Annotated in this window: 38 protein-coding genes (1 of these 38 running past the window's edge); 34 read left to right on the top strand and 4 right to left on the bottom strand. The window is 63.5% G+C overall.

Annotated features, from left to right (window positions below):
- The 9 genes from ACHWUQ_RS02950 to ACHWUQ_RS02910 all read left to right on the top strand — a co-directional run.
- Window positions 1-330, top strand: the final stretch of a protein-coding gene (locus tag ACHWUQ_RS02950; protein WP_239809774.1) for a response regulator transcription factor. Its footprint begins 372 nt before the window's first position; 330 of the gene's 702 nt are visible here — the last part of the coding sequence; the start codon falls outside the window, past its left edge; the stop codon is at window positions 328-330.
- Between the two features lie 2 nt (window positions 331-332).
- A complete protein-coding gene (locus ACHWUQ_RS02945; RefSeq protein ID WP_394680307.1) occupies window positions 333-1,682 on the top strand; it encodes a histidine kinase dimerization/phospho-acceptor domain-containing protein in 1,350 nt (449 codons plus the stop codon).
- A 121-nt stretch (window positions 1,683-1,803) separates the two neighbouring features.
- Window positions 1,804-2,868, top strand: coding sequence for a class II fructose-bisphosphate aldolase (gene fba, locus ACHWUQ_RS02940; protein ID WP_239809772.1), 1,065 nt, complete (start codon window positions 1,804-1,806; stop codon window positions 2,866-2,868).
- 168 nt (window positions 2,869-3,036) lie between these two features.
- Complete coding sequence (gene gorA, locus ACHWUQ_RS02935; RefSeq protein ID WP_373449095.1) at window positions 3,037-4,437, top strand: glutathione-disulfide reductase; 1,401 nt, start codon at window positions 3,037-3,039, stop codon at window positions 4,435-4,437.
- Window positions 4,438-4,540: 103 nt separating this feature from the next.
- Window positions 4,541-5,773, top strand: a complete 1,233-nt coding sequence (locus ACHWUQ_RS02930) for a M48 family metallopeptidase (RefSeq protein WP_394680301.1) — start codon at window positions 4,541-4,543, stop codon at window positions 5,771-5,773.
- A gap of 153 nt (window positions 5,774-5,926) precedes the next feature.
- A complete protein-coding gene (locus ACHWUQ_RS02925) occupies window positions 5,927-6,799 on the top strand; it encodes a hypothetical protein (protein WP_239809769.1) in 873 nt (290 codons plus the stop codon).
- Between the two features lie 187 nt (window positions 6,800-6,986).
- Entirely contained in the window at window positions 6,987-8,675 is a 1,689-nt protein-coding gene (locus tag ACHWUQ_RS02920) for an AMP-binding protein (protein WP_394680300.1), read from the top strand.
- A gap of 101 nt (window positions 8,676-8,776) precedes the next feature.
- Complete coding sequence (locus ACHWUQ_RS02915) at window positions 8,777-9,535, top strand: 5'-methylthioadenosine/adenosylhomocysteine nucleosidase (RefSeq protein WP_394680299.1); 759 nt, start codon at window positions 8,777-8,779, stop codon at window positions 9,533-9,535.
- Between the two features lie 84 nt (window positions 9,536-9,619).
- A complete protein-coding gene (locus tag ACHWUQ_RS02910; RefSeq protein ID WP_394680298.1) occupies window positions 9,620-10,822 on the top strand; it encodes an MFS transporter in 1,203 nt (400 codons plus the stop codon).
- Window positions 10,823-10,837: 15 nt separating this feature from the next.
- Here the strand turns inward: ACHWUQ_RS02910 and corA are convergent, their stop codons facing one another.
- The 4 genes from corA to tsaB all read right to left on the bottom strand — a co-directional run bounded on the left by corA (window position 10,838) and on the right by tsaB (window position 14,141).
- Window positions 10,838-11,824 (bottom strand): magnesium/cobalt transporter CorA, encoded by a 987-nt coding sequence (gene corA, locus ACHWUQ_RS02905; RefSeq protein ID WP_239809765.1) that lies wholly within the window; start codon window positions 11,822-11,824, stop codon window positions 10,838-10,840.
- Window positions 11,825-12,136: 312 nt separating this feature from the next.
- Entirely contained in the window at window positions 12,137-12,952 is an 816-nt protein-coding gene (locus ACHWUQ_RS02900) for a hypothetical protein (protein WP_394680297.1), read from the bottom strand.
- A complete protein-coding gene (rimI, locus tag ACHWUQ_RS02895; RefSeq protein WP_394680296.1) occupies window positions 12,949-13,425 on the bottom strand; it encodes a ribosomal protein S18-alanine N-acetyltransferase in 477 nt (158 codons plus the stop codon). Before rimI ends, ACHWUQ_RS02900 begins: the two co-directional genes overlap by 4 nt.
- Window positions 13,422-14,141, bottom strand: coding sequence for a tRNA (adenosine(37)-N6)-threonylcarbamoyltransferase complex dimerization subunit type 1 TsaB (gene tsaB, locus ACHWUQ_RS02890; protein WP_394680295.1), 720 nt, complete (start codon window positions 14,139-14,141; stop codon window positions 13,422-13,424). Before tsaB ends, rimI begins: the two co-directional genes overlap by 4 nt.
- Window positions 14,142-14,502: 361 nt before the next feature.
- Here tsaB and dacB point away from each other — a divergent pair, with 361 nt between their 5' ends.
- The 25 genes from dacB to ACHWUQ_RS02765 all read left to right on the top strand — a co-directional run.
- The gene (gene dacB, locus ACHWUQ_RS02885) at window positions 14,503-15,888 is read left to right on the top strand and encodes a D-alanyl-D-alanine carboxypeptidase/D-alanyl-D-alanine-endopeptidase (protein ID WP_312451055.1); all 1,386 of its coding nucleotides are present in this window, start codon (window positions 14,503-14,505) and stop codon (window positions 15,886-15,888) included.
- A 130-nt stretch (window positions 15,889-16,018) separates the two neighbouring features.
- Entirely contained in the window at window positions 16,019-16,651 is a 633-nt protein-coding gene (locus ACHWUQ_RS02880) for an ankyrin repeat domain-containing protein (RefSeq protein ID WP_394680294.1), read from the top strand.
- 364 nt (window positions 16,652-17,015) lie between these two features.
- A complete protein-coding gene (locus tag ACHWUQ_RS02875) occupies window positions 17,016-22,181 on the top strand; it encodes a choice-of-anchor U domain-containing protein (protein WP_394680293.1) in 5,166 nt (1,721 codons plus the stop codon).
- A gap of 313 nt (window positions 22,182-22,494) precedes the next feature.
- On the top strand, window positions 22,495-23,238 hold the full coding sequence (locus ACHWUQ_RS02870; RefSeq protein ID WP_394680292.1) for a hypothetical protein: 744 nt from the start codon (window positions 22,495-22,497) through the stop codon (window positions 23,236-23,238).
- Window positions 23,239-23,272: 34 nt separating this feature from the next.
- Window positions 23,273-26,347: a hypothetical protein gene (locus ACHWUQ_RS02865; RefSeq protein WP_394680291.1), complete on the top strand. Its 3,075-nt coding sequence runs from the start codon at window positions 23,273-23,275 to the stop codon at window positions 26,345-26,347.
- 82 nt (window positions 26,348-26,429) lie between these two features.
- Window positions 26,430-30,638 carry an Ig-like domain-containing protein gene (locus tag ACHWUQ_RS02860; RefSeq protein WP_394680290.1) on the top strand — a complete coding sequence of 1,403 codons (4,209 nt, stop codon included), beginning with the start codon at window positions 26,430-26,432 and terminating at the stop codon, window positions 30,636-30,638.
- A gap of 121 nt (window positions 30,639-30,759) precedes the next feature.
- A complete protein-coding gene (locus tag ACHWUQ_RS02855) occupies window positions 30,760-35,058 on the top strand; it encodes an RHS repeat-associated core domain-containing protein (protein ID WP_394680289.1) in 4,299 nt (1,432 codons plus the stop codon).
- Window positions 35,055-35,531 (top strand): hypothetical protein, encoded by a 477-nt coding sequence (locus ACHWUQ_RS02850; protein WP_260718727.1) that lies wholly within the window; start codon window positions 35,055-35,057, stop codon window positions 35,529-35,531. The genes ACHWUQ_RS02855 and ACHWUQ_RS02850 overlap by 4 nt, the downstream gene beginning before the upstream one ends.
- A gap of 1,200 nt (window positions 35,532-36,731) precedes the next feature.
- Window positions 36,732-37,544 (top strand): MetQ/NlpA family ABC transporter substrate-binding protein, encoded by an 813-nt coding sequence (locus ACHWUQ_RS02845; RefSeq protein ID WP_021026289.1) that lies wholly within the window; start codon window positions 36,732-36,734, stop codon window positions 37,542-37,544.
- A gap of 40 nt (window positions 37,545-37,584) precedes the next feature.
- Window positions 37,585-38,403, top strand: a complete 819-nt coding sequence (locus ACHWUQ_RS02840; RefSeq protein WP_394680288.1) for a MetQ/NlpA family ABC transporter substrate-binding protein — start codon at window positions 37,585-37,587, stop codon at window positions 38,401-38,403.
- A gap of 24 nt (window positions 38,404-38,427) precedes the next feature.
- Window positions 38,428-39,618 carry an ATP-binding cassette domain-containing protein gene (locus ACHWUQ_RS02835; RefSeq protein WP_312450760.1) on the top strand — a complete coding sequence of 397 codons (1,191 nt, stop codon included), beginning with the start codon at window positions 38,428-38,430 and terminating at the stop codon, window positions 39,616-39,618.
- The gene (locus tag ACHWUQ_RS02830) at window positions 39,608-40,270 is read left to right on the top strand and encodes a methionine ABC transporter permease (RefSeq protein WP_239809753.1); all 663 of its coding nucleotides are present in this window, start codon (window positions 39,608-39,610) and stop codon (window positions 40,268-40,270) included. Before ACHWUQ_RS02835 ends, ACHWUQ_RS02830 begins: the two co-directional genes overlap by 11 nt.
- Before the next feature lie 105 nt (window positions 40,271-40,375).
- On the top strand, window positions 40,376-41,638 hold the full coding sequence (locus ACHWUQ_RS02825; RefSeq protein ID WP_239809752.1) for an SfnB family sulfur acquisition oxidoreductase: 1,263 nt from the start codon (window positions 40,376-40,378) through the stop codon (window positions 41,636-41,638).
- Between the two features lie 72 nt (window positions 41,639-41,710).
- Window positions 41,711-42,967, top strand: coding sequence for an SfnB family sulfur acquisition oxidoreductase (locus ACHWUQ_RS02820; protein ID WP_394680287.1), 1,257 nt, complete (start codon window positions 41,711-41,713; stop codon window positions 42,965-42,967).
- Window positions 42,967-44,415 carry an LLM class flavin-dependent oxidoreductase gene (locus ACHWUQ_RS02815; RefSeq protein WP_394680286.1) on the top strand — a complete coding sequence of 483 codons (1,449 nt, stop codon included), beginning with the start codon at window positions 42,967-42,969 and terminating at the stop codon, window positions 44,413-44,415. The genes ACHWUQ_RS02820 and ACHWUQ_RS02815 overlap by 1 nt, the downstream gene beginning before the upstream one ends.
- A 21-nt stretch (window positions 44,416-44,436) precedes the next feature.
- The gene (locus ACHWUQ_RS02810) at window positions 44,437-45,300 is read left to right on the top strand and encodes a MetQ/NlpA family ABC transporter substrate-binding protein (protein WP_312835221.1); all 864 of its coding nucleotides are present in this window, start codon (window positions 44,437-44,439) and stop codon (window positions 45,298-45,300) included.
- 50 nt (window positions 45,301-45,350) lie between these two features.
- Window positions 45,351-46,709: an LLM class flavin-dependent oxidoreductase gene (locus tag ACHWUQ_RS02805; protein WP_239809748.1), complete on the top strand. Its 1,359-nt coding sequence runs from the start codon at window positions 45,351-45,353 to the stop codon at window positions 46,707-46,709.
- Between the two features lie 26 nt (window positions 46,710-46,735).
- Window positions 46,736-47,542, top strand: a complete 807-nt coding sequence (locus ACHWUQ_RS02800) for a MetQ/NlpA family ABC transporter substrate-binding protein (RefSeq protein WP_239809747.1) — start codon at window positions 46,736-46,738, stop codon at window positions 47,540-47,542.
- A gap of 26 nt (window positions 47,543-47,568) precedes the next feature.
- Window positions 47,569-48,402 carry a MetQ/NlpA family ABC transporter substrate-binding protein gene (locus ACHWUQ_RS02795; RefSeq protein WP_394680285.1) on the top strand — a complete coding sequence of 278 codons (834 nt, stop codon included), beginning with the start codon at window positions 47,569-47,571 and terminating at the stop codon, window positions 48,400-48,402.
- Window positions 48,399-49,673, top strand: a complete 1,275-nt coding sequence (locus tag ACHWUQ_RS02790; protein ID WP_394680284.1) for an acyl-CoA dehydrogenase family protein — start codon at window positions 48,399-48,401, stop codon at window positions 49,671-49,673. The genes ACHWUQ_RS02795 and ACHWUQ_RS02790 overlap by 4 nt, the downstream gene beginning before the upstream one ends.
- Before the next feature lie 184 nt (window positions 49,674-49,857).
- Window positions 49,858-50,475: an NAD(P)H-dependent oxidoreductase gene (locus tag ACHWUQ_RS02785; RefSeq protein ID WP_394680283.1), complete on the top strand. Its 618-nt coding sequence runs from the start codon at window positions 49,858-49,860 to the stop codon at window positions 50,473-50,475.
- A gap of 249 nt (window positions 50,476-50,724) precedes the next feature.
- Window positions 50,725-51,876, top strand: coding sequence for an FMNH2-dependent alkanesulfonate monooxygenase (gene ssuD, locus ACHWUQ_RS02780; RefSeq protein WP_312411676.1), 1,152 nt, complete (start codon window positions 50,725-50,727; stop codon window positions 51,874-51,876).
- A complete protein-coding gene (locus tag ACHWUQ_RS02775) occupies window positions 51,873-52,724 on the top strand; it encodes an amidohydrolase family protein (protein WP_312835226.1) in 852 nt (283 codons plus the stop codon). The genes ssuD and ACHWUQ_RS02775 overlap by 4 nt, the downstream gene beginning before the upstream one ends.
- A gap of 371 nt (window positions 52,725-53,095) precedes the next feature.
- Entirely contained in the window at window positions 53,096-56,155 is a 3,060-nt protein-coding gene (locus ACHWUQ_RS02770; RefSeq protein ID WP_394680282.1) for a DUF5979 domain-containing protein, read from the top strand.
- A 271-nt stretch (window positions 56,156-56,426) separates the two neighbouring features.
- Window positions 56,427-57,671: DUF6531 domain-containing protein (locus ACHWUQ_RS02765; RefSeq protein WP_394680281.1), on the top strand; the 1,245-nt coding region annotated here is incomplete at its 3' end.

The following is a 57,671-nucleotide window of genomic DNA, read 5'->3' as shown; positions in this document are numbered from 1 at the left end:
GCGCTGGTCCGCCGCGCGGCGGGCCGCGCCAATCCGCTGATCCACTACCGCGACCTGGTGCTGGACCCGGCCTTGCACCAGGTGCGGCTGCGCGACGAAGGCGTCGAGCTCTCGCCCCGGGCCTACACGATCTTGCTGATCCTGCTGCAGGCCCATGGCAGGGTGCTGTCGCGCCAGCAGCTGGAAGAAAAGCTCTACAGCTTTGATGCCTCGGTCGAGAGCAATGCGGTGGAGGTGCATATCCACCACCTGCGCAAAAAGCTCGGCGCCGACTACATCCTGACGATGCGTGGCGTGGGCTACTTCATGCCCCAGGACCAGGCATCGTGAACCTGGCGGCCAAGCCCCCGCGCCTGCCGCAGCTGCGCACCCGGCTGCTGGTCTGGATTCTGGGGGCGCTGGTGGTTGTCTGGGCCAGCTTTGTCTACTGGGCCTACCAAACCGGTATTGAAGAGGCCGATGAGCTGACTGACGGGCACCTGGCCGGCGTCGCCGCGCTGGTGCTCAACATTCCTTACAGCGCGCAAATCCCTGCCGGCCTGCCGACCGAGCGGGTGCCGCTGCCGGGGCTGCATGCGCATGACTACCAGCAGTCGATGAGTCTGCAGGTCTGGACCGCCGACGGTGACCTGGTACTCAACGTCGGCAGTGCGCCGCGCCTGCATTTTGCCGATGGACGCAGCGGTTTCTTTGATGCGCAGCTGGGCGCGAGGCATGAGGTCTGGCGTACCTTCACCCAGTGGAACACCGAACACACGCGCAAGGTGGCGGTACTGGTCAACCTGCAGGAGCGCGATGACCTGGCCGATGACATTGCCGGGCAGATGATCCTGCCGGGTTTGTGGCTGCTGCCGGTCGTCACCCTGGTGCTGGGGCTGACGATCCGCGCCGGCCTCAAGCCGCTGACCCAGCTCTCGCGCGATGTGGAGCAGCTCGAACCCGAGCAGGGCCAGCGCCTGTCCACCGGCCACAACTGGCAGGAGTTCCGGGCGGTGACCCTGGCCTTCAACAGCTTGCTAGACCGCAATGACGAGGCGATGGAGCGCGAGCGGACCTTGGCCAACCAGGTCGCCCATGAGCTGCGCACGCCGCTGGCCTCCATCAGCCTGCATGCGCAATCCCTGCAAGGCGGGCTGGACCCCGCCCAGCAGGCCCAGGCGGTGCAGCGCCTGCATGCCGATGCGCTGCGCGCAGGCCATGTGCTCAACCAGATTCTGGCGCTGGCCCGCAGCAACCGGGTGGCGCTGACCCAGCAGGCCGCGCCGGTGGACCTGGCGCAGCTGGCCCGCAGCATGGTGGCTGAGTACGCGCAGGCGGCCTGGCGCCGGGGCAGCAGCGTGGCCGTAGAGATGCCTGAACAACTGTGGGTGAAAGGCCATGCCGTGCTGCTGGAGGTGGCCTTGCGCAACCTGGTCGAGAATGCGCTGCGCCACACCCCCGAGGGCACGCAGATCGAGGTGCAGGGCGGCATGGACGGGGGGCAGTGCTGGCTGCAGGTCTGCGACGATGGCGGGCGCGTGCAGCAGCAGCCCGTGCCCGAACCTGTGGACAGCCTGCAGCTGGGCCACCAGATCGTGCAGCGCATCATGGCGCTGCACGGGGGCAGTTTTGCGCAGCCGCAGGCGCTGGCGCCCTATACCACTTGCTACCGCCTCAGTATGCCGCTCGCCCAGATGGCCTGAGCTTGCTAAAATAGGCAGTTACCAAGCGGTTACCATGCCGCAGACATGAATCCAGGGTGTTGACGCGGCTGCTGTGGCCGCTGCAGCACTCTTTCTTTGCATTAGAACGGACACGACCACCATGCCTTTGATCTCGATGCGCGAAATGCTCGACCATGCCGCCGAAAATGGCTACGGCATCCCTGCCTTCAACGTCAACAACCTGGAGCAGGTCCAGGCCGTGATGTCGGCGGCAGACGAAGTGGGTGCGCCCGTGATCCTGCAGGCCAGCGCCGGCGCCCGCAAGTATGCCGGTGAGCCCTTCATCAAGCACCTGATCCAGGCTGCTGCCGAGATGTACCCCCACATCCCGCTGGTGATGCACCAGGACCACGGCACGACGCCTGAAGTCTGCCAGGGCGCGCTGAACCTGGGCTTTGGCTCGGTGATGATGGACGGCTCGCTGATGAGCGACGGCAAGACCCCGTCGTCCTTTGACTACAACGTCGACGTGACCCAGAAGGTCGTCGCGATGGCCCACCAGATCGGTGCCACCGTCGAAGGCGAGCTGGGCTGCCTGGGCAACCTGGAAACCGGTGAAGCCGGCGAAGAAGACGGCATTGGCGCCGAAGGCAAGCTGGACCACAGCCAGATGCTGACCGACCCCGAGGAAGCGGCCGTGTTCGTCAAGGCCACGCAACTGGACGCGCTGGCCATTGCCATCGGCACCAGCCACGGCGCCTACAAGTTCAGCCGCAAGCCCACCGGCGACATCCTGGCGATCTCGCGCGTCAAGGAAATCCATGCCCGCATCCCCAACACCCACCTGGTGATGCATGGCTCCTCGTCGGTGCCCCAGGAACTGCTGGCCATCATCAACCAGTACGGCGGCAAGATGAAGGAAACCTACGGCGTGCCCGTCGAAGAGATCCAGGAAGCCATCAAGTACGGCGTGCGCAAGATCAACATCGACACCGACATCCGCCTGGCGATGACCGGCGCGGTGCGCAAGTTCCTGGCCGAGAACCCCGACAAGTTCGACGCCCGCGAATGGCTCAAGCCCGCCCGTGAAGCTGCCAAGCAAGTCTGCAAGGCCCGCTACATCGAGTTCGGCTGCGAAGGCCAGGGCGGCAAGATCAAGGGCTACAGCCTGGAGCAGATGGCCAAGAAGTACAGCGCCGGCGATCTGGCCCAGCTGGTCAAGTAAATCTGCCTGCATTGCCAGTGCCTGGGGCACTGGCCGCCAAGCCTGCAATCGCACCCGCATTGCAGGCTTTTGCTTTTGGGCCTACGCGATGCGGCGATAACCGCACACGCGCACTGCGGCCGGTGTTTTTGCACAATGCCATGCATCGCAAACAAAGGAGCGCACAGCATGCAGACAAGCCATTCCTGGGACCTGGACCTGGTGGTGATTGGTGGCGGATCGGGGGGCGTGCGGGCTGCACGCATGGCGGCAGCGCGGGGCGCCAGGGTGGCGGTGGTGGAGTCCAAGGCCATGGGCGGCACCTGCGTCAACGTCGGCTGCATTCCCAAAAAACTCTACAGCTATGCGGCCGGTTACGCCGAGGCCTTTGACGAGGCGCGTGGCTATGGCTGGCAAATGCCCGAGACCATTGCGCTGGATTGGCAGGCGCTGAAGACAGCACGCGCGCGGGAAATCACCCGGCTCAACGGCATCTACGAAGGCCTGATGCGCAATGCCCAGGTGGAGCGCATTGCCGGCCAGGGCCGTCTGACCGATGCCCACACGGTGGTGGTTTCTGCCGATGGCGCCGATGTGCGCACGTTGCGCGCTGCCCATATCCTGATCGCCACCGGCGGCACGCCGGTGCGCCCGGACCTGCCCGGCAGCGAGCATGTGATCGTCTCCGACGACATGTTTGACCTGGCTACGTTGCCGCGCCGCCTGGTGGTCGTGGGCGCCGGCTACATCGGCTGCGAGATGGCGAGCATCTTCCACGGGCTGGGCGTCCAGGTGAGCCTGCTGCACCGGGGCGACCAGATTCTGCGCGGCTTTGACGACGAGGTGCGCAGCTTTGTCGCCGAGGAAATGCGCAAGAGCGGGGTGGAGCTGCGCATGAAGACGGAGGTGACATCCATTGCCTGCGACACTGCCAGCGGCGAGCGCACCCTGACCCTGGCCGATGGCAGCACCCTGAAGGCCGACCAGGTGCTGTACGCCACCGGCCGCAAGGCCAACGTCAGCGGCCTGGGGCTGGAGGCGCTGGGCATTGCGCTGGACAAGAGCGGCGCCATCGTCGTCGATGCGCAGATGGCCACCGCCCAGCCGAGCGTGCATGCGCTGGGCGATGTCGTGGGGCGCATGGAGCTGACCCCGGTGGCGCTGGCCGAAGCGATGGCCTGGGTGGACCATATCTGGGGCCCCGAGGCCGGCAAGGATGCACGGGTCATGGACTACGACAACATCCCGACGGCGGTGTTCACCCATCCGCAGATTGGCACTGTCGGCCTGACCGAGGCCCAGGCCCGCGAGCGCCATGGGGCCGTGCGCATCTACCGCAGCGATTTCAAGCCGCTGCGCCATACCTTGTCGGGACGCAGCGAGCGCTGCCTGGTCAAGCTGGTCGTCGATGACGCCAGCGACAAGGTACTCGGCCTGCATGTGGTCGGCGCCGATGCCGCCGAAATCACCCAGGGCTTTGCGGTGGCCCTCAAGGCCGGCGCCACCAAGGCGCTGTTTGACCAGACGATCGGCATCCATCCGACGATGGCCGAAGAGCTGGTCACCTTGCGCGAAGTAAGCCGCAAGTAAGCTTCAGATCGCGGCAGTTGCTGCTTTGCAACATCTTATAAATTCTCTCTATAAAGGCCGCGTGTCTCGGGCATGATACGCGCTCTTTACAGAGGAGATACATATGAAGGAGTGGGTGTATCCGCGCGAGCGGACACTGGGCGCCATCACCCTGGTTCTGGGTCTGTTGGCATGGTTGCTGATCTTGTTGCTGACCCTGGGCACGGTGCTGATCTACCTGCTCGTCGGTTTCATTTTTTATCTTTTTGCACAGTCGGCATTGATTGCCTGGCTGCGCGGCACTGCCGTGCGCCTGTCGGACGAGCAGTTCCCCGAGCTGTATCTGCAGTACCTGCAATGCTGCAAGAGGCTGGAGCTGGTCGACCCGCCCGAGGCCTATCTGCTGCAAGGCGATGGCTTGATGAATGCCTTTGCGACCCGCTTTCTGGGCCGCAACTTCGTCATCGTGCTGAGCGACACGGTCGACGCGATGCGTGCCTTGCCCGATGGCATCAACTTCTACTTCGGCCATGAGCTGGGCCATATCAAGCAGGGCCACCTGACCGGGCACTTCTGGCGCATGCCAGTGCTGTGGCTGCCGCTGGTCGGGGCTGCCTACGCGCGTGCCAAGGAGTACACCTGCGACCTGCACGGCCGCGCCTGCTGCGAAGGCTCGGAGTCCGCAGGCCGTGCGCTGTCGGTGCTCGCCGCTGGCGCGCAGAAGTGGAAAACCATCAATCTGGTGCAGTATGCGCGCCAGACCATGAGCAACCGGGGCTTCTTCCCCGATCTGCACGAGCTGCTGAGTGGCTACCCCTGGCTGACCAAGCGCGTGGCGCGCATGATCAGCCCCGGCATCAAGATGCCGGGCCGCAATCCCTTCTCCTATCTGTTTGCGCTGTTCGTGCCCTATGGCGGCCGGGCTGGCGGCGGGGCGGTGGGCCTGCTGATGGTGATCGCGATCATCGGTATCGCTGCTGCGGTCGCAATACCGGCACTCAAGGGCGGCGCCGGTGGGGGTGCCTTCAGCCATATGCTGATGCAAGGCATGCAGTCGCAAAAGGGCAAGGAGGCTTTCGAGAAGGAATGGACCCAGGCCGAGCCGGTGCGCCAGGCGCTGTCGCGCTACTACCAGACCTATGAAGAAGTACCTGACTCCCTGTCCGATGCCGGTGTGTCGCCCGAGCAGGAAGGCAGGCTGATGTATGACAGCGAGGACATGTCGCTGACCGCGCTGACCATCCACGGCCAGTTGCAGATGCAGCCGATGCAGGGCGAGGGCGGCAAGGTGGTCTGGCATTGCAGCGCTGATGGCGCGGCGCAACAGTACCTGCCGGCCAGTTGCCAGAGCAAGTGAAGCATTTGGATACACTCGCTGCCGAAGTCTCCTGATTCAGCCCGGCGGCCTCGGACAGAATCCGCAACGGCCTTGCTATGATGCAGGGCTTGGCGGTGTGGCACAGGCCACGCGCTGTCTGTGGGCCGCCGCCACTGTTTTCAGGATCCGTCTATGTCTTTTTCCGCTGCCCGTTCTCTGTCCTGGCTGGGGTGCGCCGCCGCAGCCGTGGTGCTGAGCGCCTGCGCACCGCTGCCTTCGAATGTGGAGCCGGTGGGCCGCACCCTCGTGTCCATGGACCAGAACACGGACCTGCGCTGGACCTACTGGGGCACCGACAGCGAGGTGCTCGATGTGCTGCCCGAAGACCTGGCCAAGGACAAGCCGCTGCAGGCCAAGCTCTGGCAGATGCGCACCAGGCTGGGCGAACTGGTGGGCGTGATGTCGCTGCGCTCCAACGTCGATGACCTGAACAACAAGAACACCGTCTGGACCCAGGACTGCCCCAAGCAAAAGGGCGTGCTGGTCGAGCGCACCCAGGGCCTGAACATTGGCCGCGTGGACTGCCTGCGCATCAAGCGCACCGCCAACAGCAGCGATTGGCTGGCGCAGAACGATGCGGCGATGGCATCCCGACTGGAGGCCGCTGGTGTCTACTTTGCGCGCCCGGTGGCCTATGTGTCCTACCAGTTCACCACCAGCAATGGCGGCTATGTCGAAGCGCAGGTGCTGGTGGACCAGCGCCTGGTGCGTCCGCCGATCCGCAGCAGCGTGGACTTTCTGGCCGCTGGCCGCTCGCTGGACCGCTGGGCGCAAGCACTGGCGCGCTCGATGCGTGAGAGCACCGGCTACTTCAATGGCGTGCTGACCGTGCCACCTTTCCCTTACGAGATCGACCAGCAGCCGTATTACGAGACCAAGCAGGACGACTCCGATGTACTGTTTGGCAAGGAAAAGCCCAATCCGCAGGCCGCTGAGGAGAAAGCAGCGTCGGTGGTTGCCCCTGCGGGGACAGCACCCGCCGCGGCCGCACCCGCCAAGCGCTGATCGCTTCCCCTGCTCTGCAGCAGCCATGGCCTCGGTCATGGCTTTTTTTTGTCTTTTTACGGGTATATCCAGACTTGGAATGGGCCCAGAATTTGCACAATAGGGTCACATCGAACAACATGGCTCAACAGCAAGCCGGGCGCACTGGGCGCCGGCATCCGCTGTATGACCGACAGGAGACTTGTGCATGACCGAACGCCCATGGCTGGCCGCTTACCCCCCAGAGATTCCCGAGGACATTGATCCTGAGCGCATTCCCACCTTGGTGCAGTTGCTCAATCAGGCCTTCATCCAGTACGCCGACCGCACGGCGCTGCATTTCATGGGCGCGCGCTTCAGCTACCGCCAGCTCGACGACTACAGCGTGGCGCTGGCTGCCTACCTGCAGACCTTGCCGCTGGCCAAGGGCGACCGCGTAGCGCTGATGATGCCCAATGTGCCGCAGTATGCGGCGGCTGTCGCTGCCGTGTTGCGCGCGGGCCTCGTGGTGGTCAATGTGAACCCGCTCTATACCGCCTCGGAGCTGGACCACCAGCTCAAGGACAGCGGCGCCAAGGTGATGATCGTGCTGGAGAACTTTGGCGCCACTGTGCAGAACTGCCCGGCCCACCGCCAGCTCGAGAAGATCATTGTCTGCAGCATGGGCGATTGCCTGGGTCTGATCAAGGGCAGCATCGTCAACTACGTGGTGCGCCACAGCAAGAAGCTGGTCGCGCCTTTCACCCTGGAGCGCAGCATCCGCTACCCCGATGCGATCCGGGAGGGCGAGCGCCACAGCTTCTCGCCGGTCGAGATCGGGCTGGACGATGTCGCTGCGCTGCAGTACACCGGCGGCACCACCGGCGTAGCCAAGGGTGCGGTGCTGCTGCACCGCAACCTGGGCGCCAATGTGCTGCAGGTGCAGGCCTGGTACGGGCCGGCGCTCAAGACCATTCCGCAAGGGGAGCAGCCGCTGTGTGTCTGTGCGCTGCCGCTCTACCATATCTTCGCGTTCACGGTCTGTTTTCTGCTGTCGATGCGCCTTGGGCACCAGGTGCTGCTGATCCCCAACCCGCGCGACATGAAGGCGGTGCTGGGCGAGCTGGGCAAGTACGAGTTCCATACCTTGCCAGCCGTCAACACCTTGTTCAACGGCCTGATGAGCCACCCCGATTTCGACAAGGTGAACTGGAAGAACCTGCGCGTGGTCGTGGGCGGCGGCGCGGCGGTGCAATCGTCCGTGGCCGAGCGCTGGCTGCAGCGCGTTGGCCAGCCCATCGTCGAAGGCTATGGCCTGTCCGAAACCAGCCCGGTGGCCAGCTGCAACTTCGTCGGCACCGGCCAGAAGGCCTCGGGCTCGATCGGCTACCCGATGCCGGGCACCGACATGGCCATCCTCGACGATGCCGGCGAGCCGGTGCCACAAGGCGAGCGCGGCGAGGTCTGCATACGCGGCCCGCAGGTGATGGCCGGCTACTGGCAGCGCCCGGACGAGACGGCCAAGTCCATGACCGAGGACGGGTTCTTCCGCTCGGGCGATATCGGCATCATGGAGCCCGATGGCATGTTCCGCATCGTCGACCGCAAGAAGGACATGGTGCTGGTCAGCGGCTTCAACGTCTACCCCAATGAGGTGGAGGACGTGGCCGCCTCCTTCCCCGGCGTGGCCGAATGCGCGGTGGTCGGCGTGCCCGACGAGAAGACCGGCGAGGCCATCAAGCTGGTGTTGGTTCGCAAGTCCGCCGATGTGACCGAGGCACAGCTGCGCGCCCATTGCGCCGAGCACCTGACCGGCTACAAACGGCCCAAGTACATCGAGTTCCGCGACAACCTGCCCAAGACCCCGGTCGGCAAGATCCTGCGGCGCGAGCTGCGCGACCAAAGCACCAACGCCTGAGCAGGGAGGCGGCGCTGAGCTATAGCGTCCTCACCGCCAACCAACCCGGCAAAGCGGAGATTGCAGCGACAATCTCCGCTTTGCCTTTTCTGGATTCCGACGTGACCCTTGCCATTCTCAGCGCCCTTCCCGAGGAGCAGGCCGGCATTGCTGCGCTGCTGACCGATGCCCGCATCCACGACCATGCCGGCCGCCGCTATAGCTGCGGTCAGCTGCACGGCCAGGCGGTGGTGCTGGCGCTGTCGGGCATCGGCAAGGTGGCGGCGGCCAGCACGGCGGCGACCCTGATCGAGCGCTTTGGCGCACGCGGCATCGTGTTTACCGGTGTGGCCGGAGGCCTGGGCGATGGTGTGCAGGTGGGCGATGTGGTCGTGGCCACCCGCTATGCGCAGCACGACCTGGACGCCTCGCCGATCTTCCCGCGCTACGAGGTGCCGGGCTATGGCCGGGCCCTTTTCGACTGCGATGCTGCGCTGAGCGCGCAACTGGCCGTGGCCGTGCAGCAATGCCTGGCCGGTGGCGCAGCCGCCTGGACGGCCGAACTGGACCTGCCCGCGCCGCAGATGCACCAGGGTCTCGTCGTCAGCGGCGACCGTTTTGTCAGCAGCGCCGCCGAAGTGCAGGCCCTGCGCAGCGGCTTGCGGGCAGCGGGCATGGATGCGCTGGCCGTCGAGATGGAGGGCGCCGCCGTCGCCCAGGTCTGCACCGACCACGGCTTGCCGTTTGCTGCGATGCGCAGCATCTCCGACCGGGCCGACGACAGCGCGCACCTGGACTTTCCGCGCTTCATCCGCAGCATTGCCAGCCGCTATGCGCAGCACATCATCGGCAGCCTGGTGCGGAGCTTGCCCAACAGCTAGGCGACGGCCCGGTAGCGCGGGTGACTGTGCAGCGCGGCAAGCGTGGTCACAATGGCGCGCTGCCTTGATGCGCTGTTGCCGACCATGCCCCCTTTTCTGCCCCTATCCTTTGCGCCCGGCCAGGTGCTGACCACCTGCAAGCTGGGCCTGGGGCAAATGCTGTCCTGGGGCTCGGCGTTCTACCTGCCCGCCATCCTGGCCGGCGCGATGGGCGAGAGCCTGGGCATACCGCCATCGCGCATCTTTGCGGCGTTCTCGGTGGCGTTGCTGATGATGGCGCTCACCGGGCCAGTGGCCGGGCGGCTGATCGACCGCTGGGGCGGGCGCCCGCTGCTGATGGCCACCAACCTGCTGTTTGCGCTGGGGCTGGTGCTGCTGTCGCAGGTGCAGACCCAGGTCCAGCTGTTTGCGGTCTGGCTGCTGCTGGGCCTGGCGATGGGAGCGGGGCTGTACGAGGCGGCCTTTGCCACCTCGGTGCGCCTCTACGGCAAGGCAGCGCGGGGCAGCATTGTCGGCATCACCTTGTTTGGCGGCTTTGCCAGCACCTTGAGCTGGCCGCTGACCACCTGGCTGCTGCATGGCTGGGGCTGGCGCGAAGCCTGCCTGGTCTGGGCGGGCGTGCAGTTGCTGGTATTGCTGCCGTTGCATGCGAGCCTGCCCCGTGCGCCCGCGCGTGCCAGCGCCGATGCGGTGGTACCACCAACGGGCTTGCCGGCGGCCGCGCCTGCCGCTGCCTTGCGGGGCCAGTGGCTCAGCCTGGTCTTGCTGGCGCTGACCTTTGCAGCGATCTGGTTCATCGGCACCTCGATGATGTCGCACCTGCCGCGCCTGCTGATGGTCAGCGGCGCCAGCGCGACGGCGGCCGTGGCTGCGGCAGCGCTGGTGGGCCCTGCCCAGGTGGCCAGCCGCATTGCAGATTATGCTTTTCTGCGCCGCGCCCATCCGCTGTGGTCAGCGCGCATTGCCGTGACGGCCTATCCGTTGGCGGCCTTGCTGCTGGCGGTTTTTGGTGCACCGGGTGCCTGGGCCTATGCGTTGGCCTTTGGGCTGGGCAACGGCATCATGACGGTCGTCATTGGTACGCTGCCGCTGGCGATGTTTGGCGCGCAAGGCTATGGCCAGCGCCAAGGCCTGCTGATGGTGCCGGCCCGCATGACCCAGGCCAGCGCCCCTTTTCTGTTTGGCCTGGCGCTGGAGCAGTGGCAGCTGGGCGCCCTCTGGGTGCTGATGCTCGCCGCCTCGATGGCCGCAACGGCGCTGTGGTGCCTGCGGCCCAAGCAGGTGTAGCGCGCGCGGGGGGCGTTACTTGAGCCAGCCGCGCTTGCGGAAGTACAGCATCGGGATCAGCGCGCTGCCCACCATCAGCGCAATACCGTAGGCATAGCCATATTGCCAGTCGATCTCGGGCATGTACTTGAAGTTCATGCCGTAGACGCTGGCGATCAAGGTGGGTGGCAGCAGCGCGACGCTGGCCACCGAGAAGATCTTGATGATCTTGTTCTGGTTGATGTTGATGAAACCGACGGTCGCATCCATCAGGAAGTTGATCTTGTCGAACAGGAAGGCGGTGTGGTTGTCCAGCGATTCGATGTCGCGCAGGATCTGGCGCGCATCCTCGAACTGGTCGGAGTTGAGCATCTTGCTGCGCATGACAAAGCTCACGGCGCGGCGGGTGTCCATCACATTGCGGCGAATGCGGCCGTTCAAGTCTTCCTGGCGCGCGATGGCCGAGAGCACTTCGCTCGCATGGGTATCGGTCACATTGCCGGCCAGCACCTGGGTGCTGACTTTTTCCAGGTCGTCGTAGATGCCTTCCAGGGTGTCGGCCGAGTACTCGGCGTCGGCATCGAACAGCTTGAGCAGGACGTCCTTGCTGTCCTCGATCAGGCCGGGCGCGCGGCGGGCACGCAGGCGCAGCAGGCGGAACACCGGCACATCCTCATCGTGGATGGAAAACAGCACGCCATAGCTCTTGAGTGACGCATTGTGCAGGTTCATGATGAAAGCCACGCGCACGCTGCGCGGGTCGTCTTCGTCATCGATCAGGAAGTCGCTGCGGATGTGCAGATCGCCATTGTCTTCTTCGTAGAAACGGGCCGATTCCTCGATGTCCTGGTCCATCGCGTCTTCGGGAATAGACAGGCCGTAGTGCTGCTTGATCCAGCGCTTTTCTTCAAGGGTGGGGGACTCGAGGTCGACCCAGATCGGCTGAAAACGGGCCAGGTCCTGCAGGGATTCGATCTCTTCCTGCACCAGACGGCCATTGGCAAGCGTAAAGATGTTGAGCATAGGCTCACTTCCTTGTTGTTATTGGTCTGCAAAAGGGGGCGGGGGCGCTTCCGACCCATGTGCAGCCATGTGCTTGCCAGGGTGGAAGCTACCAACTTGGGTAGGGATCCAAGGAGAGACTCCGGTTTGTGAATGGGCGCCATTATGGCATTCCCGCATCCGCTGCGCATGACGATGCGCTTTGTGGGGTTGCAGCGTTGTCAACACCCCACGCCAGCCGCTGTCAGTGGGTGCCTACATTCGCCTGATGGCGTCCCGTTGGAGGCCCATCGGAGACAGATTGGAGGCAAATTGGCAGGTTTGTGAGGAAATTTAACGGCCAGCCTGGGCCAGCGCGAAGCACAGATCGGCCCAGGTTGCCGCCTTGGCCTGGGGTGTGCGCAGCAGGTGGCTCGGGTCGTAGCTGACCACGGCCGGCAGCTGGCTGCCGCCCAACTGGTGGAGCTGCTGGCGCAGGCGGGAGAAGGGCTGGTCGCCCGGCATCAGGTGGCGCACCGCCGGCAGGCCCAGCAGCAGGGCCATCGCAGGCTGGCACTCCTGCACCAGCGCATCGATGCTGTAGCTGGGCAAGCCATCATCGCCTTCCTGGTTGGCGGGGATGCGCGCCAGCGGCACCCAGTAGACGGGGGCATCGGTCAGGCGAATGGCCCGCAGCATCTGCAGCAGCAGCTGGCAGGCTTCACCCTGCTGGGGCGCGCCTTCGGGCAGCTCGGCCACTACCAGCCAGGCAGGCTGGGTGGCAGCGACAGGCGGTTGCTGCTTGCCTTGCAGATCGAGCAGCACCGGCGCGCGCAGCGCAAAGCGCACACGCGGAAAATCGGCCGGCAGCGCCTGCGGCGAGGTGGTCCGGGCGGCTGCAGGCGCAGGCGCGGGGGCTGGCGTTGGCGCAGGGGCTGGCGCTGCCGTCTCTGGGACGGCAGCTGCTGGCAACGTGAGTGCTGCCGGTGCAGTGGTCACTCCCGTTGCAGGCACAGGCTCCGCGTGCAGCCGCGCTGCGGCCACCGGGGCTGGGGCCGGGGTCACCTCGGGCGCGGTCTGGGCGGCAGGCGCGGGCGATTCGGGCCACCACAGCGGGTGGCCCATCTCTTGCAGCATGGCGCGTTGGCGGGCGTCCAGGTTCAGGCTCATGGGGTGGTAGGCAGCAGATAACGCATGACCATGGCGTCCTCGCGTTCGACATGGGATACCGGATAGTAGCGCTTTCGCAGCCCTACCGATTCAAATCCAAACTGCAGGTAGATCTGCTGGGCGCGCAGATTGCTGATGCGCACCTCCAGCCAGATCGCCTGGGCCCGCACGCTGACGGCCCAGCTGCGCAGCTGCTCCAGCAGCACCTTGGCCCAGCCCTGGCGCTGGTGCTGCGGGTTGACGGTGATATTGAGCAGGTGCAGCTCATCGACGCCCTGCATGGCGACAAAGTAGCCGATCAACGCCTCGTCGGCCCAGAGCAGTTGCATCGCATAGCCCATGGCCATGGAGTCGATGAAATTGCCCCGCGTCCAGGGGTGGCTGTAGCACTGGTTCTCAACGGCCAGCAGCGCGTCCAGGTCATCGGCGCGCAGCGCGGACCAGCGCAACTGGGGCGTGGCGGGCAGGCTCATGGCGCACTGCCTGGGCTGCCGGCCGCCTGGGCTTGCTTTTCAGCCTCGCGCTCGGCCGTGGTCTTGGCGACCTTGTCGCGGATATAGAGGGGCAGCGCATCCTGCGCCGCCACCGCCTGGCCCTGGGCCAGCAGGTAGGGCGCCAGGCTCAGCAAGGCCTGGGCGGTGGGCATGGCCTGCAGATGGGTGGCACCGGGCGCCAGGCGATCACCATAGATGGGCTGGGCATTGCCGGCCACCACAAAGCCTGGGGGCACCTGCACATCCTGCGGCGGGCAGACCTGCAGATCGCCCAAGGTCTGCCAGTGGCCATCGGCATACTGGTAGACGGCGTTGTAGACCTCGTCCATGCGCGCGTCCAGGCAGGCCAGCACCTGGGTGCAACCATATTGCAGGCGGGCCTCTTCGGCCACCGCCATCAGGGTATCGGCCGGCAGCACCGGCACGCCCTGGCCGCCGTTGGCCACAAAAGCCAGGCCCTGGGCAATGGCGCAGGCGGTGCGCAGGCCGGTGAACGAGCCAGGGCCCCGGCCAAACACAATCGCATCCAGCGCGTCAAAGCCCAAGCCCGCATCGGCCATCAGGCCACGCACCGCCGGCAGCAACTGGCTGGAGGTGTGCTGGCCACCGGCACCGCTGTGCAGCCAGCGCCGGTCATCCCGTGCGGTGGCAATGAAGAGGGTGTCGGTACTGGATTCGAGGGCAAGCAGGTTCATGGGGTAGGGCGCGCGCGGGCACTGTGCAAGCGCCCGGTTTCAGCCCCTGTGCAGGGGCGGCAACCTGCCATTATCGGGGCAAAGCCAAGGCTGCATGCCGGGCTTGGGCATAGCCGCTAGACTGCTGCCCATGCAACAGATTTCTCCGATGGCGCCCCTTTCTCCGTCCCTGGCAGCGCTGAACCCAGTCCGGTCCGGCGGCAGCGGCCGCTGGCTGCTCCCGCTCGCGATTGCGCTCAGCCAGGTGGCCTGCGCCCAGACCCCGGCCGCCCCGGCTGCCGACCCCGCGCCCAAGCCTATCCGGCTGGCCCAGCCCGTGGCTGTAGCGCCCCAGGCAGCCCCGGTACCGGCCAGCGCAGCCATGCAGGCCCCTGCCGCAGCCGCCAGCGCCTGGCCTGCCGACCGCCTGCCAGCCGAGGTCGAAGCCGCGTTGCAGCGGGGCAAGGTAGCGCCCGATGCGGTCTCCGTGGTGGTGATGGATGTCAGCGGCGCGCAGCGCCCGCTGCTCGATGTGCACAGCGATGTGGGCCGCAACCCGGCCTCGGTGATGAAGCTGGTGACCACCTATGCGGCGCTCGAAATTTTGGGCCCCGCCTACACCTGGGACACCCGCATTGCGACCGACGGCCAGGTTGCCCAGGGTGCCCTCAATGGCAATCTGTATGTACAGGGCTCGGGCGACCCCAAGCTGGTGATGGAGCGCCTCTGGCTGCTGCAGCGGCGACTGCTGGGCCAGGGCATCCAGGTCATCGTCGGCGATGTGGTGCTGGACCGCTCGGCGTTCTCGCTGCCGCCCATCGACCCTGCACGTTTTGACAACGAGCCCTACCGGCCCTACAACGCTGTGCCCGATGCGCTGCTGCTGAACTACAAGTCGCTGACGATGCGCTTCATCCCCGATGCGGCCGCCGGCGTGGCCCGCATCGCCTACGAGCCCGCCGTTGCGCATCTGCGCCTGCCCAGCACCGTGCCCCTGCTCAAGACCAAGGGCAATGCCTGTGGTGACTGGCGCGGCGCTCTGAAAGCGCAGCTGGCCGATGCCACGCAGATCCAGTTCCTGGGCGGCTACCCGGCTGCCTGCGGAGAAAACAGCTGGGCCGTGGCGCCTGCCGCGCCCGACCGCTTTGCGCCCCGCGTGTTTGAAGGCATGTGGCGCGAGCTGGGTGGCAAGGTCACCGGCCAGGTGCGCATGGGCACGACGCCCGACGGCGTGCAGCCGCTGATGAGTTTCAGCTCGCCCACATTGGGTGAGGTGGTGCGCGACATCAACAAGTACAGCAACAATGTGATGACCCAGCAGGTGTTCCTGACCCTGGGCAAGGAGCGCGCCGGGGTCGGCACCTTTGAAGGCGGCCGCCAGGCGGTGGCGCAGTGGTGGAGCGAGCGCGTGCCCGGCATGGCCGCGCCCACCATCGACAACGGTGCCGGTCTCTCACGCGATGCGCGCATCACCGCCGGCTCGCTGGCCAAAATGCTCTCGGTCGCCTGGAACTCCAACGTCATGCCCGAACTGATGGCCTCCATGCCCATCGTTGGTGTGGACGGCACGATGAAAAACAGCAAGAGCGCCCACACCGGTGGCGCCCATCTGAAGACCGGCACCCTGCGCGATGCCTCGGCCATTGCCGGCTATGTCAATGGCCGTGACGGGCGCCGCTGGGTCGTCGTGGCGATGGCCAACAGCGACAACGCGCCCCAGGCGCGTCCTGCCTGGGATGCGCTGATCGACTGGGTGGCGGCACAGTAGCCTGGCCAGGTCAACGCTCTCGGCGGTGGTCCGCAGGTCGGGAAAACCTGCCTGCGGTTAAGGTGGGTCTCTGGCGGTATCGGTGTACATTGCGCGTTGGAGCGTGGTCCCCCGACTCAAGGAGCCCTGCATGAGCCTGCCCTCGAAGTCCGCATGGTTTGCTGCCGCCAAGCGCTGGGATGCACGCTTGCTGGCCGCCTGGCTGGCGCAGGCGCCTCAGTGGGCCCAGGCGGTGGACGGCAAGGGACGCACCGCCTTGCAGGTGGCCTGCGGCGTATCTCCTCACAACAGCCAGTCTGCCGATACCCACGGCCTGGAAACAGTGGCCACCTTGCTGGCCGCTGGCGCGCCGCTGGAGGCCCAGGCGCCGATGGGCGAGTGCAATGGCGATTTTCGCGCCACCGCGCTGTGGTTTGCCGTCTCCCGGGGCGAGAACCTGCCACTGGTCAAGCTGCTGCTCTCGCACGGTGCCGATGCCAGCTACTCCCTATGGGCCGCCGTGTGGCGCGATGACGAAGCCATGTGCCGCGCGCTGCTGCAATCCCGGCCCTTGCTCAACCTGCGTGAGCATGGCGAAACCCCTGTCTTCTATGCCGCCCGCCTGGGCCGGCTCAAAACCCTGGAGCTGCTGCTCGACGCTGGCGCCGATGTCTCCGTGGCCGACTTCAAGGGCCGCGACGCGGTCGATATTGCGGTGGCGCGCCGTTTGCCGCAGGCACTGATCTACCGCATGCAGCAGTTGCGGCAGCCTCGGCTGGCCTGAGGGGGCTGCTGCGCAGCGCTTTGCCCTGGTCTTGGCGCGGACTGGGCATTGATGGCGCTGTCTTGGTTGACATTGGCTGCAAACGCCTCACGACCGCATTGAGACCCTCATCCACTCCACTCTCCAAAGCAGCTGCGTGCCCTACGGTGAAACTGTAAGCGTTCCTCAGGCAGCCTTTTGAGACCGTTGTGTCTGCCTAACTCTTCGTCAGTTTCATGTAAGTGTTGTCAATTCAAATGCGCTACCAAATGCAATAAAGCTATCAATAATTAAATATAAGTAGTTATTGATTATTTAGATGCGTTTTGATGGGCGCGGCATTCCGTTGCGAGTGGGCCCAGCTCCGCCAGATGGGACACTGAGAATGTATAAAAAATTGAGGGGCCGCCCGCTGTTTACCAGCTGGGCGACGGTGGTGGGCATGTTGTTTCTGGGGCTGCTGTACTCGATCAGCAGTGCCTTTGCGCAGGCAGCGGATGCCGTGTGTGCAGAAGTCAAAATTGTCATCGAGCAAAAGCTCTCGCTGGAGCGCCAGGCCTTTGACGCCAAGATGGTCATCACCAATGGCCTGGCAGACCAAAAGCTGGAGAACGTCTCCATCGAGCTGAAGTTCCTCGATGCCAACAACAACCTGGTGGTTGCCACGTCGGACCCCAATGCCCAGGGGGCCACCTTCTTCTACCGTACCGACCAGGTGACGGGCATCACCGGCCTGCAAAACGGTGTCATCGCACCCAAGGCGGTGGCCAACATCAACTGGCTCATCATCCCCGCGGCAGGCAGTGGCGGCAGCAACCCGCAAGGCGCTGTGTACTACGTGGGCGCCAAGGTCAGTTACACGCTCGATGGCAAGGACGATTCGGTTGACGTGGCGCCGGAATCCATCGTGGTGCGCCCCCAGCCAGAGCTGGTGCTGGATTACTTCTTGCCGCGCGATGTGTATGCCGATGACGCATTCACACCAGAGACCGAAGCGGCAGAGCCCTTCACCCTGGGCGTCCGAATCAAGAACCAGGGTGGTGGCACCTCTCACAAGACCAAGATCGACACGGCCCAGCCCCGCATTGTGGAGAACCGGCAGGGTCTGGCGATCAGCTTTCAGATATTGGGCGGCTATGTCGGCGACCAACCAGCAGGCAAGAGCCTGCTTTTGGACTTTGGGGATATTGAGTCTGGTACTTCCAAAATGGGCCGCTGGTCCATGGTTACGAGCCTCGCAGGAAAATTTGTTGAGTTCAATGCCAGCTTTACCCATGCAGATTCTTTGGGCGGCGCCGTCACCTCGCTGATCAAGGACGTGCGCACGCATACCCTGATCCAGGACGTGCGCGTCGATCTGCCCGGGCGCGACAAGGTGCGCGACTTCCTCGCCAAGGATGGTGACGTCTACCGGGTCTACGAATCCGATGGCGCAGACACCGAGGTGCAGAACCAGACGGCATCGGCACAGATGACCGTGCAGGGCAACAATGCCAGCCTGCGCTTTAGCCCGGTGGCCCAGGGCTTTGCCTATGCCCGGGTGCCCGATCCTGCGCGTGGCGCCAAGCTGCCGGTGCAGGTCACCCGTGCGGATGGCTATATCGTTCCTGCAGAAAACGTCTGGCTGTCCAAGGAGCGCAATGAAGACCTGAGCTGGAGCTACTTTCTCAATATCTTCGATGCCAATACCAGTGGCCAGTACAGCATTGGCTTTGTGGCCGGCGCGGCCGAGGCCAGCATTGCCGGCGTGGTGTACCGGGACAGCAATGCCAATGGCCTGCGCGACAGTGGCGAGCCCGGCATCTCCGTGACCGAGATCAAACTGAGCGGCACGCAGGCCAGCACGGGCGCCGCCGAGCTGCAAACGGCGTATACCGATGCGCAGGGCGCGTTCACCTTCACCAACCTCAAGCCGGGCGTTTACACCCTGGTAGCCGGTGTCAGCGATGGCCTGGTGGATGGCACAGCGCTGGCAGGCTCTGCGGGTGGGCAGAGTGAGGCAGGCAAGTTCAGCAGCATTGAGCTGACCGCAGGCACCGCCGCATCCGGCTATTTGTTTGCCAAGCGCGCTGCCACGCCAGAGAACCCCGACCCAGAGCCCAAGGCCGACCTGAAGGTGGCTGCCGGTGCCACACCCGCCACGGTCAAACGCGGCGATACATCCACCGTCATGATCACCGCAGAAAACCTGGGCCCGGCCAGCGCTGTGGCGGCCACAGTGAATGTGGAAATACCCGCTGGCCTTGCGCTGCTCCGCCACTCGGCTGCCGTGGGCAGCTATGCCAATGGCGTCTGGACCCTGGGTGATATGGCCACGCGTTCCACCGCGATATTGACCCTGGAGTTGCAAACAACCAAAGACAGCAGCGCCAAGGACTTTGCGGTGGCCGCGCGTATTGGTTCGTCCACCAAGGACGACATCACCAGCAACAACAGCGCCTCTACCTTGATCCGCATCCAGGCCAGCGAGGCAGTGACTGCCACGCAAACGGCAGACCAGGGTATGCGCGTGCTGGCCTATATCGGCTGCGCCGCAGACCAGGCCTGCGCCGAGCAGAAACGCCAGACCGCGCAAACGGTGCTGACAGCTTTCGACAGCGAGGCCGAGATCGTCGCCACCGCAGCTGATTTCCAAAAGGCGCTGCGTGCAGGCGACTTCAGCCTGCTGTGGCTGAGCGGACCGCTGAGCGATTTGAGCGCCAAGCTGCAGGAGGAAGTGCGCGCCGCTGTGCTGCGTGGTGCTTCGCTGGTGGTGGACGGCGCTGCCGATACCCCTCTGCGCGCCATTGCCGATATGTGGGGCAGCTATGCCGATCAGCCGTTGCCTAACGCTGCTCTGCAGTTGGGCACTAACGCGCTGCCGCTCACCAACCCCAACTGGGCTTTGGTGGCCGATGCGCCGGCGACTACTGAGCTGCGCTACGCCAGCGGAGAAACCGCCGCCGTGCGCAGCAGCTATGGCAAGGGCCAGGTACTGGCGATGGGCTTTGACAGCCTGGGTGAGCCGCTGAGCGGCACGGAATGGACCGCATGGCTCCAGGCCCAGATGGCGCTGAGCAAGCCCAAACTGGTAGACCCGATGCTGGCCCAGTCCAGCGTGTATGTGAGCACCGTCATCAACAATGGCGACGACAAGGCCCGCCAGCTGACCTTGAGCACCGCCTTGGCCAACGGCGCCCAGCTGCTGTCTTCCAAGCCTGCGGCTGCCGTCAATGGCGATCAACTCAGCTGGCCGCTGGACCTGGCAGCAGGTGCAACACAGACGGTGGAGCTGTGGCTGCAACTGCCCGCGCAGGCACAGGCCTTTAGCCTTGAATCGCAGCTGCGCAATACCGCCGATGCGGTGGTGGTGGACAGCTGGTCGCACAACCTGCGCACCATTGCACAGCAGCAGGCGCAGGCCAATGCACGCGCAGCAGTGCCCGCCATCGCAGGCTTGCCAGATGCAGACAAAGCCCAGCTGCTTGCTCTGTTCGACCAAGCAGCCGAAGCTGTCCAGCAGCAAAAGATGGGCGATGCGATTGCGGCACTGGTACAAGCGCAACAAAAACTGCGTGCGCTGCCGCAAGGTGCTGGGCGTGATGCGGCATTGCAGCCCGTGGCGCAGTGGATCGGCCTGGTATCGGCCGCCTGGAAGGACGACGGCTCCACCACCAAGAACTGGACCTTGGCCATCAGCAGCGGTAACCAACAAGTCGCCCAGGTTGGCACTGCCTTTGCAGCGCCGCTGCAGGTACACCTGGCAGATGAGAACGGTGCCCCCGTAGCCGGTCAGACCCTGCGCTTTACCGCACCTGCCAGCGGCGCCAGTGCGGTGTTTGGCAACGGCACTGCCGCCTTGCAAGTCAGCACCGACGCCCAAGGCCTGGCGAGCACCGATGCCCTCACCGCCAATGCCGTCGTGGGTGCCTACCGGGTGCTTGCCAGTGTGGATGGCGTTAGTACCCCTGCCAGCTTTGACTTGCGCAACAGCGATGCGGCAACCCCCATCCTGACCTTGCAGCAGGTGGCTGGCGATAACCAGACCGCGCAAGTGGGCCAGGCCTTTGCCCAGCGCTTGCAAGCCAAGGTGGTGGATGCGCAAGGCGCAGCCGTGGCGGGCCAGCTGGTCGTGTTTGCGCTGCCAACGGCATCTGCCGGCACGGCAACTGCCAGCTTTGCTGATGGCTCCCAAACTGCCAGCATCACTACCGATGCCCAAGGCCTGGCGATCTCGCCGGTGCTGATGGCCAATGGTGCCGAGGGCAGCTACCAAGCGCGTGCGACGGCGGTGGGTGTCTCCGGTGAGCTGGCCTATTCGCTCACCAACACGGCGCAGCCAGTGCAAGTGCTTCAGCTGCTCGGCGTCTCTGGCAGCGGCCAGTCGGCCCCTGTGGGCGCTGCCTTTGCGCAAGCGCTCAAGATCAAGCTGGTGGATGGCCAAGGCGTAGGCGTGGCCAACCACAGCATCCGCTTTGAGCTGCCGCCCAGCGGAGCCAGTGCCACGTTTGCAGGCGGCGCTTTGCAAGTAGAGGTACAGACCGATGCGGATGGCTTTGCCAGCTCGCCGCTGCTCACCGCCAGCAATATTGAAGGCAGCTTTGATGCACTGGCCAGTGCCGCTGGCGTGGCAGACAGCTTGCAGTTTGCCTTGACCAACACAGCGGCAACCGCGCCGGTGCTGAACCTGCAGGTGGTGGCCGGTGGCGGCCAGTCGACGGTGGTGGGTACCGCCTTTGCCGAAGTGATCCGGGTCCAACTGGTCAACGGCCAGGGTGAGCCTGTAGCAGGGCGCGTGCTGAGCTTCAGCATGCCCGCCAGCGGTGCCAGTGCCGTCTTTGCCGGTGGTGCGCTGTCCGTACAGGGGACCACCGATGCACAGGGACTGGCCTCATCGCTGATGTTCACCGCCAACCCCACCGTGGGTGACTACGAAGTCGTGGTGACCACAGCCGGTGCGCCTGATGTGAAGCTGGGCCTCAAGAACACCCCGGCGCCTGCGGGCGACAAGCAAGTCACCATCCCCACGCCAACAGGCACCGGCTCGCTCAAGGCCTGGGTGACGGGTGGAGGCGATAGCTGCCACTTCAATCCTGACAAGACCGCCGTCAAGCGGGCGCAAGGCTGGCTGCCGCTGTTTGATGTGTTGCTTTTCCCGCATGGCGTGTTCGAGTACGAGCTGGTCGGCTGCGACGTGGGCAGCACCGTCACCATCATCACCGAGTGGCCCAACCTGTTTGGGGTGAGCAGCTACATGAAGTACGGCCCCACGCCCACTTCGCGTGGCCGCAGCCTCTGGTATGTGCCCAAGAACCTGAAGCTGGAAGGCAACCGCGTGAGCTTCACGATCACCGATGGTCAGTTGGGTGATGACGACCTGGTGGCCAATGGCGTCATCAAAGACCCAGGTGGCCCGGTGATCCAAAGCGGACCCTTGCCCACCGATGAGCAAGCCGTGCCGGTGCCGGGCCTGGGTTGGCTGGCGGTGTTGATGCTGTCGCTGCTGACCGGTGTGGCGGCGTTGGCCGGGCTGCGACGCAAGGGCGTGCTTGGAGATGGCCATGGCCGCTAAGCACATGGCGTGCGGCCCCAGGTGGGGCACGCACGCTGCACTGGCCATCTTGGCCAGTGTGGGCCTGGGTGGCACAGCCAGAGATGCGACTGCAGTCTCCCCGCCGCCGGCCCCCTGGGGGGGACCGGCGCCAGTGTCCTCAGCACAGTCCCAGGACTTGGGCTGCTCGGCAGCGCAATATGCGGACCCAACTGCAAACGCAGCTGCGCTCGTATGGCCGGTGCAAGCTGCGCCTGTGGCGTTGGACCAGGCCTGCTGGATCAGCGCTACTGAGGCGGCTGCTAGGCACCCCAGTACCCAGCCCCCCACTTTGGTGGATGTGCGCCCGCGCAGCCTGCAACGCGCGGCACCCATTGCGCGCGCTTTGCAGTTGGAGCTGTCCGACATCGCCAGCAAGCGCTTTTTGCAGCAAACGCCCGTGCTGCTGCTGGGCACAGGGATGGACAACGCCGATGTGGACCAGGCCTGCCGTCAGCTGCGCCAACAAGGCTTTGCCCAGTTGCAGGCAGTGCAGGGCGGTGCCCGGTCATGGCAAGCCGCGCAGGCGAGGGCAGCAGCGGGCGGGCCCTTGCTGCAGCCCCTGGATGCGCAGACGTGGATAGCCGCATTGGGCCAGGGCATGCACTGGACCGTGATCTCCGCCAGCGAAGCCATGCAAGGTGCGCCCCAGGCCCAATGGCCTGTGCCGCCCGAGCAGCTGGTAGCTGTCCGGGTCGACGGCAAAGAGCGCGACGCCAAGCTGGTAGCCGCCATTGCGCGCGCCTACCAAGACAGGCTTCAGCGTGCAAGTCATGCGGGCTACGCCCAGGCGCTGGTGGTCATCACCGATGGGGTGGTCAGCGATGCCTTGCGCGCCCAGGTCGAAGCGGCCTTGGTGCCTAGCACCCACGCATCCAAAGCGGGCCGTTCCGCCAGTGCGACCAGTACCGCAATGGCCACCCTTCCCGCCTATTGGCTCAACGGCGGCTGGCCAGCCTATGCACAGCAAGTGGCCCAGACCGCAGCCATCCAACAGACCGCCAACCACCGGCTGCAAGCGCCGTGTGGACGCTTATGAGCACCAACAAAAAATGAGAAATACCGGGGGAAGCATGTACCAACAACAATCACCATCTTCACTGCTCCAAGCTGCGGCCTGGGCACGCAAGGCCTGGCAGGGCTTGCAGATGCTGGGTCTATGGCTGGCGCTGCTCTGTGCGCTCCAGCCAGCCCTGGCACAAACACCAGTGACGGGTGTGATCACCAGCAACACAACACTGCGTGCAGCGCAGTCGCCCTATCTGTTCCAGGGCGATGTGATGGTGGACAACAACGCCACCCTGAGTATTGAACCCGGTGTGACCATCCAGATGGCAGCGGCGGCCAGCTTTACTTTGAAGCGGGGTGCACTCCAGGCGGTGGGCACTCCCAGCCTTCCCATCAAGATCACCTCGGCATCTGCCACACCCGCTGCCGGTGACTGGCGGCAATGGCGCTTCACCGCAGGCACCAACCAGGCGCTGACGCAACTGGGCCATGTCGTTATCGAATACGGCAGCGGTGTGGCGATTGAATCGGCTTCCCTCGTCATCAACAACACCGCCATCAACCACCACAGTGGGCCCGCCATCAGCATGGACCTGGCCTCCTCTCCGGTAGGTACCGGCAACACCGCCAATGGCAACTCGCTCAATGCGATCGCTGTGCCTGCGGGCACCATTCGCACGCAGGTGGTCTGGGGCATCGTCGGTATCCCTTACCTGGTGCAGCAAGGTCTGGTGCATATCGGCCAAGCGCCTTTGGCGCTGGAGCCGGCCAAACTCAAGCTCAGCCCTGGTGTGGTGGCCATGCTGCGCGTCTCGCTCAATGCTCCAGCCCCCGCAGGCGGCACACTGATCGATGTCAGCAGCAGCGTTCCTTCGGTTGCGTCTGCTGTTACCCGGGTCACTGTGCCTGAGGGGCAAACCAGCGCCGATTTGGAGGTGCAGGCCAGCAGCCTGGGCGCTACCAAGATCACTGCGAGCCATGCCACTTTGGGCATGGCGGAAACCGTTATTGAAGTCGTCAGCCTGCCTTCCTTGGGCTTGGCCCCAGCCAGCCCCACGGTCGGGGTTAATCGCAACTATCCGATGACCTTGTCGCTGCCTGCACCCGCTGCTGCCAATGTGGCTGTGCGGTTGGACAACGCGGACACGGCGGTGCTGTCTGCCCCGAGCAGCTTGGTAGTGCCTGCCGGTCAGCAAAGTGTGAATTTTGAAGTGACTGGCTTGGTCGACGGTATCAGCCGTTTGACCGCGCAGGCAGACGGCTACGCCAGCGCACTGGCTACCGTCGCCGTGCGCGGCAAGGCGTTGGTACTGCCATCCAGTGTGGTGGTGGCGCCTGCAGGTAGCACGACGGTGACCTTGGAAGCAACGGAGCCAGCACCTGCAGGCGGCTTGACCGTTAGCTTGGCCGTCGCGCAAACCAGTCTGGCCCAAGCCCCCGCCACCGTGCTCATCCCTGCGGGCCAAAGCCGGGTGAGCTTCAGCATCAGTGGCAAGGCCTTGGGCGCTACCACCCTGACTGCAACCGCTGCTGGCTACCAGTCCGGCCAGACCAGCGTGAATGTGGACGCCATCAGTCTTAACACTGATCCTGCAGCAGATCTGGTGATGAATGAAGAGCTCAGCCGCACGGTTCGTGTGCAGTTGAGCAAGGCCGCTCCTCTGGGGGGTATTACGGTGTCCGTCGTTAGCCAGAATCCGGCGGTTGCTGCTGTGAGTCCTGCTGAGGTGTTTGTGCCTACGGGGCAGATTTATGCGACGGTGCCGGTCACTGTGAAGGCGCTGACAGAAGGGAAAACCTCCATTGGTATTACTTCGCCTGGTCTGATTGGTAAGAATTTAAATGTGGATGTTCGGCAGAAGTTTGCACTGAGACTTGTCAGATATAACGGCTCGAAACTGATTGTTGGCAAGGGTTTATACAACTACTCCGCAGAGTTTTATGTCGAGCGTTTGATCAATGGAGTGGTGAGTAACGATGCTGAAGCGGTGACAGTGAACCTGCGCTGTGTGGCGGCAGATGTATGCGCTACCCCTGCGACAGTCACGATTCCAGCGGGACAGAGCCGAGTGAACATCAATGTTACGGGTGTCGAGGTAGGTTCCACGCAGGTGGAAGCCACGGCAGATGGTTCTACGCCCTCAGCTCCGATGCCGGTGGATGTCATTTTGCCGGTGGTGAGATTTATTAATCTGGATAAAAACAGAGCAACATCTAGCGTGCGCGATGATTTTTATATTAATTTGGCAGTGCCTGGAGCAACTTGGGAAGGTGAGCAATATGCAGCTAATGCTTTACAAATTAATCTGGCGTTAGAAGATCAGAATCCACTTGGAGTGGTCAATGGCATCTATAACAACAGCAATAGTTTGATAACGCAGCTGACAATTGGCAAAGGCAGTAGATCTTCTGGGGTAGCGTATGTAGCCCAGCCCGCGTCTGCAGGTACGTATAGGGTAGAAGCTGAAGTTGTTGGCATCACTACGGAAAAGTCCGAGGTCCAAACCGTAATCGCTGCGGTACAGGGACTAAGACTCACAAGGTACAACGGCTCGAAACTGATTGTTGGCAAAGGTTTGTATAACTACTCCGCAGAGTTTTATGTCGAGCGTTTGATCAATGGAGTGGTGAGTAACGGTGCCGAAGCGGTGACAGTGAACCTGCGCTGTGTGGCGGCAGATGTATGCACTACCCCTGCGACAGTCACGATTCCAGCGGGACGGAGTCGGGCGAACATATATGTCACGGGTGTAGAGGTGGGTTCGACGCAAGTAGAAGCCACTGCTGCAGGATTTGATATAGGAGTGATTACTTCTGAAACAATTAATCCAGTGTTGGAACTATCTGGTGTTTCACCATTATTGAGCGTAGGTCAAAAATCTTCTAATATTTATGCGCGTGCACAAGTTCCTGGTGCATCTTGGCCAAATGAGCAATATCCTGCTGCTAATTTGACCATTACTTTCTCGAGCTCGGTTCCATCTGTGGGAACGGTGACAACCACCGTGAATTGGCCTGCAGGGTCGAGTAGTTCCGCCCGCGCGATCTTCACTGCTATATCCCCAGGCACCACCCAAATAACCGCCAGCAGCCCCGGATTTGTACCGGCGAGCAGCGGCGTGATCACCGTCAACCCATAAGAAGGAGAAGACCATGCAACTCTCCCACATCACTTCGTTATTCACCCGCCGAGCGTGGGCATCACTATGCCGCAGGTCTGTAATGGCGGGCAAAAGGCATAGCCAAACCATCGCAGCGGTAGCACTGGCAGGTACCGCGCTGGCAGGCGGCGCCGTCGCACTGGCGGCAGGCAATGCCAAGCTCAGTATTGCCGATGGTGTTGTCGTTAAATTTGGCGAAGGCGCTGGTATCAATGTGCGCGACCAGTTGCAAACGGGTGCCCATGTGCTGTTCACCAGCCAGTTCGATGACAGTGCCATTGCAGCCACCAACCCAGAGCCAGGCACTGCAGAAGCAGGTGATTGGTTAGGCGTACTGGTGGACGCAGATGTGCCTGCGGCCAGCCTCAAACTGGACGGCCTGCAGATTCGCTATGCCGGTGGTACAGCGGGCTTGCCCAGCTACATGAACGGGGGCGCTGGTCTGGTCGTGCATGGCGGTGCTTACAGCTTCAACCGCTTGCAGCTCAGCCACAATGCCATCGGCATTCGAGTAATCGGGAGTGGCAGCCCCAGCATCAGTGCATCGCGCATCACCCACAACGAGGTGGGCCTGTTGGCTGAGCAAGGTGCAACGCCTTCTATCGCTGAATCCGATATTTCCGCCAATACCCAGTTTGGTGTGCGCAACACCCAGTCCGCTGCAGTCGTGCAAGCGCGCGGCAACTGGTGGGGGCATGCCAGCGGTCCCAAAGATGCGGTGGGCAACCCTGCAGGCCAGGGCAATGCCGTCAGCACCGGGGTGGACTATGGCAGCTATCTGGGGGCAGAACCGGTGCTGAACTGCACGATGGCGCCCACCCAGGGCTATGTCACCCGGGTTCGCAATGTCGAGCTGGTTCTGGAGTGCCCGCAGGCAGCGCAGTACCGCATCCAGGAATCGGACCAGTTTGGCGAGGCACTGCCTTGGCAGGCGATGGCAAGCCATCCGAACAAGGTGGTCTACACCTTGTCCAGCGGCGGTGGCGACAAGATGCTGTATGTGCAGTTCCGCACGGCACAGAACAAGACCAACCAGTTCTCGCTCAGCCAGCCCATTGCCTATGCACCTGAAGGCCCCGTGGTGCAATTCAGCCAACCTGCAGCGAACGCGGTGCTGGAGCAAGACACCACCATTGCGGTAACGGCCAGCGATGCTGAGGGCCTGCGGGATGTGGAGATCTTGGTGAACGACAAACGCCTGGCGCTGCTGAGCGCCGCGCCCTACCAAGTGCAATGGTCCCTGGTGGGTGTGCCCAATGGCAATTACACCCTCAAAGCCAAGGCTACCAATACCGCCGGCTTGAGCAACACCGCCACCCGCACCGTCCAAGTACAAAAGCAAGGCGGCAACGGCCCGGCCATCACCGCCAGCTTTGCTGGCCAAGCACTGCAAGCCAATGCCACGATCACCCAGCCAGGCACGTTGGCGGTTACTGCAGAAAGTGCCGTGGGTGTCACCAGCCTCCAGGCTGCCGTCAACGGCGTGCAGATTTTTGAGCGCAGCTATGGCCGGGCCAGCCCCGTCACCCATAGCCAGATGGTGGACTTTGCCCAGCTACCCAATGGCAACCACAGCTTCAGCATCACCGCGACCGATGCCGATGGCATTGCGGCAGTGCTGGATATTCCTTTCACCCTCAATCTGAGTGCCCCTGCAGCACCAGTGATCACCCAGCCAGCGGCAGGTACGACCGTGGCCGTGCCACAGTTGAATGTGACGGGCACAGCGATGCCGGGCTCGCAGCTGCAGCTGTTCTTGAATGGGCAGGCATCGGGTGCGCCTGTGGCAGTGGGCGCCAATGGCAGCTTTGCGGCCAGCATCAGCTTATCCGCTGAAGGCGCACACCAGATTGAGGCGACCGCCAGCAACACGCGCGGCACCAGCCCCAAGAGCGCGGCGGTCACGGTCACCTATGCCAGCGCACCACCCAGCATCAGCTTTGTGGCGCCCGCGCCCAATGCGGTGTTGTCCAGCGCGGCCACGATCACCGCCGTGGCTTCTGCCCAGGCAGGCATTGCCAAGGTAGATATCTACGCGAACGATGTCTTGCTGGCATCGCCCACCCAAGCGCCATACAGCGCGCAATGGGCGGCTAATGCGGCAGCCGATGGCAGCTATACCTTGAAGGCGGTGGCTACCTCAGCCGCAGGCAAGACCGCGCATGCCACCCGTGTGGTGACGGTGCAAAACGCCCCCGTCGTGCCGGAGGTGCCCAAGACGCCATACACCGGCTCGGTGGCCAATATCAGCCCTGCACTGTCTTATGGAGCGCAAAGCATTGTTATCACCGGCGCTGCCGTCACCCGCGATACCGCGCAGCCAATCCCCAATGCTGCGCTGCGCATCGTGCTGGATATCGCAGGCTTCAAGCGCCGCATCAATATCGCGACCGATGCGAGCGGCAATTACCGCTATGAGTTTGTACCCGCTGCCAATGACAACGGCACCTATGTCGTCTCGGTGGTTCACCCCGATGAAACCGCAACCGCTGAGCAAGGGCGCTTCACGATCAACCGCCTGAGCTTCAACCTCTCCAGCTACAACCTGACGGCGGCGCGCGATTTTGCGAGCAGCATCACCATCCAGGCGCGTGCCAGTGCCGGCACGGGCGTGGAGGGGGTGCGCTGGGCCGTTGTGCCGGCCAACCAGCCCAGCGGCAGCCTGCCGCCAGGCATCAGCGTGGATGCAGGCCCGCCTGTCAATATTGCCGCCGGCGCCTCCGTGCCTATGGTCATCAAGTTCACCGGCAGCGCGACAGCAGGTGAGTCGGGCACGGTCGTCCTCACCGCCTTTGCAGCCGATTCAGGCGATACGCCGCGCGGCACATTCAGCATCAACTACAAGCTGGTGCAGGCCCGCCCAGATCTGTTTGCCAAGCCCACGTTCATCGAGACCGGCGTGCAACAAGAAAGCTCTGTCACCGAGAGCGTAGTCATCGGCAACCGGGGCCTGGTGGCTGCGCAGAATGTGCAGGTCAAGCTGGTAGACAACAGCGGCAACCCGCCGCCTGCCTGGGTGTTCCTGGCCAGCGGCAACCAGATCGGGGCCATTGATGTGGGCGGCGAAGTGCCCATCCAGGTGACGGCCAGCCCCGACAAGAGCGTGGCCGATGGCATCTACAACTACAGGCTGATCGTCACCGCAGGCAACAGCGGGGATGGCGTCATTCCGGTGTCGGTGGCGGTGACCCAAAGCGGGCAGGGTGGGGTGAGCTTCCAGATCACCGATCTGTTTACTGGAACCCTGGGCGCAGACAACCAGCCCATCAAGGGTGTGGCAGGCGCACGCATCCGCCTGCAAAACGATGCCGTGCTCACCTATCTGCGCACACTCACCACCGATGCGGAAGGCAAGGCTGTCGTGACGGACCTGCCACCAGGCACCTACACCTACCGTGCCAGTGGCCCGCGCCATTCTGACAAGACCGGCCGCATCTTTGTGCGCCCGGGCATCACCACCACAGAGCGGGTGCACCTGCAGTACCAGACCATCAGCATTGATTTCAGCGTCACGGAAACCACCATTCCCGATGTTTACGACATCAATCTGGAAGCCACCTTCCAGACCCAGGTGCCCGCACCGGTGGTGCTGCTGGAGCCGCTGTCCATCAACCTGCCCGAGCTGCAAATTGGCGAGGAGCACACCGGCGAGCTGACCTTGACCAACTACGGCCTGATCCAGGCCGAGGAAGTCGTCTTCAAGCCGCCCCAGTCCGATGAGTACTACCGCTACGAGTTCTTGGCCGACATCCCCAAAGTGCTGGCAGCCAAGCAGCGCGTAGTCATCCCCTACCGGGTGACTGCCGTCAAGCTCCACCCCAAGGGCATTGGCTTTACCAGTGCCAAGGCGGGCGACTTCACCGCTGTGCAACGCGCCCTTGCCAACACCTTCAGCAGCAAGGCATCGAGCTGCTCGTCCTACAGCGTGTGGGCCACGGCCGAATGCTCGTTTGAATGCGTGAACGGCGAGCGAGAGAACCGGGTGGTGTTCTCCCAGTACAGCCGCTTGGTCGGCACCGGTACATCCTGCACCGGCGGAGGTGGCGCTGGAGGAGCGGGCGGTGGTGGTTGGGGCGGCGGCGGAGGTGGTGGTTGGGGCGGTGGCTCTGGTGGAGGAAGCGGCACCCAACTGCCTCTGGCGCCACAGTGCACGCCCCATTGCCGGGGTGAGTGCTGCGCAGGTGCCGGTTCAGGCCCTGGCGGTGGTGGCGGGGGCGGGGGCGGAGGAGGCGGTGGTGGATCTGGCCCCGCTGGCCCTGGCAGTAGCTAAGCCTTCAGCCCCTGAACAACCCAATCAAAAAACACTGGCCATCAAGCCTTGCTGCCGCACAAAGCCGCAGCAAGCCTAGGCAATAGCCCATGCCAGGCCAAGCAATACGAGGGAACGAGATATGACCATGACAAAGAAAAACACAGCGGGATTAGCGGCTGCTGCGGCAAAGACTGCAGCACTCGCTAATGCAAATGGGAGTGCCCCCGCAAAGCACCTACTGCGCACCAGCCTGCTGGTCGCCGCTTTGGGCTTGGCCAGCGTGGCCTCCGCCCAAGGAATCTCCGGCATCGGCGCCTTCGTCCCCAACACCGAGCTGGGCTTCACCCCAGTCGCCAAAGCCGGCGAGCCCCGCATCAACTGGATCAATGGCGAGTACCAGGAGAGCAACACCGACCTGAGCGTCAAGGTGCTGGGAGGCAGCCTCGATATTGCCCGCTCTTGGAGCCAGGGGCGCTGGTGGCTCAACCCCGCCTGGGCGCCCCTCAGCTTTGAGCTCGATCCGCTGGGCAGCGATGCCAAAGTGATAGAGCGGGTAGGAGTACTCTACGAGCGCAGCGGCCAAAGCGATCTGTACATGGCCAAGAGCAAAGGCAACGCCCCCGTTTACATCAAACGACTCAAAGATGCCGCAGGCCAGCACACCGGCTGGCAGTGGTACGACCGCTTTGGCAACACCATCAACTACAGCGCAGACGGCGTCATCCAAAGCTACGCCAACGCCAGCGGCGTCAAAGTCAGCTTCGCCTACGACAGCGCGACCAGCGCGCGCATCCTGGACCATTTTGACAAGACAATCTACACCGTCACCATGCAAGGCGGCCTGATCACAAAGATAGAAGACCTGGCCGGGCGCAGCGTCAGCTACCAATGGGCGGGCCAGCGCCTGGCCCAGGTTACTGACGTTATGGGCCACGCCTGGAAGTACGAGTACGACGCCAACGGTCAAATCACCAGCCGCACTGACCCGCTGGGCCTCAAGATCACCGCCCAGTACATCCAAAGCATTCCTGCGCCCGAGCCCATGCTGAGCCTAGGTAAGAAGGGCGTCACCATCGACCCCACCGGCACCAGCGGCACCACGCAAAAACTCGCCAACCTCTGGGGCGGCGGGCGCGTGGGCCAGTTTGACGGGCAAAGCGGCTGCGCATCAACAGGCGCCAACAACTACCTGCGCGAGCGCCGGGTGTTCGAAGTCACCTACACCGACTGCCGGGGCAACGCCACCGTCACCCAGTACGACCTGCAAGGCAATGAACTCAGCCGTACTTTTAACGGCAAAAGGGCAGCTTCTAACCAATGGGACGGCGCTTACCAACAGAAGTACACCAACGCCCGGGGCTACAGCACCACCACCACCTACGACAGCAACTACCAACCGCTGCAAATCACCCACCCCGATGGCAGCGTGGAGAAGTACACGTATGAGCCCGTGTTTGGTAGGCAGAGCAGCTACACCAACCAGCTGGGGGTTGTGAGTACCTGGCGCTATGACAGCAAAGGCAATGTCATCGAATGGGTGGAAGCCAAAGGTTTGCCCGAGCAGCGCACCACCCTCTACACCTACGACCAACATAGCCAGCTCACCAGCAGCACCAAAGGTGCCGGGGATGCCACCCAGGCGGATGCGATTACCCAGAGCTGGCAGTACGACAGCGCGGGCAACGTCACAGCACAAACCGATGGCGAGGGGCACACGAGAACGATGGCGTACGACTTGCGCGGGGCGCCCATCAGCAAGACCGATGCACTAAACCGCACGACCAGCCTGGAGGTGGATGCCGCTGGCAATGTGACCAAGGCCACCAACCCGCTAGGCCACGCCACCCAAATCCGCTATGACGCCAAAGGCCGGCGGACGCATGTCATCAGCCCCATGGGCAACACCCAGGTCACCCGCTATGACCAGCGAGGCCGGGTGGTTGAGATCCTGGCCCCCGGTGAGAGCGAAGGCGCGGGCCGCAGAACCGTGTTTGACAGCAATGGCTGGCCTATCCAGTCGATCAGCCCAAGCGGCCTAGTCACAGAAACCACCTATGACGAAAGAGGCCGCATCCAAGCCATTAAGTATCCTGCAGGCAATACCACCAGCTACGAATACGGGGCAGATGATACCGAGCAGGCAGGCCTGCTGATAGCAACCCAGTACCCCACGTACAAAGAAACCTACCAGTACGACCAGCAAGGCAGGCAAACGGCCACCACCCAGCACCTGGGTGGCGGGGAGAGCCGCACACAAAGCCAAACCTATGATGTGCTGGGCCAGTCCGTAGCGAGCACCGATCCTGCAGGCAAAACCACGCTGGTTGAATACGACGCACTAGGCAGAAAGAGCCAGAGCACCGATCCCGCAGGGCAATCCACCCAACAAAGCTGGAACGCCTTTGACCAGCTTGCAAGCCTCACGGATGCCAACGGCAACACCCACCGGTTCGAGTACGACAAATCAGGGCAGCAGACCAAAGAAACCCGCCCCATGGGCGGAGCCATTGCCTACCGCTACGACGCGGCCCACCAACTGGTCTTGCGCACCGATGCAGGCGGCAATACACGAGCCTATAGCTATGACGCGGCCGGCCGAATGACCGAGGCGCAACACCAACTTGGCGGCACCACCCTTGATGAAAAAACCAGCTACCAGTACGACAACGACGGGCGCCTGGCTGCCTACGAACAGCAAGACGGCAACGGCCAACTTATCAGCAGCGCCAGCTACAGCCCCGATGCCCAAGGGCGCACGGCACAAAGCCAAACAGCGTATGGCAAGGTAGAAGGAGCAGGAAGCTTCAGCTTCACCACGGGCCAAAGCTTTAACAGTGACGGCCAACTGGCAAGCCACACCTATCCCGACGGCAGCACGCAAACCTATGGCTACACGAAGGGGCAGCTCGCCCACATCACGCTACCGAACAGCAGCGAGATCCGCTACCAAAACTACCAGTGGAACGTTCCTACCAGCATCCAAACCCCAGGCGCTGCCAAATCCTTGGCGCTGGATGCCCTGCAACGCCCCACCCGCATCCAGGTCCAGAACGGCAGCAACGAGATCCTGGCCAGCAAAGCCTACCAATACGACAAGGCTGGCAATATCACCCAGATCGACAGCGACCTGGGTACCACCCAATACGGCTATGACAGCTTAGACCGCCTCACCCAGGCGACCCCCGACCAAAGCCTGCAGGGCCTGGGCCTGCCCAGCGAACAATATGGCTACGACGCCGTCGGCAACCGCACCAGCAGCGCGCACCAGCCGGGTGCCTGGGACTACAACGCCGACAACCAAATGGTTCGTTACCCCAGCAAAACACCCTTTAGCCCAAGCCCTGCGGTAGACACCCAGGTGAGCTACACCCCGCAGGGCCATACCCAACAAGAAACGAGTGGGCAGGACAACAAGACCTACCGCTACAACGCCGCCGAGCGACTGATCACCTACGAGAGCAGTGACGGCACGCAAGCCCATTACCGCTATGACCCGTTCGGCCGCAGAATCAGCAAGAGCGTGACCAAAGACGCGGCCACACAGGTGACCTACTTTGTCTACAGCGAGCAGGCGCTGATGGGAGAGCTGGACAAGGATGGCAAGTTGCAACGGGCTTATGGGTTCAATCCGGTTGCTGGGCAGCAGGGGTTGTGGAGTACGGATCCGGTTTGGCAGGCAGAGGCTGTTAATAGTGATTTAGCGACTTCTAAAACGGGCTATCACTATCTGCATACGGATCATCTGGGGACGCCTCATATGGCGACGGACAGGGCCGGAAATATTACGTGGAGAGGGGTCAGTGAGGCGTTCGGAGCGACTGAGGTTGTTGAGAATTCAGTGCAAGTGAATTTGAGATTTCCGGGGCAGTATTGGGATAAAGAGAGCGACAAGCACCATAACTTGAATAGAGACTATCAGCCTTCTGCTGGCATTTACATGCAGAGCGATCCTATCGGGGTAGATGGAGGGTTAAATGTATTTGCATATGTAGATGCTAATCCTCTTGTGCGAATGGATTCCAGTGGAGAAAAATGGATTAAAAATGGACAGATGTTTAAAGAGATTGCTCATATAAATACCATCTATTGTAATGATGAAGCGCTGACTGTATTGCTGCAACCTATCGATCAGTCTCATAAATGTCCAGCAATTGTAAGATGCCTCGCAGTTCACGAATCAATCCATTGGGGAGATGCATTCAGCTCTAATCCGGAGATTTGCAAAGGAAATAAAGGCAAGTCTGGAGTTGGCGCTGGAAGTCATGAAGATTGGATGAGATCTGAGGAGAAGGCATTTAACGCTCAACTGCGCTGCCTCGAAAGGTCATTGAAAGAAAGTTATTGCGATGAATATTGTAAAAAATGGATAGAAATGGAAATAAGTAATATCAAAAATATTTATTTGCCCCAAGTTATGCGAGGAACATATCCAAAATGAAAAAGTGTTTTAAATTGAGGCATTTAATTATTGCATTTTTTTTAAATTCCAATGCATTTGCGCAAGCATGTCCTGTAAATATTAATGTTAAGCCAATGGGGGATGGTTTGGTGGTTGTTTCGATTCACAATATCTCATCGCGTGATGTTGATATTCTCTATGACTTTCTTCCTTGGTCGGTATTTGGTTTTGGAGTTAACTATTCTGCAAAGTATAGAGGTGCAAAAACGGAGATTAAACCTATCTATGCGGTTGGGCATCGACCGGAGACTGTTGTGCTAAAAGCAAATGCTTCTATGCAGCAAGAAATATCTTTGTTCAAGCGTTTTCATGATTTAAGATCTGACGCTGGAATTGTTGACGTATCTTGGAGCTACAGATTTGCGGAGCCAGGGGTAGGTTCGGATGTCTGCGCAACATTTAAAGGTGATTTTTCTATTTTTGAAAAACTCATCAAACAGACGTCAGAATGAAGTCTTTTACCCAATAGCATTGGCGCTGTTGCACAATCACCGTGCTCAGCGAGCGTAGGCTTGGGGGGGAAGACGTACAACGCAGCGTTGGAGGCGCGAGCTTGACTATCTGGTTGGATAGGGACATGCAGTAGCGCCCCGGTCACGGGTGTGGATTCAAATGATCGACGCAACACGCGCATCGAACATTTCAGAAGGGGATCGATATCCCAGAATTTTGCGTGGTCGTTGCCAGACGTTCTCAGATTCGGTCATTCAGTTTTTGCCTGACCGTCAGGTGCCTGCTTAGCCAGCCTTTGTGCCAAAAGCTGGGCATGGTGCAGTGGCTCCTGCGTAATTCCATTTGGGATTGTGGGTGTCTTCACCTATAGCCAATTTATGCAACATTACCTCGCAGTAGTGTGAAAATATAAAAGTAAGAATCAAGATGGCGGAGGAGTTGAATGTGCGTTGATTCCGAATTGACATTTTTCAAAAGGCTTCAAGTAGTTGGCGTACTGCATGCATGTTTTTTGTTAATTATTTTTATACTCGAGGGGCTTTTAGGGTTTGAGTTGATAACTTGGTGGATCAACCCCAACTGGGAAAGAGTCGTGATAACCATTGTTTTTTGGTTTATTGCTCCCAAAATAATAGCTATGCTGGATATAAAAGTGTAATGGGGTGTGGACGCTCTCGCACACGCCAGCGATGCTGCCTACAAACCCTAAACCATCAACAGGCCTAAGGACAAGGAATTCACCATCCCAGATGCAGTTCGGCTGCTGCTAGTTGATTAGGCGCTTTTAGTGCGATAAATTGGCCAGATGGGGCTTGATAGCCAAATTCCGCGCTCACCCAACTACAGCTCAAGCATGCGTCCCATTGCCGCCTCACCAAAGTGGGTGAAGCACGCCCTTCCCCCTCCAACAGAGACCCAAGCAGAAATCCAACACTGAGTCGCAGCGAGCCCGCGTTAGAACCACCACAGGGCGTTCCAAAGAGCACTGCCCGAACAAGACCGTCCTCGACTTCATCAGTCGCCCATCGTTTTCTGAGGGACGGCATCCCCGTCTGAGCGCCTGAGCCCCCCAACACAGACTTCTCATATCCATATTTGAAATTCTTCGTGGTGCAAAGCCAGCCCGAAAGCTCCAATGGAGGCTTCGTTGCTGCTGCCGCCATGTGATGGCGCAGTCTTTACCTCCAGAAAGACGTCCCATGTTTCAGAGTTTCAAGCGTGTGCTGATCTCCGCTGCCATTGCTGTGGCGGTGCTGCCGGCTGTGGCGGCAGACAAGCTCAAGATCGCTGTCGTGCCCGGTGCCTATGCCGATTCCATCAACGCGGCGGCCAAGGATGCCAAGGCCCAGGGGATCGATGTGGAGGTGATCGAGTTCACCGACTGGACCACGCCGAACGTGGCAGTCAACAACGGCGATATCGATATCAACTACTTCCAGCACCAGCCGTTTCTGGACAACGCGGTGAAGAAGAATGGCTATGCGCTGGCCAGCGCCGGCACTGGCATTCTGGCGAATGTGGGCCTCTATTCGCTCAAGCACAAGAACGTGGCCGATGTGCCCAACAACGGCAAGGTCGGCATTGCCAGTGACCCGGTCAACCAGGGCCGGGGCCTGTTGCTGCTGCAAAAGGTGGGGCTGATCACGCTCAAGCCGGGCGTCGGTTATCTGGGCTCGATCAACGACATTGCCAGCAACCCCAAGTCGCTGCGCTTTGTCGAGGTTGAAGGGCCGCAGCTGGTGCGCATCACCGGCGATGTGGATATTGCCCAGGGCTACCCGCATTTCATCGTGGCGGCCAAGGCCTTTGATCCATCGAGCGGCCTGGCGTATTCGGGCATCGAGGACCAACAGTTCGCGATCCAGTTCGTGGTCAAGAAGGACCGGGTCAACGACCCGGTGGTGCAGAAGTTCATCCGCATCTACCAGAACTCCGAGACCGTGCGCACGGTCAGCAAAAAGTCTTTCAGCAATGACGACCGGCTCTACACGCTGGCCTGGCTGAAGAAGTAAGCCGCGTACCAAGACCTTTCATCAAGCAAGCGAGAAAAACATGACGAACAAGATCAACAGACGCGTGGTGGCTGCAATTGCAGCAGCGGCCATGCTGGGAGGGTGGCAACTGGCGCAGGCAGCGGACAAGATCCGCATCGCCTCCACGCCGGGGGCCGCGGCCGACGCCATCAAGGCGGTGGTTGCCGACGCCAAGAGCCAGGGGCTGGATGTGGAGCTGGTCGAGTTCACCGACTGGACGGTGCCCAACGAGGCCGTCAACAACGGCGATGTGGACCTGAACTTCTTCCAGCACCAGGCCTTTTTGAACAACGTCATCAAGGAGCGCGGCTACCAGCTCAAGTTTGTCGGCCTGGGCCTGCTGCAGAACATCGGCATCTACTCCGAGCGCTACCAGTCGCTGGCCGATGTGCCGGCCAAGGCCAAGGTCGCGATTGCCAATGACCCGGTCAACCAGGGCCGGGGCCTGGCGCTGCTGCAAAAGGCCGGCCTGATCCGCCTGCGCACCGGTGATGCGCCTGGCGCCACGGTGGCCGATGTCACCGACAATCCCAAGCAGCTGCGCTTCTACGAAGTCGAGGGCCCGCAACTGATCCGTTCGCTGCCCGATGTGGACCTGGCCGTACTCTGGCCGAGCTACTTTGTCAGCGCCGGCAAGAAGGAACAGGCCAGCAAGGCCCTGGCCTATTCGGGCATTGCCGACCGCTTCTATGCGATGGGCTTTGTCTCGCAGGCCAGCCGCGCCGACGACCCCAAGCTGCGCAAGTTTGTCCAGGTGTTCCAGAACTCTGCGGCAGTCAAGCAGGCCATCAGCCAGCAGTTCAACAACGACCCCAAGCTGTACACCTTGCCCTGGTAAGGGCAGCGACCGCAGGAGAAGCACATGGCCCTTTCAGCCGTATCCAATGTATTGCGCAGGCAGTTCCGCGCCGAGGCTGAGCCTGCGGCAGACGGCCGCAGTGTGCGGGTGAATGCGCCTGTATCGGCCGCCGCAGGCAGCCAGGGCCCGACCCCAGCTGCGCCGCTGGGCACCGTGGTGTTCCGCGATCTGGGCAAGGTCTACCGCTCGTCGGCGGGCGAGGTGCCTGCGCTGCAGAACATCACCCTGGACATTGCCGCCGGCAGCATCTTCGGCATCATCGGGCGCAGCGGCGCGGGCAAGTCCAGCCTGCTGCGCACCATCAACCGGCTGGAAGCGCCCAGTAGCGGCCAGGTGCTGGTCGATGGTGTGGACATCGGCACGCTGGATGAAGCCGGTCTGGTGCAGCTGCGCCGCCGCGTCGGCATGATCTTTCAGCACTTCAACCTGCTGTCGGCCAAGACAGTGTTTGAGAATGTGGCCCTGCCGCTCAAGGTGGCCGGTGTGCCTGCCGCGCAGATCCAGCAGCGGGTGACCGAGCTGCTCGACCTGGTCGGCCTGCAGGACAAGCACAAGACCTACCCCAGCCGCCTCTCCGGCGGGCAAAAGCAGCGCGTGGGCATTGCCCGCGCGCTAGCCACCCGGCCCGAGATCCTGCTTTGCGACGAGGCTACCTCGGCACTGGACCCGGAAACCACGCAGGCCATCCTGGCGCTGCTGCGCGACATCAACCGCCGCCTGGGCATCACGGTGATCCTGATCACCCATGAGATGAGCGTGATCCGCGAGATTGCCGACCAGGTGCTGGTGCTGGAGAAGGGCGAGATTGCCGAGCTGGGCGAGGTCTGGCAGGTGTTTGGCAACCCGCGCCATGCCGCCACCCAGGCCTTGCTGGCACCGCTGCGCCACGGCGTGCCCGATGACCTGCAGCAGCGCCTGCAGCCGCAAGCCCCCAGCACCGGCCGTTTTGAGCAGGTGCTGCAGCTGGGCTACAGCGGGCATGACGGGCTGGAGCCGGACTTTCCCCGCATTGCCGAGGCACTGGGCGCCAAGGTGCGCCTGCTGCACGGCGGTGTGGACCGCATCCAGGGCCATGCCCAGGGCCAGCTCATCATCGCCATCGATGGTGCTGCCGCCCGCAACGACTGGGCCGCGCTGACGCAAGGCCCCGCCACCATTGCACACGAAATCAGGGTACTGGGCTATGTTGTTTGAACTGAGTATTTCCATCGACCGCTACTGGAAGGCGCTGGCCGACACCTTCATCATGGTGTCCACCTCGGCCGGTATCGCGCTGCTGGCGGGCATTCCGCTGGCCGTGCTGCTGATCGTGACGGCCCCCGGCGGTTTCCTGGAGTCGCCGCGCACCAACCGCATCGTCGGCAGCGTTGTCAACGGTTTCCGGGCCACGCCCTTTATCGTGCTGCTGGTCGCGTTGATTCCGTTCACCCGTCTGGTCACCGGCACGACGATTGGCGTCTGGGCGGCGATTGTGCCGCTGGCCATCAGCGCCACGCCGTTCTTCGCGCGCATTGCCGAGGTCAGCCTGCGTGAGGTCGATCCCGGCCTGATCGAGGCGGCGCAGGCGATTGGCTGCAAGAAGTGGGACATCGTGCGCCATGTCTACCTGCCCGAGGCCTTGCCCGGCATCATCGGCGGCTTCACCATCACCCTGGTGGCGCTGATCAGCTCGTCGGCCATGGCCGGCGCGGTGGGGGCCGGCGGCCTGGGCGACCTGGCGATCCGCTACGGCTACCAGCGCTTTGACACCCAGGTCATGCTGATCGTGATTGCGGTGCTGATTGCGCTGGTCACCATCGTGCAGGCCACCGGCGACCGCGTGGCGCACTGGCTGCGCAGCCGCTGAACGCCCACGCGTTCTGACAACGGCCCACCACGGCGCGGTGCCGTGGTCTGCAGGCCAGGGCGCGTCTCTGGCCTTTCTCTCTTCGAACCCTTCAGAAAGCACCGAATGACTTCAGCGGTTGCCCAGGGCGCAGCGTTGCCCGCCGACTCCCCATCCCGCCTGCCTTTGCCGCCCAGCCAGCCCGCGCTGATCCGCAGCGAGGCCGAGGCCTTGCAAGTGGCCGCTGCGCTGGCCGAGAGCTTTCGCGGCGGCGCGGCCCGGCGCGACAGCGAACGCCTGCTGCCCTGGGACGAGATCGAGCGCTACACCGCCAGCGGCCTGGGCGGCATCACCGTGCCGCGCAGCCATGGCGGCCTGCAGGCCAGCTGGCACACCGTCGTGCAGGTGTTTGCCAGCATCAGCGCGGCCGATGCCTCACTGGGCCAGATTCCGCAGAACCACTTTGCGCTGGTGCAGAACCTGCGCGATACCGCCAGCCCCGAGCAGCAAAGCCGCTGGTTTGCCGATGTGCTGAGCGGCCACCGCCTGGGCAATGCCGGGCCGGAGCGCAAGGGCCGTGCTGCCCAGCTGAGCGATGCCACCGCCAGCCTGCGCCAGACAGCCGATGGCCGGCTGCTGGTCAACGGCACGCGTTACTACTCCACCGGCTCGCTGTTCGCCCACTGGGTGCCGTTCCGCGCCGAGGACGAGGCGCAGCGCCCGGTGCAGGTCTGGGTACGGCGCACGGCGCCGGGCCTGCAGATCATCGACAACTGGAACGCCTTTGGCCAGAAGACCACCGCCAGCGGCGGTGTGGTGCTGAAGGACGTCGAGGTCGAGCCGCGCGATGTGATTGCGCTGCATGACCTGAAGGACCGGCCGACCCTGTCCGGCCCGGTGTCACAGATTCTGCAGGCCGCCATCGACATGGGCATTGCCCAGGGCGCGTTCGACGAGGCGCGCCAGTTTGTGCGCGACAAGACCCGTGCATGGGTGCACTCGGGTGTCGAGCATGCCTGGCAGGACCCCTACATCATCCAGGAGTTTGGCCAGCTGCAGGTGGAGCTGGATGCCGCACGCGAGGTGCTGCTCGATGCCGCGCAGCAGCTCGATGCATGGGCTGCGCAACCCGTCACCGACGAGAGCAGCGCGCAGGCATCGGTGGCGGTGGCGCGCGCCAAGATCTTGACGACCGAGGCCGCGCTGAACGCCAGCGAACGCCTGCTGGAGCTGGGCGGCACCTCATCGGCCCGCGCCGGCTACAACCTGGACCGCTATTGGCGCAATGCCCGCGTGCATACCTTGCACGACCCGGTGCGCTGGAAATACCACCTGCTGGGCAACTACCTGCTCAATGGCCGTGCACCGCGCCGCCACCAGTGGAACTGAGCCACCGCACCGCCCAACGACTTTGATGCGCGCGCCGGCAGCCCGCTGCCGCCCCGCCGCCGAGCAAGCACCATGACTACCTCTCCCCCTGTGATCGCCGCTGCCAACCCGGTGGCCCCCGCCCCCGCACCGCGCCAGCGCCCGCCCGTGTTTGCCAGTGAGCAGGCCGCACTGCAAAAAGCCCAGCAACTGGCCGATGCCTGGGCTGGCGATGCGGTGCTGCGTGACCGTGAGCGCCGCCTGCCCTGGGCGGAAATCGAGGCCTACAGCGACAGCGGCCTCTGGGCCATCACCGTACCCCGCGCCTATGGCGGCCTGCAGGCCAGCGCCTGGACGGTGGCGCAGCTGATCGCCACCGTGGCGGCGGCCGATGGCTCCTTGGGCCATATTCCGCAGAACCATTTCTATGCGCTGGAGGTGCTGCGCGTGGGCGGCAGCGAGGCCCAGCAGCGCTTTTTCTACGAGCGGGTGCAGGCCGGCGAGCGCTTTGGCAACGCGCTGTCCGAGATCGGCCACCGCGACTACCGCCGCCGCTCGCGGCTGGAGCGGGGCGCATCGGGCTGGGTGCTCAATGGCCGCAAGTTCTACTGCACCGGTGCCATCTTTGCGCACTGGATTCCGGTGCAGACCATGCAGGTCATCGATGCGGCCCAGGACCCCGTCAGCGTGATGGTGTTTGTGCCGCGCAGCGCGCCGGGCGTGACGGTGATCGACGACTGGGACGGCATGGGCCAGCGGGTCACCGGCAGTGGCTCGGTGCTGCTGGAGAACGTCGCCATCGATGAGGCCTGGATCGTGCCTTTCCAATCAAGCTTCGACAGCCCCAGCACCATCGGGCCGTTTGCGCAGATCATCCATGCCGCCATCGACCTGGGCATTGGCGAGGGCGCACTGCGTGCCACCTTGCCCTTTGTGCGCAACCAGTCGCGCGCCTGGGTGGATGCCGGCGTGGCGCAGGCCAGTGATGACCCCTTGACCCTGCAGGCGCTGGGCAATGTGGAGCTGCGCCTGCATGCCGCACGTGCGCTGCTGCGGCGCTCGGGCAGCCTGGTCGATGCCGCGCAGCATGAGCCCACGGCGCATACGGTGGCTGCCGCCTCGGTGGCCGTGGCGCAGGCGCGTGCGCTGGCGCATACGGCCGGCCTGCTGGCGGCCAACAAGCTGCTGGAGCTGGGTGGCACCTCGGCCACCTTTGCCGAGCATGGTTTTGACAGCTACTGGCGCAATGTGCGCACCCATACTCTGCATGACCCGGTGCGCTGGAAATACCATGCCATCGGCAACTATGCGCTGAGCGGCGTGCTGCCCCCGCGCCACGGAGCGCTGTGATGGCCAGCACCCCCGCCAGCGCGCGGGCGCCCATCATCCTCAATGCCTTCAACATGGCCAGTGTCGGCCATATCAACCATGGGCTGTGGGCGCATCCGCGCGACCAATCGAGCCACTACCACCGCCTGGACTACTGGACCGGCCTGGCCAAGGAGCTGGAGCGCGGCCTGTTCGACAGCCTCTTCATCGCCGACATCATCGGCGTCTATGACACCTACCAGCAGTCGGTCGATGTGACCCTGCGCGAGTCGGTGCAGCTGCCCATCAACGATCCCACCCTGGTGGTGCCCGCGATGGCGGCGGTGACCGAGCACCTGGGCTTTGGTGTCACCGTCAACCTCAGCTACGAGCAGCCCTATCTGCTGGCGCGGCGCTTTTCTACGTTGGACCACCTGACGCAAGGCCGCATTGGCTGGAACATCGTCACCGGCTACCTCGACTCGGCCGCGCGCGCGATGGGCCAGCGGCAACAGCTGGCGCACGATGCGCGCTATGACCGTGCCGATGAGTTCATGGACGTGCTCTACCAGCTCTGGGAAGGCAGCTGGAGCGACAGCGCCGTGCTGCGGGACCGCGCAGGCCGCATCTATGCCGACCCGCAGCAGGTGCGGCGCGTGCAGCACAGCGGCCCGCATTTCCAGGTCGATGGCTACCACCTGAGCGAGCCCTCGCCGCAGCGCACGCCGGTGCTGCTGCAGGCGGGCAGCTCGGGCCGGGGCCTGCAGTTTGCCGCGCGCCATGCCGAGTGCGTGTTCATGGCCATCCAGGACAAGGCCGCCACCGCCGCGCTGGTGCGCCAGCTGCGCGCTGAAGCCGTGCGTGCCGGCCGCCAGCCGGGCGACATCAAGGTGCTGGTGGGCATGACCCCCGTGGTGGGCGCCACCGCGCGACAGGCCCAGGAAAAGTACCAGGAGTACTGCCGCTATGCCAGCCCCGAGGCTGCGCTGGCGCATTTGTCGGCCACGGCCGGCATTGATTTCTCGACCTACCAGCGCGATACGCCGCTGCTGCTGCAGCACCGCAGCAATGGCATCGAGAACTCGATCAAGCGCCTGGCCAATGGCCGCGAGGACTACCGCCTGGGCGACCTGGTCGATGAGCTGGCCTTGGGCGGGCGCTATGCCACCGTGGTGGGTGATGCCCAGCAGATCGCCGACGAGATGCAATCGTGGGTGGAGGAGGCAGGCGTCGATGGCTTCAACCTGGCCCGCACCGTGGTACCCGAATGCTTTGGCGACTTTATCGACCTGGTCGTCCCCGAGCTGCAGTCGAGGGGCCTGCACAAGAGCGCCTATGCGCCCGGCAGCATGCGCCACAAGCTGTTTGGCCACGGCGACCGCCTGCCGGCCCACCACCATTCGCAGCAGTTTCGCCAGCAGCCTGTGGCTGTCGCCCCTGCTGATGATTCCCCCGCTGCTTTCACTCCCAGCGCCCAGGCCTTGGCCTGAGTGCTACCCAGGAGCCTCCCCATGTCTCAAAACCCCTCTTCTCCGCTGCCGGGCCAACGCCGGCGTTTTCTGTCTTCGTCGCTGGCAGCGGGTGCCGCGCTGGCCACCGGCGCCTGGCGCAGCACCGCCCAGGCAGCGGTACCGGCAACGACCAAGGTGCTGAAAGTGGGGGTCACCTCGGGCCCGCATGAGCAGGTGTTCGAAGCCGTCAAAAAAGTGGCCGAGCGCGACTATGGCCTCAAGATCGAGATCGTCTCGTTCAGCGACTATGTGATGCCCAATGCGGCGCTGGATGCGGGTGACCTGGATGCCAACAGCTTCCAGCATGGCCCTTTCCTGCAGGCGGCGATCCGTGCGCGCGGCTACAAGCTGGCCGGCTTTGGCCGCACCTGGGTGGGCCCGATTGCGCTGTTCTCCAAGCGCTACAAGCGGCTGGACGATGTGCCCGAGGGCGCGCAGATTGCACTGCCCAACGACCCGGCCAATGGCGGGCGTGTGCTGCTGCTGTTGGAGAAGGGCGGCCTCATCAAGCTCAAGCCCGGCATCGACCCGATCAAGGGCGTGTTTGCGTCCACCCAGGACATCACCGACAACCCGCGCAAGCTGCGCTTTGTCGAGCTCGAATCGCCGATGCTGGTGCGTGCGATGGACGATGTGGAGCTGGCCGCCATCAATGCCGACTATGCCTACAAGGCGGGGCTCAATCCCACCAAGGACTCGCTGCTGGTCGAGGGCGGTGACAGCCCCTATGTCTGCCTGATCGCCGTGCAGGAGAAAAACCGCAATGCGCCCTGGGTGCCGCAGCTGGTCGCGGCCTACCGCACCGACGAGGTGCGCAGCTACATCCAGCAGGCCTTCAACGGCGTAGTCATCCCCTCGTGGTGATGGTGCGCCTGACCTTCCGCGTTCCCTGAGCTTTTTCACCGACACCGGCCATGACTGACAAGAAATACATGCATGTCAACGCGTTCAACATGAACTGCGTGGGACATATCCACCACGGGCTGTGGACGCATCCGCGCGACCAGTCCACCCAGTACCACACGCTCAAGTACTGGACCGACATCGCCCGGCTGCTGGAGAAAGGCCTGTTCGACGGCATCTTCATCGCCGACGTGGTGGGCTACTACGACGTCTACCAGCGTGGGGTGGACCTGACCCTGCGCGAGGCGATCCAGCTGCCGGTGAACAACCCGTGGCTGCTGGTGTCGGCGATGGCGGCGGTGACCGAGCACCTGGGCTTTGGCCTGACCGCCACCGTCAATGCGCACCAGCCCTACACCTTTGCCCGCGATGTGAGCACCCTGGACCAGCTGAGCAACGGCCGCATCGGCTGGAACATCGTCACCGGCTATGTGGACAGCGGCGCGCGCGGCCTGGGCCAGGACGGCCTGGCCGACCATGACAGCCGCTACGACCGTGCCGATGACTTTCTGGCACTGGCCTACAAGTTCTGGGAAGGCAGCTGGGAGGACGGCGCCGTGATCGCCGACAAGGCGCGCCGCATCCACACCCTGCCGGACAAGGTGCACCCCGTTGTGCATGACGGCCCGTTCTACCGCGCCAATGCCATCCACATGAGCGCCCCGTCGCCGCAGCGCACGCCGGTGCTGTTCCAGGCCGGCACCTCGCAGCGCGGGCTGCAGTTTGCCGGCCAGCATGGCGAGGGCATCTTTATCGGCGCGCGCACGCCAGAGGCGGCAAGGGATGCCTCGCGCAAGCTGCGTGCCGCTGCCGTGGCCGCCGGGCGCAGGCCCGATGACATCAAGATCTATGTGGGTGCGGCCGTGGTGGTGGCGCCCACCCAGGCCGAGGCCGAGGAGAAATATGCCGACTACCTGGCCTATGCCAGTGCCGAAGGGGGCCTGGCGCATTTTGCCGCCAGCACCGGCGTGGACTTTGCGCAGTACGACCTGGACGAGCCCATCGTCTACGGCCAGGGCAATGCCATCCAGTCCGCGGTGCAGGCTGCCCAGCAGCAGGGCCTGACCACGCGGCGCAAGCTGCTCGAACAGTTCAGCCTGGGCAGCCGCTACAACACCATCGTGGGCGACCCGCAGCAGGTGGCCGATGCGCTGGAGCGCTGGATCGATGTCGGCGAGATCGACGGCTTCAACCTGACCCGCATCGTCGTGCCCGAGACCTGGGAGGACTTTGTCAGCCTGGCCGTGCCCGAGTTGCAAAACCGGGGCCGCTACCGCACGCGCTACGAAGAAGGCAGCCTGCGCCACAAGCTGTTTGGCCGTGGCGATGGTCTGCCCGCCAACCACCCCGGCGCGCAGCAGCGCCGATAAGCACCGAGATTTTTTTGAAAGCAGCCATGAAGTTTTTCCCCGCTTTGACAGCCCTGCTGCTGTCGCTCGCCACCTTGGGTGCCGCCCAGGCCCAGCCACTGCGCATCGGCGTCACGCCCGGCTCGCTCGCCGATTCGGCCCAGATTGCTGCGCGCGAGGCCAAGGCCCAGGGGCTGGATGTGCAGATCGTCGAGTTTACCGACTGGACCCTGCCCAATACCGCACTGGTCAACCGCGATCTGGACCTGAACTACTACCAGCACCAGGCATTTCTGGACACCTTCAACCGCGAAAACCGCCAGGACCTGCGCGCGGTGGCCGTGGGTTCGCGCGGCAATATCGGCATCTTCTCCAAGCGCTACAAAAGCCTGGACAGCCTGCCCACGGGCGCCAGCGTGGCGCTGGCCAACGACACCTCCAACCAGGCGCGTGCCATTGCGACCTTGCGCGATGCGGGCCTGGTGACCCTGCGCGCCAATGCGCCGCAGCTGGCCCAGATCGACGACATCGCCAGCAACCCCAAGAAACTCAAGTTCATCGAGGTGGCCGGGCCCCAGCTGGCGCGGGCGCTCGATGATGCCGACATCACCGTCGTCAGCCTGGGTGGCCTGCTGCAGGCCGGCCAGCTGGAGACCGCGCGCCAGGGTCTGTACTACAGCGTGGGATCCGACGCGTTCTGGGCCATCCACTTTGTCACCCGGGCCGACAACGTCAAGGACGCGCGGGTGCGCAAGTTCATCGACATCTACCAGCAATCCCCGGCGGTGCGCCAGCAGATCCATGCCTCGTATGCCAACGAAAGCCGCTTCTACAGCCTGCCCTGGCTGAAGTGATCCCGCTATCTACAGGAAGAAAGACAATGATGACGTTTGCGCTGAAAAAATACCTGCTGGCGCTGGGCGCCGGCGCCATGGCGGTAGCCAGTGCCGTGGCTGCCCCGCTGAAGATCGGGGTCACGCCCGGCTCGCTGGCCGACTCGGTCCAGGTCGCCGCCAAGGAGGCCCGCCAGGCCGGGCTCGATGTGCAGGTGATCGAGTTCACCGACTGGACCACGCCCAACACCGCGCTGGATGCAGGCGATATCGATATCAACTACTTCCAGCACCAGGCCTTTTTGGACAACGCGATCCGCGACCGGGGCTACAAGATCGAGAGCGTGGGTGTGGGCCTGCTGCCCAATATCGGCCTCTATTCGAAGAAGCATGCGGCGCTGGCCGATATCCCGGCCGGCTCCTCGGTCGGTGTGGCCAACGACCCGGTCAACCAGGCACGGGGCCTGTTGCTGCTGCAAACGGCCGGGCTCATCAGCTTGCGCCCCGGTGTGGGCGCCAAGGCCAGCGTCAATGACATCGTCAGCAACCCACGCAAGCTCAAGCTGCTGGAGGTGGAGGGCCCGCAACTGGTGCGTGCGCTCGATGATGTGGCACTCGCCCAGGGCTATCCGGCCCACCTGGTCAATGCCGGCCAGCGTGAGCTGGCCAGCCGCGCGCTGCTGTACTCCACCGTCGACGACCTGTACTACGCGATCCGCTTTGTGGCCCGCAGCGACCGCAAGCAGGACCCGCGCATTGCGCAGTTCGTGCATCTCTACCAGGCATCGCCTGCGGTCGCCAAGCAGATCAGCGCCTCGTTTGCCGATGACGCCAAGCTCTATTCGCTGCCCTGGAAGAACACCGCCAAGGCCGCGCCATGACTGCAGCCACATTGACACGCCAGGCGCCCGAGGCGAGCGATGCCAGCCCACCGAGCCTGGCTGATCTGCAGCAGCGCTTTGCGCCGGTGTTTGCACGCATTGCCGAAGGAGCGGCCGAGCGCGAGCACAGCCGCAGCCTTGCCCATGCACCGCTGCAATGGCTGCGGGACAGCGGCTTTACCGCCTTGCGCCTGCCCAGGGCCTGGGGGGGCGGCGGCGCGTCGCTGGAGCAGCTCGTGGCCTTGCTAGTGGACCTGGCTGAGGCCGACCCCAACCTGACCCAGATCCTGCGGCCGCACTTTTTGTTTGTGGACCGCGTGCTCTACCAAGGCGCACCCGAGGCGCAGCGCCACTGGCTGCCCTTGGTGGCCCAGGGCGCCACCTTTGGCAATGCAACCACCGAGGTGGGGGAGGGGGCGGTAGGCAGCCTGCAGACCACCTTGCAACCCGACGCGGCGGCGCCCGGCCACTGGCGGCTCGATGGCCAGAAGTTCTACAGCACCGGCAGTCTCTATGCCGACTGGATCAGCGTACTGGCCCGCGCCGTGGTGCCCGGCCAGCCCGACCAGACGGTGCATGCGCTGGTGGCCGGCGATGCGCTTGGTGTGGAGCGGCTCGATGACTGGCGCGGCTTTGGCCAGCGGTTGACCGGATCGGGCACCACGGTGCTGCGCGATGTGCAGGTGCCCGCGCACGCGGTGCTGCAGTTCCGCGCCGGTGAGCCTTCGCCCATCGTGGCCTTTGCGCAGCTGTTCCACCTGGCGAGCCTGGCGGGCATTGCGCGTGCGCTTAGCCGCGACACCGTGGCCTATGTGCAGGCGCGCCGCCGCGTGTTCAGCCATGGCGCAGCGTCACTGCCCAAGGACGATCCGCTGGTGCAGCAGATTGTGGGCCAGCTGGCCAGTACCGCCTACATGAGCGAGCTGGTGGTGCGCGATGTGGCCCAGGCGCTGGGCCCGATCCTGCGCAGTGCCGAGGCCGGTCAGCAGCGCGCTGACAAGGCCCGGCTCGACGCGCTGGAGCTGCGTGCCGCGCAGGCCCAGGTGGCCGTGGTGGATGCGGTGCTGCAGGCAGCCACCCGCATGTTCGATGTGGGCGGATCGAGCGCACTGGCCGAGGGCCTGCGGCTGGACCGCCACTGGCGCAATGCGCGCACCCTGGCCTCGCACAACCCGGTCATCTACAAGGCCAAGTCGGTGGGCGACATGCTGCTCAACGGGGCCGAGCCGGTTTACTTCTGGCAGGTGGGCCTCGCAGCAAAAAACGCATAAGAACATGAGATTTCATTCCTTGGCGTGGCGCAGCGCACTGGTTGTAATGGTGGCCTTGGGACCCTTTGCCACGGCATGCCTTCTGAGGCGCCATCGCCAGCGCACAGGTGTCCTCGACGCTGGAGACAGCGACCCGGATAGGCCGGGCCCTGGCCTCTTGCGCGCCTGAACGACTGGAATGTACATGAGCCGCACCTTGAAAACCGTCATCGTCAATGGCAGCCTGGGCAAGCCTTCGCGCACCCGCAGCCTGCTCGACAGCCTGCATCTGCAACTGGGCCAGACCCTGGGCCAAACGGCCGAGCCAGTGCGTCTGGATGTACGCCATATCGATCTGGTCGATCTGGTGGCCGACATCGGCCCCGTGCTGTACAAAGATGCGCTGTCCGCCCAGGCCCGTGATGCGCTGGAGGCGATCGAGACGGCGGACTTCCTGATCGTCGGCTCGCCGGTCTACCGTGGCAGCCTGCCGGGTCTGCTCAAGCACCTGTTTGACCTGGTCGACCAGCATGCGCTGCAGGGCACGCCGGTGCTGCTGGCCGCTACTGGCGGCAGCCCGCGCCATTCGCTGGTGCTGGACCACCAGCTGCGCCCGCTGTTCGGATTTTTCTCGGCACTGACCCTGCCGATCGGCGTCTACGCGACGCCCGAAGACATCCAGGGCGGCGTGGTGGTCAGCGAGGCGCTGCACAAGCACATTGCACTGGCCGTGGAGCTGGCCGTGCCGGTGCTCAGCGCCTTGGCGCACAGCCAGCGCAGCAGCCAGCCCGCCTTGCACGCGCTGGAGCGCCAGGCCGCCTGAGCGCCGATAACCCAAGCCTTGGTACGTCGTTGCCCGCCTTGTCGTACTGCGGTACTGCCTGCGAGGCCTCGTCTTGCCCGCCCACCTTGGGTTTGCCGGGCCATGTTGGCGGCGCTGAGGACCCGTTCCAAGCGCAACCCCCGGCTTGCCCGCCATTGCCACCTGCATGCGTTGCTGGCGGGCTGGCGCGGCATGCCATGCGGCGTCTGCTGCACGCCCCCTGCCTTGCAGCATCCCTGAACCTTTGACATGGCCTCTACTTCATCCCCCCCGGAGCTGTTCTGGTTCCTGCCCACATCCGGCGACACCCGCTACCTGGGTGCATCGGACTTTGGCCGCCAGCCCACGCCCGAGTACCTGCGCAGCATTGCCACCACCAGTGAGAACCTGGGCTATGACGGGCTGCTGATTCCTACCGGCAGCTCTTGCCTGGACCCCTGGGTGGTGGCATCCAGCCTGGTGCCCGTCACCCAGCGCATCAAGCTGCTGGTGGCGCTGCGCACCTCGCTGGGCATGCCGGTGCCCAGCGCGCGCCAGGCCGCCACGTTGGACCAGGCGCTGGCCGGGCGCCTGCTGCTCAATGTGGTGCCCGGGGGCGATGCCACCGAGCTGGAGGCCGATGGCGTGTTTCTGGCCCATGACGAGCGCTATGCCTATGCCGATGAGTTCCTGAGCATCTGGCGGCGCCTGCTGGCCGGCGAGACGGTGGACCACGAGGGCAAGTACTTCAAGGTCAAGCAGGGCAAGAACTTTTTCGAGCCGCTGCAAAAGCCCCATCCGCCTTTGTACTTTGGGGGCTCGTCTGACGCCGCCCATGACCTGGCGGCCAAGCATGTCGATGCCTACCTGACCTGGGGCGAGCCGCCGCAGGCGGTGGCGCGCAAGTTTGCCGATATCCGCGCCCGCGCCGCCGCTGCCGGCCGCCAGCTGCGCCTGGGCGTGCGCCTGCATGTGATTGTGCGCGAGACCAACGAGGAAGCCTGGGCCGATGCCGATCGCCTGATCAGCAAGCTGACCGATGAAGACATTGCGAAAGCGCAGCAGAACTATGCGCGCATGGATTCGGTCGGCCAGGCGCGCATGGCGGCCTTGCATGGCGGCAACCGCCAGAAGCTGGAGGTGGCACCCAACCTCTGGGCCGGTGTGGGCCTGGTGCGTGGCGGTGCCGGCACGGCGCTGGTGGGTGATGCGGCCACGGTGGCCGAGCGCCTGCGCGAATACATGGAGATTGGCGCCGATACCTTTGTGCTGTCGGGCTACCCGCACCTGGAGGAATCGATCCGCTTTGCCGAATTGGTGTTTCCGCTGCTGGGCAAGAAGAGCGTGACTACCGCGCGCTCGCAGACCGGCGGCGCGTTTGATGTTCGTGGTGTTCAACAATGGAAGGAGTCGGCCTCATGAGCCTGCCCGTGATCGATATGCGCTGCCGGCCAGCGTTCCTGCACAACTTTTTTGGCGCCACGCCCGGCTCGCCCGAGCATGACACCGCCCGCTGGCTGAACCGGCGCGTGGGAACGCGCGGCAGCGACAAGCATTTTGAGGAATCGCTGACGCAGGAAGGTTTCCTCCAGGCAGTACGCGATGCGGGCCTGAGCCAGGCCGTGGTGGTGGGGCGGCACACGCCTTCGCAGCACCTGCCCAATGACACCATCCACCAGATCGTGCAGGGCCACCCTGAATTGCTGGGCATTGCCGGGGTGGACCCGGTGCTGCAGGGCGAGCAGGCAGCGCTCGACGAGATCGAGCGCGCCATCAAGGTGCTGGGCCTGCGTGGCATTGACCTGGAGCCAGGCTTTGGTGACCCAGCCCGCCACCCCGATGACCGCGTGTACTGGCCGATCTACGAACGTGCGCAGGCGCTGGGTGTGCCGCTGTTCCTGATGAGCGGCCCCACCACGCCGGACCCGAGCTTCAACGACCCGGCACGCCTGGCCAAGGTGGCGCAGGCCTTTCCCGATCTGCCGCTGGTCGTCTACCACGGCTACTGGCCGCGCGTGCAGGAAGCCATTGGGCTGGCCTTCCGCTACGCCAATGTCTACCTGGTGCCGGACATGTATGTGTTCCAGCCCGGCAGCCAGGCCTATGTGCAGGCGGCCAACCAGTTTCTGGGTGACCAGCTGCTGTTCGGCTCGTCCTATCCCTTCCGCCCCATCCGCCAGAGCATTGACGACTTTCTGGCGCTGGGCTTTGACGAGGCCGTGCTACCCAAGCTGCTGCATGGCAATGCAGCGCGGATTCTGGGGCTCTAGCCGCCTGGCAGACGGCGGCGGTGCTGCCGTCTTTTCTTTGTCCGCACCTTCGCAAAGGCTCCTGGTTCAGGAGCCTTTTGTGCGCCTGGAAGTCCTGTTTTTCCCTGTGTAGATTGTCAACAAAATGTTAATGAATCTACAACAAATGTTTCTTAATGTTTTGTTAACTAACGCATCGATACATTTTTTAACGTCGTGAAGATAATAAAGCCTTTGGTTTTGTGCTGAAAAATCTGTTCTTTGCTGGGTGGCAAACGCGGTGGCACGTCTCCCAGCAAAGACATTTTTTTCCCAAGCCAATCGATTTTGTCTATTGCTGATAGTTTTTATATTGGTAGATGGGAAAAACAATGACGTATGAAAAATGGTGGATGCGTGCACTTGCTGGTGGCGCCAGGGCCAAGGCAGCCGTGCTGCTGGTCGCTGCTTCTCCGCTGTACGCGCTTGCGCAGTCGGCAGACGTCCAGATCACCAAGTCCGGCCCTTCCTCGGCCGTGGGTGGTACGCCGGTGACCTATGTGCTGGAGATGGACAACAACGGCCCCAACGCAGCCGATGGTGCCCAGTTCCAGGATGTGCTGCCCGCCGGGCTGACGAATGTCACGGCGCTGTGCACGTTGGCATCGGGCTCTGCGACCTGCCCGACCGATCTGGCAGTGGCCAACGGCGTGGTATCCGGCAGCCTGGGCAGCTTTCCGAACCAGGGCAAGGTGCGCGTGGAGATCCAGGCCCGCTTTGGCGTGACGGGGCCCAGCACCCTGACCAACACAGCCACCATTGCCCCGCCCGCAGCGGTGACGGACCCGGTGCCAGGCTCCAACAGCAGCTCCATCAGCACGGCGATGCGCTATGAGGTGGACCTGGCGGTATCCAAAAAGCAAAGCACGGATACGTACCAGAACGGCGTGCCGCTGACCTACACCATCAGCTTGCGCAACAATGGCGTGGGATCGGCCGATGGCGTAACGCTGTACGACCGGTTGAGCAACAGCTTTATCAGCCATATCGGCGCCAATCTGGTGTTCAACCAATGTACGGCAAGCGGCGGCGCACAGTGTCCATCCGATGCCAGTTTTCCCAACCGCAGCGGCAGCAACGACTACAGCCCGGTGTTCAATGCCACCGTGCCGGTATTGCCGCCCGGCGGCGAGGTGGTGGTCACCTACACGATGACCCCCTACCTGGTGCCCAACGCAGCCTGCGGCCGCCGCGCCGGCCAGCTGTTCAACCAGGCCTCGATCCAGCTGCTGGATGGCATGGTGGACACTTCACCGCAGAACAACCAGGAGACGGCCATCTTGCAGGTGCCGGGAACGCCTGACTGCGTGCAGACGGACCTGCAGGTGAGCAAGAGCCAGGATCCTCCGGTGCCGGCCATGGGCGATATGGTCACCTACACCATGGTCCTGACGAATGCCGGTCCGAATGCCGCAGACGGTGCCACGATGGCGGACATCATCCGCACCCATGGAGGTTCGGCCAATTACTTCGACATTGCTGCCCAGTTCGACAGCTGCTTTGCCGAGGGCGGCGCGGTCTGCCCCGCCGATGCGGCCTTTCTGAACCCGACCGGCAATGCCTCGTCCGCGACGCTGTTCAACACCACCGTGCCGGTCTTGCCTGTCAATGGCCGGCTGACCATCATCTACCACGTGCAGACCCGCTTCAACGGCAGCATTCCCTGTGGCCGTAACTTGGGTGGTTTGAACAATGAGTTCTCGGCAAACCCGCCCGACACCATGACCGACCCCAATTACGGTAACAACATGGCGTCGGTGGGCATCCTTGTGCCTGCCACACCTGCCTGCCCCAGTACCGACCTGGCAGTGACCAAGACCCAGAGCTCGCAGGAATACCAGCCCGGTGTGCCGGTGAACTACACGATGACGGTGACCAACAACGGCCCGTCTGCAGCCGATGGTGCGTATATGGCCGATCGCCTGATCCGGTTCGAGCTGGCCAACAGCCTGGACGTGCAGTCTTCGGCCATCAGCTGCACGGCATCCGGTGGCGCCGTGTGCCCGGCGGCTTCGGCCTTTCCTGCGCCGTATTCGGGCAGCCTCAACAGCTATGCCGGCCCCTTCCAGGCGGCGGTGCCGCTGCTGCCCGTGGGTGGGTCGTTGACCATCAGCTACAGCCTGACCTACAACTTCTCGCGGGGCAGCTGCGACTGGCCCTCGGGCTACCTGGTCAATGAGTTTTCTGCCAATCCTGGTGATGGGGTCGAGGAGCGCACGTCTTCGGACAACGTGGCCACCACCACGATGCAGCGGTTCAGCTGCTCGAATGTGTCGGTCAACAAGGCGGTCAACCCGGTGACGGCCACCAGTGGCGCGGCAGTGACCTATACGGTGGACATGCACAATGCCGGCCCCTCGGACACCAGCAATGTGCTGTTCTCGGACCCGCTGCCCGCCGGCGTGGTGTTCACCGATGCCAGCTGCAGCGTGCTGGTGGCTCCTGCACAATGCGGCGCGTCGGTGAACTATGACCCCGCCACCCGCACAGTCAGCAGCGTGGTGACATCGCTCGGTAATGGCGGTGCGGTGCAGTTTGTCATCCACACCTCGGCCGGTGACACGCCCGGAACCTATACCAACACCGCCTATGCCGAACTGCCCGCAGGCGTCATCGATCCCATCCTGGCGTCCAACCAGAGCTATGTGAACCTGCAGATTTTTGCACCCACCACAACCAAGACGGTGACCAAGGAGATCGCGGGCCTGCCCGCTGGTCTGCCCCAGGCGATGCGCTTCAGTGGCCGCCTGACCTGCGGTACTCAGCCTGCGCAGACCTGGACCGCGACCGTCGCCGCCGGTGCCACCAGCGGCAGCAGCCCCGCGCTGACGGTGTTCCAGGGGGATAGCTGTACCGCCACCGAGGACACGCCACCGGCAGCGCCTGCCGGCTATGGCTGGAGCGGTGCGCCAGAGATTGCAGAACAGGCCCAAGGCTTTACCGTGACCAACCGCCTGCAGCGCCTGAGTGGCGGTGTGCAGCTGACCAAGCGCATCAGCGGCCCGGCAGCAGGCGCTGCGGCGGTCAATGGCAGCTTTGACTTCTCGCTCGACTGCGGTGCCGACGGTGTGCATACCGCCAGCGTGACCGTGGCCAATGGCCAGGAGGCCAGTGTCCATCTGGCCGATCTGCCTGCCAATGCGGTCTGCACGGTCAGCGAGACGGGCAAGGCCCCAGCACCTGCGGCCTATCAGTGGGGCAACCCGGTATACAGCGCCAACTCGGTCGTGGTGCCCGCAGGTCGTGATGTGGCAGTCAGCGTGCGCAACCCGCTGACCCAGGATGGCAGTGTGGTTGACCCGATTGGCCCGGCCAAGCCCCGCGCCGTGCCGGTGGGCAGCCCTTGGGCCTACCTGCTGTTGACGGGCCTGATCGCCGGCCTGGCCATGGCGCGCAGAAAGCGCATGCGCTAAGCGCGCAGCGCCTCAGCGCTGGAACCATGCCAACCCGTGCCCGGCCGCATCAGCAGCCGGGCACTTTCGCAAATGCGGCTGCCAGATGGTCGATCAGCGCCCGAACCGCCGGCAGCATGCCCCGGCGGGAGGCAAAGACTGCATGTATTGCTCTCTGTGTGACACGCACCTAACTTGACATTGGGAAGCATTGACTGCGCGCAAAAGCCAATCGAAAAATTGAATATGGTAGATTTATACTATTTATCATTCAATCTCGATAGGAACTTGCATGTCAGGAAAGCCAGCAGCCCGAATAGATGACAAAGTCAAGTACGCGCGAATCGTCACCGGCTCCAGGACGGTCCTGATAGGCAGCCAAGGCGGGGTGGCGTGCTCCGTCTGCCCGGGCGGCGAGGCAGTCGGCAATCCTGTCAATCCGCAGCTCGGCGCCAAGGTTCTGTCCGGCGCCTCTGACTTGGACTTTGCCCTACCGGGCTCCATGCCCCTCGTCTGGCAGCGCCAGTACAGCAGCTACGTCAACGCGCAGCACGGCGGGCATTGCGGGGTGTTGGGTTATGGCTGGGGGCTGCCGGCGGATTTAAGGATCCAGGTCGAGGCCAGCGCCACCTTGCTGCACGACAGCCAGGGCCGCACGATCACCTTTGATGCGCTGGCCGCTGGTGAATCCATCTACAGCCCCAGCGAAGATATCTGGCTGCTACGCTCGGGCTGGCATCCGGGCAATCTGACGCACGATCTGGCAGCCATGACCGGGCCCGCCAAGTTCACCCAGGCAGGTGCTGTAGATAGCTTTGAAGCCCCACCTCCGCGCAGCCAACAGGCGCCCTTGTGGTGGCAGGGGCGCTTTTCCTGGATCCGGCGCGATATGGCTTGCGGGGATTTGATGATCCTGGCAGCCAATGGGAGCGGGGATACCGTCTGGGTGTTTGGCCCGGCGAACTGGCAGGCGATTGAAGCGGCGCGCAAAGCGATCCATGAACAGAAGACCGCCGGCAAACCGGTCACGGTGACCGAGCCGGACATCGATGCAAACTGGATTTTGCTGGGCAAGGTGGACCGCCTAGGGCGCTCGCAGCGCTACCACTGGTCCAAAGTGCTGGGCCAGGAGCGCATCACCACCATCGACGATGGTGTGGGCCGGGGCTACCAACTGCACTACACGCAAGCCATTGCAGCGCAGGATGCCCAGCACTTTCACCACAAGCGCACTGACACAGACGACCAAGAAGACGAACATTTCTTCTGGCAAGCCGACTCAGGTGTGCGCCTGTCAAAGGTAGATCTGTATCGCGACCCTTTGGCGCCCATGCTGCAGACCAATCCCACCACCTTGGTGCAGTACAGCTACAGCGCTGAGGGTGATCTGGTCTCCGTCACCAACCGCCACGGCCAAGTGGTGCGCCGCTTTGCCTGGCGCAACCACTTGATGATTGCCCACCAGGAGCGAGGTGGGCCAGAGCACCACTATGCCTATGACCGCTATGAGCCAGGCGGCCAAGCCATCGAGCAGCGC

The sequence above is a fragment of the uncultured Comamonas sp. genome (genome assembly GCF_964277875.1).
Taxonomy (GTDB): domain Bacteria; phylum Pseudomonadota; class Gammaproteobacteria; order Burkholderiales; family Burkholderiaceae_C; genus Comamonas; species Comamonas sediminis.
Note: the sequence above shows the minus strand (reverse complement) of the source record. Positions and strands in the feature narration are given on the sequence as shown.

What these genes read in the sequence shown, in the direction of transcription:
- rimI (WP_394680296.1), bottom strand. Translation starts at nt 13,425, where the DNA reads ATGAGCCTGCCCGCCACGCCCCAGTTGCGCTGGTCCGCGCTGCGCGCC.
- ACHWUQ_RS02810 (WP_312835221.1), top strand. Translation starts at nt 44,437, where the DNA reads ATGTCTCAAAACCCCTCTTCTCCGCTGCCGGGCCAACGCCGGCGTTTT.
- ACHWUQ_RS02910 (WP_394680298.1), top strand. Translation starts at nt 9,620, where the DNA reads ATGCCCCCTTTTCTGCCCCTATCCTTTGCGCCCGGCCAGGTGCTGACC.
- ACHWUQ_RS02900 (WP_394680297.1), bottom strand. Translation starts at nt 12,952, where the DNA reads ATGAGCCTGAACCTGGACGCCCGCCAACGCGCCATGCTGCAAGAGATG.
- ACHWUQ_RS02800 (WP_239809747.1), top strand. Translation starts at nt 46,736, where the DNA reads ATGAAGTTTTTCCCCGCTTTGACAGCCCTGCTGCTGTCGCTCGCCACC.
- ACHWUQ_RS02930 (WP_394680301.1), top strand. Translation starts at nt 4,541, where the DNA reads ATGAAGGAGTGGGTGTATCCGCGCGAGCGGACACTGGGCGCCATCACC.
- ACHWUQ_RS02925 (WP_239809769.1), top strand. Translation starts at nt 5,927, where the DNA reads ATGTCTTTTTCCGCTGCCCGTTCTCTGTCCTGGCTGGGGTGCGCCGCC.
- ACHWUQ_RS02875 (WP_394680293.1), top strand. Translation starts at nt 17,016, where the DNA reads ATGTATAAAAAATTGAGGGGCCGCCCGCTGTTTACCAGCTGGGCGACG.
- fba (WP_239809772.1), top strand. Translation starts at nt 1,804, where the DNA reads ATGCCTTTGATCTCGATGCGCGAAATGCTCGACCATGCCGCCGAAAAT.
- ACHWUQ_RS02860 (WP_394680290.1), top strand. Translation starts at nt 26,430, where the DNA reads ATGGCGGGCAAAAGGCATAGCCAAACCATCGCAGCGGTAGCACTGGCA.
- ACHWUQ_RS02825 (WP_239809752.1), top strand. Translation starts at nt 40,376, where the DNA reads ATGACTTCAGCGGTTGCCCAGGGCGCAGCGTTGCCCGCCGACTCCCCA.
- ACHWUQ_RS02785 (WP_394680283.1), top strand. Translation starts at nt 49,858, where the DNA reads ATGAGCCGCACCTTGAAAACCGTCATCGTCAATGGCAGCCTGGGCAAG.
- ACHWUQ_RS02790 (WP_394680284.1), top strand. Translation starts at nt 48,399, where the DNA reads ATGACTGCAGCCACATTGACACGCCAGGCGCCCGAGGCGAGCGATGCC.
- ACHWUQ_RS02835 (WP_312450760.1), top strand. Translation starts at nt 38,428, where the DNA reads ATGGCCCTTTCAGCCGTATCCAATGTATTGCGCAGGCAGTTCCGCGCC.
- corA (WP_239809765.1), bottom strand. Translation starts at nt 11,824, where the DNA reads ATGCTCAACATCTTTACGCTTGCCAATGGCCGTCTGGTGCAGGAAGAG.
- ACHWUQ_RS02805 (WP_239809748.1), top strand. Translation starts at nt 45,351, where the DNA reads ATGACTGACAAGAAATACATGCATGTCAACGCGTTCAACATGAACTGC.
- ACHWUQ_RS02920 (WP_394680300.1), top strand. Translation starts at nt 6,987, where the DNA reads ATGACCGAACGCCCATGGCTGGCCGCTTACCCCCCAGAGATTCCCGAG.
- ACHWUQ_RS02845 (WP_021026289.1), top strand. Translation starts at nt 36,732, where the DNA reads ATGTTTCAGAGTTTCAAGCGTGTGCTGATCTCCGCTGCCATTGCTGTG.
- ACHWUQ_RS02850 (WP_260718727.1), top strand. Translation starts at nt 35,055, where the DNA reads ATGAAAAAGTGTTTTAAATTGAGGCATTTAATTATTGCATTTTTTTTA.
- ACHWUQ_RS02770 (WP_394680282.1), top strand. Translation starts at nt 53,096, where the DNA reads ATGCGTGCACTTGCTGGTGGCGCCAGGGCCAAGGCAGCCGTGCTGCTG.
- ACHWUQ_RS02865 (WP_394680291.1), top strand. Translation starts at nt 23,273, where the DNA reads ATGTACCAACAACAATCACCATCTTCACTGCTCCAAGCTGCGGCCTGG.
- gorA (WP_373449095.1), top strand. Translation starts at nt 3,037, where the DNA reads ATGCAGACAAGCCATTCCTGGGACCTGGACCTGGTGGTGATTGGTGGC.
- ACHWUQ_RS02820 (WP_394680287.1), top strand. Translation starts at nt 41,711, where the DNA reads ATGACTACCTCTCCCCCTGTGATCGCCGCTGCCAACCCGGTGGCCCCC.
- ACHWUQ_RS02795 (WP_394680285.1), top strand. Translation starts at nt 47,569, where the DNA reads ATGATGACGTTTGCGCTGAAAAAATACCTGCTGGCGCTGGGCGCCGGC.
- tsaB (WP_394680295.1), bottom strand. Translation starts at nt 14,141, where the DNA reads ATGAACCTGCTTGCCCTCGAATCCAGTACCGACACCCTCTTCATTGCC.
- ACHWUQ_RS02840 (WP_394680288.1), top strand. Translation starts at nt 37,585, where the DNA reads ATGACGAACAAGATCAACAGACGCGTGGTGGCTGCAATTGCAGCAGCG.
- ssuD (WP_312411676.1), top strand. Translation starts at nt 50,725, where the DNA reads ATGGCCTCTACTTCATCCCCCCCGGAGCTGTTCTGGTTCCTGCCCACA.
- ACHWUQ_RS02855 (WP_394680289.1), top strand. Translation starts at nt 30,760, where the DNA reads ATGACCATGACAAAGAAAAACACAGCGGGATTAGCGGCTGCTGCGGCA.
- ACHWUQ_RS02775 (WP_312835226.1), top strand. Translation starts at nt 51,873, where the DNA reads ATGAGCCTGCCCGTGATCGATATGCGCTGCCGGCCAGCGTTCCTGCAC.
- ACHWUQ_RS02830 (WP_239809753.1), top strand. Translation starts at nt 39,608, where the DNA reads ATGTTGTTTGAACTGAGTATTTCCATCGACCGCTACTGGAAGGCGCTG.
- ACHWUQ_RS02880 (WP_394680294.1), top strand. Translation starts at nt 16,019, where the DNA reads ATGAGCCTGCCCTCGAAGTCCGCATGGTTTGCTGCCGCCAAGCGCTGG.
- ACHWUQ_RS02815 (WP_394680286.1), top strand. Translation starts at nt 42,967, where the DNA reads ATGGCCAGCACCCCCGCCAGCGCGCGGGCGCCCATCATCCTCAATGCC.
- dacB (WP_312451055.1), top strand. Translation starts at nt 14,503, where the DNA reads ATGCAGGCCCCTGCCGCAGCCGCCAGCGCCTGGCCTGCCGACCGCCTG.